The organism is Thauera sp. 2A1, from assembly GCF_009469595.2.
Lineage (GTDB): Bacteria > Pseudomonadota > Gammaproteobacteria > Burkholderiales > Rhodocyclaceae > Thauera.
On sequence record NZ_SSXV01000007.1, the window covers coordinates 111,486 to 168,151 of the forward strand.

Annotated in this window: 54 protein-coding genes and 1 pseudogene (2 of these 55 cut by a window edge); 18 read left to right on the forward strand and 37 right to left on the reverse strand. The window is 66.7% G+C overall.

Annotated features, from left to right (window positions below; translation table 11 throughout):
• From GH664_RS08835 to GH664_RS08855, 5 genes are all read left to right on the forward strand, one after another.
• Positions 1-378 carry the 3' portion of a hypothetical protein gene (locus tag GH664_RS08835; protein ID WP_153167753.1) on the forward strand. It extends 99 nt beyond the left edge of the window, so the window shows 378 of its 477 coding nt (coding positions 100-477); its start codon lies beyond the left edge, outside the window; it ends in the stop codon at positions 376-378.
• 70 nt (positions 379-448) lie between these two features.
• Positions 449-1,909: an Asp-tRNA(Asn)/Glu-tRNA(Gln) amidotransferase subunit GatB gene (gene gatB / locus GH664_RS08840; protein ID WP_153167755.1), complete on the forward strand. Its 1,461-nt coding sequence runs from the start codon at positions 449-451 to the stop codon at positions 1,907-1,909.
• Positions 1,910-2,138: 229 nt separating this feature from the next.
• The gene (locus GH664_RS08845) at positions 2,139-2,963 is read left to right on the forward strand and encodes a class II glutamine amidotransferase (RefSeq protein ID WP_153167757.1); all 825 of its coding nucleotides are present in this window, start codon (positions 2,139-2,141) and stop codon (positions 2,961-2,963) included.
• Positions 2,964-3,049: 86 nt separating this feature from the next.
• Positions 3,050-3,475, forward strand: coding sequence for an HIT family protein (locus tag GH664_RS08850; protein ID WP_153167759.1), 426 nt, complete (start codon positions 3,050-3,052; stop codon positions 3,473-3,475).
• Between the two features lie 25 nt (positions 3,476-3,500).
• Entirely contained in the window at positions 3,501-5,114 is a 1,614-nt protein-coding gene (locus tag GH664_RS08855) for a hypothetical protein (RefSeq protein ID WP_153167760.1), read from the forward strand.
• Here the strand turns inward: GH664_RS08855 and phoR are convergent.
• Positions 5,101-6,420: a phosphate regulon sensor histidine kinase PhoR gene (gene phoR, locus GH664_RS08860; RefSeq protein WP_153167762.1), complete on the reverse strand. Its 1,320-nt coding sequence runs from the start codon at positions 6,418-6,420 to the stop codon at positions 5,101-5,103. The two genes, GH664_RS08855 and phoR, sit on opposite strands and share 14 nt — an antisense overlap.
• A 33-nt stretch (positions 6,421-6,453) precedes the next feature.
• A complete protein-coding gene (phoB, locus tag GH664_RS08865; protein ID WP_153167764.1) occupies positions 6,454-7,164 on the reverse strand; it encodes a phosphate regulon transcriptional regulator PhoB in 711 nt (236 codons plus the stop codon).
• Between the two features lie 156 nt (positions 7,165-7,320).
• Here phoB and GH664_RS08870 point away from each other — a divergent pair, with 156 nt between their 5' ends.
• From GH664_RS08870 to GH664_RS08880, 3 genes are all read left to right on the forward strand, one after another.
• On the forward strand, positions 7,321-7,743 hold the full coding sequence (locus tag GH664_RS08870) for a gamma-butyrobetaine hydroxylase-like domain-containing protein (protein ID WP_153167766.1): 423 nt from the start codon (positions 7,321-7,323) through the stop codon (positions 7,741-7,743).
• A gap of 7 nt (positions 7,744-7,750) precedes the next feature.
• Positions 7,751-8,488 carry a bifunctional demethylmenaquinone methyltransferase/2-methoxy-6-polyprenyl-1,4-benzoquinol methylase UbiE gene (gene ubiE / locus GH664_RS08875; RefSeq protein WP_153167768.1) on the forward strand — a complete coding sequence of 246 codons (738 nt, stop codon included), beginning with the start codon at positions 7,751-7,753 and terminating at the stop codon, positions 8,486-8,488.
• Between the two features lie 75 nt (positions 8,489-8,563).
• Entirely contained in the window at positions 8,564-9,142 is a 579-nt protein-coding gene (locus GH664_RS08880; protein WP_153167770.1) for an SCP2 domain-containing protein, read from the forward strand.
• A 105-nt stretch (positions 9,143-9,247) separates the two neighbouring features.
• On the opposite strand, the gene GH664_RS08885 is transcribed toward GH664_RS08880, so the two are convergent.
• The 9 genes from GH664_RS08885 to GH664_RS08925 all read right to left on the reverse strand — a co-directional run bounded on the left by GH664_RS08885 (position 9,248) and on the right by GH664_RS08925 (position 16,155).
• A complete protein-coding gene (locus GH664_RS08885) occupies positions 9,248-9,673 on the reverse strand; it encodes a F0F1 ATP synthase subunit epsilon (RefSeq protein ID WP_153167772.1) in 426 nt (141 codons plus the stop codon).
• Positions 9,674-9,741: 68 nt separating this feature from the next.
• The gene (gene atpD / locus GH664_RS08890; RefSeq protein ID WP_153167774.1) at positions 9,742-11,142 is read right to left on the reverse strand and encodes a F0F1 ATP synthase subunit beta; all 1,401 of its coding nucleotides are present in this window, start codon (positions 11,140-11,142) and stop codon (positions 9,742-9,744) included.
• A 26-nt stretch (positions 11,143-11,168) separates the two neighbouring features.
• Entirely contained in the window at positions 11,169-12,038 is an 870-nt protein-coding gene (gene atpG, locus GH664_RS08895) for a F0F1 ATP synthase subunit gamma (RefSeq protein WP_153167776.1), read from the reverse strand.
• A 21-nt stretch (positions 12,039-12,059) separates the two neighbouring features.
• The gene (atpA, locus tag GH664_RS08900; RefSeq protein ID WP_153167778.1) at positions 12,060-13,598 is read right to left on the reverse strand and encodes a F0F1 ATP synthase subunit alpha; all 1,539 of its coding nucleotides are present in this window, start codon (positions 13,596-13,598) and stop codon (positions 12,060-12,062) included.
• A gap of 13 nt (positions 13,599-13,611) precedes the next feature.
• Positions 13,612-14,145, reverse strand: coding sequence for a F0F1 ATP synthase subunit delta (locus GH664_RS08905; protein WP_153167780.1), 534 nt, complete (start codon positions 14,143-14,145; stop codon positions 13,612-13,614).
• A gap of 3 nt (positions 14,146-14,148) precedes the next feature.
• Positions 14,149-14,622, reverse strand: a complete 474-nt coding sequence (locus GH664_RS08910) for a F0F1 ATP synthase subunit B (protein WP_153167782.1) — start codon at positions 14,620-14,622, stop codon at positions 14,149-14,151.
• Positions 14,623-14,654: 32 nt separating this feature from the next.
• Positions 14,655-14,903 carry a F0F1 ATP synthase subunit C gene (gene atpE / locus GH664_RS08915; protein WP_153167783.1) on the reverse strand — a complete coding sequence of 83 codons (249 nt, stop codon included), beginning with the start codon at positions 14,901-14,903 and terminating at the stop codon, positions 14,655-14,657.
• Between the two features lie 56 nt (positions 14,904-14,959).
• Positions 14,960-15,811, reverse strand: a complete 852-nt coding sequence (gene atpB / locus GH664_RS08920) for a F0F1 ATP synthase subunit A (protein WP_153167784.1) — start codon at positions 15,809-15,811, stop codon at positions 14,960-14,962.
• A gap of 2 nt (positions 15,812-15,813) precedes the next feature.
• On the reverse strand, positions 15,814-16,155 hold the full coding sequence (locus GH664_RS08925) for an ATP synthase subunit I (RefSeq protein ID WP_153167845.1): 342 nt from the start codon (positions 16,153-16,155) through the stop codon (positions 15,814-15,816).
• Between the two features lie 193 nt (positions 16,156-16,348).
• On the opposite strand from GH664_RS08925, the gene GH664_RS08930 reads away from it, so the two are divergent.
• Together GH664_RS08930 and GH664_RS08935 are read left to right on the forward strand one after the other, a co-directional pair.
• The gene (locus tag GH664_RS08930; protein ID WP_153167785.1) at positions 16,349-18,232 is read left to right on the forward strand and encodes an MFS transporter; all 1,884 of its coding nucleotides are present in this window, start codon (positions 16,349-16,351) and stop codon (positions 18,230-18,232) included.
• A 13-nt stretch (positions 18,233-18,245) separates the two neighbouring features.
• Positions 18,246-21,059, forward strand: a complete 2,814-nt coding sequence (locus GH664_RS08935) for a DUF2339 domain-containing protein (protein ID WP_153167786.1) — start codon at positions 18,246-18,248, stop codon at positions 21,057-21,059.
• A gap of 51 nt (positions 21,060-21,110) precedes the next feature.
• Here the strand turns inward: GH664_RS08935 and GH664_RS08940 are convergent, their stop codons facing one another.
• The 8 genes from GH664_RS08940 to GH664_RS08975 all read right to left on the reverse strand — a co-directional run bounded on the left by GH664_RS08940 (position 21,111) and on the right by GH664_RS08975 (position 31,465).
• On the reverse strand, positions 21,111-21,962 hold the full coding sequence (locus tag GH664_RS08940; RefSeq protein WP_153167787.1) for a ParB/RepB/Spo0J family partition protein: 852 nt from the start codon (positions 21,960-21,962) through the stop codon (positions 21,111-21,113).
• Positions 21,963-21,976: 14 nt separating this feature from the next.
• Positions 21,977-22,747 carry a ParA family protein gene (locus GH664_RS08945; RefSeq protein ID WP_153167788.1) on the reverse strand — a complete coding sequence of 257 codons (771 nt, stop codon included), beginning with the start codon at positions 22,745-22,747 and terminating at the stop codon, positions 21,977-21,979.
• Between the two features lie 319 nt (positions 22,748-23,066).
• Positions 23,067-23,720 carry a 16S rRNA (guanine(527)-N(7))-methyltransferase RsmG gene (gene rsmG / locus GH664_RS08950; RefSeq protein WP_153167789.1) on the reverse strand — a complete coding sequence of 218 codons (654 nt, stop codon included), beginning with the start codon at positions 23,718-23,720 and terminating at the stop codon, positions 23,067-23,069.
• Positions 23,717-25,660: a tRNA uridine-5-carboxymethylaminomethyl(34) synthesis enzyme MnmG gene (mnmG, locus tag GH664_RS08955; RefSeq protein ID WP_153167846.1), complete on the reverse strand. Its 1,944-nt coding sequence runs from the start codon at positions 25,658-25,660 to the stop codon at positions 23,717-23,719. The genes rsmG and mnmG overlap by 4 nt, the downstream gene beginning before the upstream one ends.
• Before the next feature lie 241 nt (positions 25,661-25,901).
• Positions 25,902-27,908: an acyl CoA:acetate/3-ketoacid CoA transferase gene (locus tag GH664_RS08960; RefSeq protein ID WP_153167790.1), complete on the reverse strand. Its 2,007-nt coding sequence runs from the start codon at positions 27,906-27,908 to the stop codon at positions 25,902-25,904.
• Between the two features lie 21 nt (positions 27,909-27,929).
• Positions 27,930-29,327 (reverse strand): GntP family permease, encoded by a 1,398-nt coding sequence (locus tag GH664_RS08965; RefSeq protein WP_153167791.1) that lies wholly within the window; start codon positions 29,325-29,327, stop codon positions 27,930-27,932.
• A 181-nt stretch (positions 29,328-29,508) separates the two neighbouring features.
• Complete coding sequence (locus GH664_RS08970; protein WP_153167792.1) at positions 29,509-30,909, reverse strand: sigma-54-dependent Fis family transcriptional regulator; 1,401 nt, start codon at positions 30,907-30,909, stop codon at positions 29,509-29,511.
• Positions 30,910-30,994: 85 nt separating this feature from the next.
• Entirely contained in the window at positions 30,995-31,465 is a 471-nt protein-coding gene (locus tag GH664_RS08975) for an Lrp/AsnC family transcriptional regulator (protein WP_153167847.1), read from the reverse strand.
• Positions 31,466-31,730: 265 nt separating this feature from the next.
• On the opposite strand from GH664_RS08975, the gene leuA reads away from it, so the two are divergent.
• From leuA to GH664_RS09005, 6 genes are all read left to right on the forward strand, one after another.
• Entirely contained in the window at positions 31,731-33,455 is a 1,725-nt protein-coding gene (gene leuA, locus GH664_RS08980) for a 2-isopropylmalate synthase (protein ID WP_153167793.1), read from the forward strand.
• 99 nt (positions 33,456-33,554) lie between these two features.
• Positions 33,555-33,803 carry a hypothetical protein gene (locus GH664_RS08985; RefSeq protein WP_153167794.1) on the forward strand — a complete coding sequence of 83 codons (249 nt, stop codon included), beginning with the start codon at positions 33,555-33,557 and terminating at the stop codon, positions 33,801-33,803.
• A gap of 146 nt (positions 33,804-33,949) precedes the next feature.
• Positions 33,950-34,336, forward strand: a complete 387-nt coding sequence (locus tag GH664_RS08990) for a rhodanese-like domain-containing protein (protein ID WP_153167795.1) — start codon at positions 33,950-33,952, stop codon at positions 34,334-34,336.
• A gap of 33 nt (positions 34,337-34,369) precedes the next feature.
• Positions 34,370-35,812 (forward strand): ATP-dependent RNA helicase DbpA, encoded by a 1,443-nt coding sequence (dbpA, locus tag GH664_RS08995; protein ID WP_153167796.1) that lies wholly within the window; start codon positions 34,370-34,372, stop codon positions 35,810-35,812.
• Between the two features lie 146 nt (positions 35,813-35,958).
• On the forward strand, positions 35,959-36,210 hold the full coding sequence (locus GH664_RS09000) for a type II toxin-antitoxin system CcdA family antitoxin (protein WP_153167797.1): 252 nt from the start codon (positions 35,959-35,961) through the stop codon (positions 36,208-36,210).
• A complete protein-coding gene (locus GH664_RS09005) occupies positions 36,207-36,536 on the forward strand; it encodes a CcdB family protein (protein ID WP_153167798.1) in 330 nt (109 codons plus the stop codon). Before GH664_RS09000 ends, GH664_RS09005 begins: the two co-directional genes overlap by 4 nt.
• A 63-nt stretch (positions 36,537-36,599) precedes the next feature.
• On the opposite strand, the gene GH664_RS09010 is transcribed toward GH664_RS09005, so the two are convergent.
• The 9 genes and pseudogenes from GH664_RS09010 to GH664_RS09050 form a co-directional block, all read right to left on the reverse strand.
• Positions 36,600-38,390 carry an ABC transporter transmembrane domain-containing protein gene (locus tag GH664_RS09010; protein WP_153167799.1) on the reverse strand — a complete coding sequence of 597 codons (1,791 nt, stop codon included), beginning with the start codon at positions 38,388-38,390 and terminating at the stop codon, positions 36,600-36,602.
• Between the two features lie 190 nt (positions 38,391-38,580).
• On the reverse strand, positions 38,581-39,186 hold the full coding sequence (locus tag GH664_RS09015; RefSeq protein ID WP_153167800.1) for a hypothetical protein: 606 nt from the start codon (positions 39,184-39,186) through the stop codon (positions 38,581-38,583).
• 122 nt (positions 39,187-39,308) lie between these two features.
• Entirely contained in the window at positions 39,309-40,241 is a 933-nt protein-coding gene (locus tag GH664_RS09020) for a VTT domain-containing protein (RefSeq protein WP_153167801.1), read from the reverse strand.
• Between the two features lie 181 nt (positions 40,242-40,422).
• On the reverse strand, positions 40,423-40,899 hold the full coding sequence (locus GH664_RS09025) for a hypothetical protein (RefSeq protein ID WP_153167802.1): 477 nt from the start codon (positions 40,897-40,899) through the stop codon (positions 40,423-40,425).
• 257 nt (positions 40,900-41,156) lie between these two features.
• On the reverse strand, positions 41,157-41,771 hold the full coding sequence (locus GH664_RS09030) for a DUF1294 domain-containing protein (RefSeq protein WP_153167803.1): 615 nt from the start codon (positions 41,769-41,771) through the stop codon (positions 41,157-41,159).
• A 196-nt stretch (positions 41,772-41,967) separates the two neighbouring features.
• On the reverse strand, positions 41,968-42,126 hold the full coding sequence (locus tag GH664_RS09035; RefSeq protein WP_153167804.1) for a hypothetical protein: 159 nt from the start codon (positions 42,124-42,126) through the stop codon (positions 41,968-41,970).
• A gap of 105 nt (positions 42,127-42,231) precedes the next feature.
• On the reverse strand, positions 42,232-43,020 hold the full coding sequence (gene istB / locus GH664_RS09040; RefSeq protein ID WP_153167805.1) for an IS21-like element helper ATPase IstB: 789 nt from the start codon (positions 43,018-43,020) through the stop codon (positions 42,232-42,234).
• 42 nt (positions 43,021-43,062) lie between these two features.
• Positions 43,063-44,590, reverse strand: a pseudogene (gene istA, locus GH664_RS09045) (IS21 family transposase).
• Positions 44,591-44,809: 219 nt separating this feature from the next.
• On the reverse strand, positions 44,810-45,307 hold the full coding sequence (locus GH664_RS09050) for a hypothetical protein (protein ID WP_194270363.1): 498 nt from the start codon (positions 45,305-45,307) through the stop codon (positions 44,810-44,812).
• A gap of 184 nt (positions 45,308-45,491) precedes the next feature.
• On the opposite strand from GH664_RS09050, the gene GH664_RS09055 reads away from it, so the two are divergent.
• A complete protein-coding gene (locus GH664_RS09055; protein WP_153167806.1) occupies positions 45,492-46,091 on the forward strand; it encodes a DUF924 family protein in 600 nt (199 codons plus the stop codon).
• Positions 46,092-46,139: 48 nt separating this feature from the next.
• On the opposite strand, the gene GH664_RS09060 is transcribed toward GH664_RS09055, so the two are convergent.
• The 3 genes from GH664_RS09060 to GH664_RS09070 all read right to left on the reverse strand — a co-directional run bounded on the left by GH664_RS09060 (position 46,140) and on the right by GH664_RS09070 (position 49,249).
• The gene (locus GH664_RS09060; RefSeq protein WP_153167807.1) at positions 46,140-47,069 is read right to left on the reverse strand and encodes a transporter; all 930 of its coding nucleotides are present in this window, start codon (positions 47,067-47,069) and stop codon (positions 46,140-46,142) included.
• 40 nt (positions 47,070-47,109) lie between these two features.
• The gene (locus tag GH664_RS09065) at positions 47,110-48,180 is read right to left on the reverse strand and encodes an aromatic ring-hydroxylating dioxygenase subunit alpha (protein WP_153167808.1); all 1,071 of its coding nucleotides are present in this window, start codon (positions 48,178-48,180) and stop codon (positions 47,110-47,112) included.
• Between the two features lie 76 nt (positions 48,181-48,256).
• Positions 48,257-49,249, reverse strand: a complete 993-nt coding sequence (locus tag GH664_RS09070; protein ID WP_153167809.1) for a PDR/VanB family oxidoreductase — start codon at positions 49,247-49,249, stop codon at positions 48,257-48,259.
• 249 nt (positions 49,250-49,498) lie between these two features.
• Here GH664_RS09070 and GH664_RS09075 point away from each other — a divergent pair, with 249 nt between their 5' ends.
• Positions 49,499-51,316 carry a sigma-54-dependent Fis family transcriptional regulator gene (locus GH664_RS09075; protein WP_153167810.1) on the forward strand — a complete coding sequence of 606 codons (1,818 nt, stop codon included), beginning with the start codon at positions 49,499-49,501 and terminating at the stop codon, positions 51,314-51,316.
• A gap of 28 nt (positions 51,317-51,344) precedes the next feature.
• Here the strand turns inward: GH664_RS09075 and GH664_RS09080 are convergent, their stop codons facing one another.
• The 6 genes from GH664_RS09080 to katG form a co-directional block, all read right to left on the reverse strand.
• Positions 51,345-52,736, reverse strand: coding sequence for a 4Fe-4S binding protein (locus tag GH664_RS09080; RefSeq protein ID WP_153167811.1), 1,392 nt, complete (start codon positions 52,734-52,736; stop codon positions 51,345-51,347).
• A complete protein-coding gene (locus GH664_RS09085) occupies positions 52,729-53,532 on the reverse strand; it encodes an FTR1 family protein (RefSeq protein WP_153167812.1) in 804 nt (267 codons plus the stop codon). The genes GH664_RS09080 and GH664_RS09085 overlap by 8 nt, the downstream gene beginning before the upstream one ends.
• Positions 53,533-53,559: 27 nt before the next feature.
• Positions 53,560-53,892 carry a cupredoxin domain-containing protein gene (locus GH664_RS09090; RefSeq protein ID WP_153167813.1) on the reverse strand — a complete coding sequence of 111 codons (333 nt, stop codon included), beginning with the start codon at positions 53,890-53,892 and terminating at the stop codon, positions 53,560-53,562.
• Between the two features lie 8 nt (positions 53,893-53,900).
• The gene (locus tag GH664_RS09095; protein ID WP_153167814.1) at positions 53,901-55,394 is read right to left on the reverse strand and encodes a carbohydrate porin; all 1,494 of its coding nucleotides are present in this window, start codon (positions 55,392-55,394) and stop codon (positions 53,901-53,903) included.
• A gap of 2 nt (positions 55,395-55,396) precedes the next feature.
• Positions 55,397-55,942: an iron transporter gene (locus tag GH664_RS09100; protein WP_153167815.1), complete on the reverse strand. Its 546-nt coding sequence runs from the start codon at positions 55,940-55,942 to the stop codon at positions 55,397-55,399.
• A gap of 331 nt (positions 55,943-56,273) precedes the next feature.
• Positions 56,274-56,666 carry the 3' end of a catalase/peroxidase HPI gene (gene katG, locus GH664_RS09105; protein ID WP_153167816.1) on the reverse strand. It continues 1,779 nt past the right edge of the window, so only the last 393 of its 2,172 coding nucleotides appear in the window; the start codon falls outside the window, past its right edge; it ends in the stop codon at positions 56,274-56,276.

Here is a 56,666-nt window from a genome sequence, read left to right on the forward strand (position 1 = left end):
GGCGTGACGCGGCCGGGAGGTCGGCTGCAGCCGATGCCGCTGCGGCCGCTCGACGTCAGGGCGGACTGCAGTTTCACCGACGAGGTGGGCTACGGCGCACGAGCCATGCTCGACGTCAGCTACGCCGAGGTGAAGGCTTTCTCGGCCACGGTGAACGTGCCCAGGCGCGGCAGTTGCCGCATCGACGGCGAGTTCGCCCAGGTGAAGCGCACGCCGCACGTCGAGCTGCGTGCGCGTGACGGCTGCACCGTCAGCATGTGGGAACAGGGCGAGCAGGTCACCGTCGCCTTCACCCACTGCGCCAGCCGCTGCACCGCCGGCACCTTCGACTACGTGTGGCCGATCATCGTCGATCGCCGCACCGGCCAGTGCCACTGAGGCCGGGCCGCACAACCGAATTTGATGCGCGGCCGCCGTCGGGCAGCCGCAGGCAGGAACGGAAACGACCATGAGCAGAACCGATTGGGAAGTCGTCATCGGGCTGGAAGTGCATGCCCAGCTCAACACCGCCAGCAAGATCTTCTCCGGCGCCAGCACCGCCTTCGGCGCCGAGCCCAACCGCCAGACCAGCGCGGTGGACATCGCCCTGCCCGGCGTGCTGCCGGTGCTCAACCGCGGCGCCGTAGAGCGCGCGATCCGCTTCGGCCTGGCGATTGGCGCCCATGTCGCGCCGACCAGCGTGTTCGCGCGCAAGAACTACTTCTACCCTGACCTGCCGAAGGGCTACCAGATCAGCCAGTTCGAGCTGCCGGTGGTGCAGGGCGGCGAGATCACGATCCGCGTCGGCGAAGGCGACAAGGCGTATGAGAAGACGGTGCGCCTGACCCGCGCCCACCTCGAGGAAGACGCCGGCAAGAGCCTGCACGAGGACTTCCACGGCATGACGGGCATCGACCTCAACCGCGCCGGCACGCCACTGCTCGAGATCGTCTCGGAACCGGACATGCGTTCGTCGGCCGAGGCGGTGGCCTACGCCCGCGCGCTGCACGCGCTGGTGCGCTGGATCGACATCTGCGACGGCAACATGCAGGAAGGCTCGTTCCGCTGCGACGCCAACGTGTCGGTGCGGCACAAAGGCGCGACCGAATTCGGCACCCGGCGCGAGATCAAGAACCTCAACTCGTTCCGTTTCCTGCAGCAGGCGATCGACTACGAGGTGCAATGGCAGATCGCCACCATCGAGGACGGCGGCAGGATCCAGCAGGCCACCGTGCTGTTCGACCCCGACAGCGGCGAGACGCGCATGATGCGCTCGAAGGAAGACGCGCACGATTACCGCTACTTCCCCGACCCCGACCTGCTCCCGCTGGTGATTTCCGACGAGTGGAAGGCGCGCGTGCAGGCGGACATGCCCGAGCTGCCGGGTGCGATGAAGGCCCGCTTCATGGACGAATGGGGCCTGTCTGCATACGACGCCACGACGCTGACCGCCTCCAAGGAAGTCGCCGATTTCTACCAGGCCACGGTGTCGGCCGCGAGCGCTGCGCTGGCCAAGCCCTGCGCGAACTGGGTGATGGGCGACCTCGCCGCGCGCCTGAACAAGGCCGAGCTCGACATCTCCGCGTCGCCGGTCTCGCCCGCGCAGCTCGCCGGCCTGGTGGCGCGCATCGCCGACAACACCATCTCCAACGCCATAGGCAAGAAGGTGTTTGACGCGTTGTGGAACGGCGAGTGCACGACGGCCGATGAAATCATCGACAGGCAGGGCCTGAAGCAGGTCACCGACATCGGCGCGATCGAGGCCATCATCGACGAGGTGCTGGCCGCCAACCCGAAGTCGGTCGAGGAGTTCCGTGCCGGCAAGGAGAAGGCCTTCAATGCGCTGGTCGGCCAGGCGATGAAGGCGAGCAAGGGCAAGGCCAACCCGTCGCAGGTGAATGAGCTGCTGAGGAAGAAGCTGGGCGGTTGAGTCCCGAAGGACGCAGGTCTGGCGGTGGGGGATGCGTGGAGCAGGCGAGCACTGTCCGAGTCCCGAGCGCAGCGAGGTCGAGTTGCGCAGCCTGACGGAACGCATCCCCCACCGCCAGACCGGATTCGAAGCCCATATCGCAGACCTCGGTCCCACAACGGTCCAAAGCTGCCGCTGAGCGCACGCAGCTACAATCCGTTTCGGGACAACGCTCCGCAGGAGACGATCGATGTGCCAGCTCCTCGGCATGAACTGCAACGTGCCGACCGATATCTGCTTCTCGTTCGCGGGCTTTCGCGCGCGCGGCGGGCTCACCGACCACCACCGCGACGGCTGGGGCATCGCCTTCTTCGAAGGCGCCGGTGCGCGCGTCTTCCTCGACCCCTGCGCCAGCGCCTCGTCGCCGGTGGCCGAGCTGGTGCGCAGCTATCCGATCCGCTCGGTGAACGTCATCGCCCACATCCGAAAGGCCACGCAGGGCGAAGTGAAGCTGGAGAACACACACCCCTTCCAGCGCGAACTGTGGGGGCGCTACTGGATCTTCGCCCACAACGGCAACCTGCTCGCCTACCAGCCGGCGCTGTCCGGCCGCTTCCTGCCGGTGGGCAGCACCGATTCCGAGCGCGCCTTCTGCCACATTCTCGACACGCTGGCGCAGCGCTTCCCCGATGGCCCGCCCTCACCCGTCGCACTGCACTCGGCCCTGCGCGAACTGGCGACGACGATCGGCAGCCACGGCGAATTCAACTTCCTGCTGTCGGACGGCGAACGCCTCTTCGCGCACTGCTCGTCGCGGCTGTGCTACGTGGTGCGCAAGGCCCCCTTCCCGGTCGCCCACCTCGCCGACGAGGACGTGTCGGTGGACTTCAACGAGGTGACCTCGCCCACCGACCGCGTCGCCATCATCGTTACCACGCCGCTCACCGACAACGAGGCCTGGCAGCAGATTCCACCGGGCACGCTGCTGGCATTCCACGACGGCGAGCCCGAAGCGCTGGGCGAAACGGCCACCGTGGCGGCGCCACCGGGCGGCCGAATCTCCTCGCCTGCGTAAATGTTCTGCGTACGCGCATCGCCGTCACGTTAGAGTTATGGGCCGTTCCCTGCCAGTCTGCCTCCTCCATCCACCGCGAGCTTGTCATGGATTGTCCGCTGTGCGCTGCGCTGTCCCGCGCCGAGAGTGCTGAAACGCTGCTCTTCGAGGATGACCGCTGTCGGGTCATCCGCGTCGCCGATGAAGCCTATCCGGGCTTCTGCCGCGTGCTGTGGAAGCGGCACGTGGCCGAAATGACCGAGCTCGCGGCGGCGGAGCGACACCACCTGATGGACGTCGTGTTCGCCACCGAACAGGCGCTGCGCGAGTCGATGAACCCGGACAAGATCAACCTCGCGAGCTTGGGCAACATGGTGCCGCACCTGCACTGGCATGTCATTCCGCGCTTCCGTGACGATCGGCACTTTCCCGAGCCGATCTGGGGCGCCCCCCAACGCAACGGCGCAGTGCATGCCGCGCCGCCGACGGCCGCGCTCGCCCGATCCATCGCTGCAGCACTGACGCACGGCTGATCCCGCCACGCGTACGAGCCCAGACATGAACTTTCGCAATCCGGCCGACTGCCTGAACCTGCTGCGGCGCCTGCCTCCGACCGACATCGCCGCGAACCACGCGACGCTGTGCACGATGATGGCGGACCTGCTCGCGTCCATGCCTGCGCCCAACCAGCATCTCGAAGTCCTGGAAGCCGCACGTGATCTCGTGGTCTTCACGCAGGCCGAGATGGCCAGGCGCTACGCCGCGCGCCCGGTCGCGCCCGACAGCGCAGAGCACGACACGCTGTCGCGGGTTGCGGGTTTGTGGCGGGATCTGGCGCGCTCGTACGCCCGGATTGCACGCAGCGATGCCGAACAGGGCACGCTTGAAGACCAGCGGGTGCTGCTCGCCCAGCGGCGCGTGCACTGCGCCGGCATGGTGCTGGCGGAGTATTACCGCGCACACCTGGCCGTGCCGCCTGGCTGCTGGGCCGAGGTGCACGAGTGCTACGCGGCTGCCCGGCAGGCCGGCATCGAAGGCATCCGCGTCGCCGATCCGTCGAACGAATTCTGGAAGGCGCAGAGCCCCCGCGAAGCCTACGTCTCCATCTTGCTGCTCGACCTCGCCAACCCCTACGGCCGCGATGCCCGCGAATTGAACTGGATCCTGCGCTGGGCGCAGCGTTTCGCACCCTATTGCAGCCTCAGCGCGGAACTCGAGGACCACAAGGCCAACGTCTATGCGCTGGATCTGGCCGGCGACCGCGGTCTGGGTCCAGTTGGTCTGCTGCCGCGCACCGACGGTCTGCTGCGCTTCGATGGCAGCGCACTTGCAAACCAGATCCGCGGCGTGCTTGCGCAATTCAAGCAGGGCGTCAAGCCGGCGTCGCTCGGCCTGGGCGATGACTGCTCGCGCGACGTCTGTGCGCGGCTGCTGGTTTCGCTGTACCGGCCCTGGGGGCTGTCGTCGTCCGGGCGGCGTTTCCCACGCCGCACGACCACCGGCGAGATCGGGATGACCGCGGACTGGCTGGCCATCGGCTTCGGCATCGCCGGCAAGACGTTCGAACAGCCGCGCACCGCGCGGCCTCACGGCAGCGTGCGCGACGACATCTCGCTGCTGACATTCGGCGAGCGCGTCCCGCGCGCCAGCACCCCCGCGGCGGACACGCCGGAGCACCGCCGGCAACAGGCGGAGCGCCTGGGCCTCGCCTGCGAACAGTGGAAGCTGCTGGACCAGTCCGTCGGCGGCTTTCGCGTCGAGCAGGCTACCCGTGTGGAGGCCGTCGAACAGCATCGGCTTGTCGGCGTGCTGCCCCGGAATGGCGAGCTCATGCTGCTGGGCAAGATCAGTTGGCTGATGTGCAGGAGCGATGGCCGCCTGGAGGCGGGCGTGCATCTGCTGTCCGGCGTTCCGCGCGTGGTTGCCGTACGACCGGTCGTCGCCCAGGGGCGGCTGCCCGCCTTTCAGCAGGGGTTCGCGCTTCCAGCCAGCCCCGCGCTGAAGACGGATGCATCGCTGATCCTGCCTTGCGGCTGGTACCAGCGCGATCGCGAGATCGAGATCCGCGAAGGCGAGGCCACACCGCGTCGGGTGCGGCTCACCAAGCTCGCATTGCGCGGCGCCAATTTCGATCAGGCCTGTTTCGAGCCCTTGGCGGTCAATCCTGCGTGATGCGCGCGGACGGAAAGTGCACGGTGAACCGGCTGCCCGCGCCCGGACGGCTATGGACCGCGAGATCGGCCTGGTGGCGGGTGAGGATGTGCTTGACGATGGCCAGCCCCAGGCCGGTGCCGCCAGTCTCGCGCGAGCGCCCGCGGTCGACGCGGTAGAAGCGCTCGGTGAGGCGCGGGATGTGGTCGGCCTCGATGCCGATGCCATCGTCCTGAACCCAGAATTCGCCGCTGCCGTCCGCATCCAGGCGCCAGCCCATCTCGATGTTCCCGCCGGCAGGCGTGTAGCGCACCGCATTGCTCGCCAGGTTGGCGACGGCGCTGTGCAACTCCTTGTAGCTGCCGTGCAGCACGCCGCCGCCTTCCAGTTTCAACGTGACCGCATGCCGGCCTGCGGACAGCAGCTCGGTCTCCTTGTGCACCTCTCGCATCAGGTCGGCCGCGTCGACGTCCTCCTCCACCGGCGCTGGCGCACCGGTCTCGAGCGCCGACAAGGTCAGCAGGTCGTCGATCAGCCTGCGCATGCGCCCTGACTGCTCGTGGGCGAGCGTCAGGTAGCGGTGAACGTCCTCACGGGCGAAGTCGTCGAGGCCATCGGTCAGGGTTTCGAGGAAGCCCTCGATGACGGTCAGCGGGGTGCGCAGCTCGTGCGACACATTGGCGACGAAATCGCGCCGCATCGTTTCCAGCCGTTCGAGCTGCGAGATGTCGCGCGACAGCACCAGGTACTGGTCGTCGCCGAACGGAATCACCTGCACCTGCAGGGTCAGTCCGGCGCCCCGTCCGACGTGCATGACCAGCGGTTCGCCATAGCGGCGCGAACCCAGGTAGCGCACGAAGTCGGGATGGCGCACGAGGTGCGTCACCGGCGCGCCGAGGTCGCGCGCGCGGTCGAGGCCGAAATGCTGCTCCGCCCTGGCGTTGAGCCATTCGATGGTGTCATCGCTGGACAGATACAGCACGCCGTCGGGCATCGCCTGGCTGGCGCTCTGGAAGCGCTCCAGCGCGTGCGCGAGACGATCGCGCACCTCGTACGACTGGCGCGTACGCCGATCGAACTCCGCAAACACCCGTCCCCAGTAGCCACGCGCCGCAGGCACGGGAGTGCCGATGGGCTCGCGCGTCCACAACAGCAGACGGCGAAGCTGGAAGCGGTCATGGAGAACGAAGGCGATCAGGCCGGCGATGCAGACCGCCACGCCCCAACCCACGCCGACGATGACGAGCACGAGCAGCGAGACGAAGAACAGCAGGCTCAGCACGGCAAGCGCACTGGTCCACACATAACGGAGCGAACGGATGATCATGCCGGCGCGTGCGAGGAGGGGATCCGACAGCGATTATCGCGCCGGAGAAGCCTGCTGGGCCTGCGTCGACAGGCGATAACCGCTGCCGCGCACCGTCTGGATGAGCGCATCGTGCCCGCCTGGCTCGAGCGCGCAACGCAGGCGGCGGATGTGCACATCCACCGTGCGCTCCTCGACGAAGACATGGTCGCCCCACACCTGGTCGAGCAGTTGCGCGCGCGAATGCACGCGCTCGGGGTGCGTCATGAGGAAATGCAGCAGGCGGAATTCGGTCGGCCCCAGCGCCAGCGTCTGGTCGTCGGCGCTGACCCTGTGCGTGACCGGGTCGAGCCGCAGGCCACCGATCTCGACGGCATCCTCGGTCGCCTGCGGGGCGCGCCGGCGCAGCACGGCCTTGATGCGGGCGACGAGCTCGCGCGGGCTGAATGGCTTGGTGACGTAATCGTCGGCGCCGGTCTCGAGACCGACGACCTTGTCCTGTTCCTCGCCGCGCGCGGTGAGCATGATGATGGGCACGTTGCGCGTGCGCTCGTCGGCACGCAGCCGGCGGGCGAACTCGATACCCGAGGCGCCAGGCAGCATCCAGTCGAGCAGCACGAGGTCGGGCAAGGCTTCGCGCACGATGCGGCCGGCGATCTCCGCATCCGCAGCCCGCACGACATGATGCCCGGCACGCGCCAGGTTGGCGGCGATCAGTTCCTGGATGGCTGGCTCGTCTTCGACGAGCAGGATGTTGGCTGGCATGGTCTCGCTCCGCAGTCATTTGGCGCAGTGTATTGCAGCCGTTTGACCATTTGATGACACGTCATCAGCGTGAAATGCGCCGCGCCGCGCCGCGCCGCAGAAGGGGGTGGTCGATTCGGGTATGATGATGACCCCCCGTAGACCGAGGCTGCTGCCATGGCCGGACTGGACCAGGACACCCCGCTTCCCACCGAGATCACGCTGCACCGCAAGTCGCGCGTGCTCGAGATCGCCTTCGACGACGGCACCCGCTTCCAACTGCCGTTCGAATTCCTGCGCGTGTATTCCCCCTCGGCCGAAGTGCGCGGCCATGGCCCGGGCCAGGAGACCCTGCAGCAGGGCAAGCGCGACGTCGACGTGCTGAGCCTGGAGCCCGTGGGCAACTACGCGGTGAAGCCGGGTTTCTCCGACGGCCACGACAGCGGACTCTATTCCTGGGACTACCTCTACATGCTGGGCCGTGAGCAGGAGCGGCTGTGGAGCGAGTATCTCGCGCGCCTCGAGCGCGAAGGCGGCACCCGCGATCCGGCGAAAGTCCCGCCGCCCGCACCGAAGGGCGGCTGCGGACATCATCACTGAGCAGATCATGAGCGACAAGACGACCCACTTCGGCTTCCAGACGGTGGCCGAGGAAGCGAAGCAGAGGAAGGTGGCCGAGGTGTTCTCCTCGGTGGCGCAGAAATACGACGTGATGAACGACCTCATGTCCATGGGCCTGCACCGGCTATGGAAGGCGTTCACGATCCAGGTGTCCGGCGTACGTGAAGGCGACCGCGTGCTCGACGTCGCCGGGGGCACCGCCGACCTGTCGCTCGCCTTCGCGAAGAAGGTGGGACCTCGCGGCCAGGTATGGCTCACCGACATCAACCACGCGATGCTGTCGCGCGGCCGCGACCGCGTGATCGATGCCGGCTACCCGCTGCCGGTGGCGCAGTGCAATGCAGAGAAGCTGCCTTTCCCGGACGACTGGTTCGACTGCGTCACCGTCGCCTTCGGCCTGCGCAACATGACCCACAAGGACGTCGCCATCGCCGAGATGCGCCGCGTGCTGCGCCCCGGTGGCCGCTTGCTGGTGCTCGAATTCTCGCGCGTGTGGAAGCCGCTGTCGCCGCTGTATGACTTCTATTCGTTCAAGGTGCTGCCGTGGATGGGCCAGAAGGTCGCCAGCGACGCCGACAGCTACCGCTACCTGGCCGAATCCATCCGCATGCATCCGGGGCAGGAAGAACTGAAGGCGTTGATGGAACAGGCCGGACTGGCGCGGGTCGATTACTTCAACCTTAGCGCCGGCGTGGTCGCCCTGCACCGCGGCTACAAGCTCTGACACGGTAACGTCCCGACGACGGCCGGTCTGCCACAACCGCCCGCCGCACCGGCGGGCACGAACAGCGTTGACGCCATGATCGACAACCTTTTCCTGTCCGCCACCAATCACCTGCTCGCCCAATCGGGATGGGCGCGCAAGCGGCTCGCGCCGCACGCCGGGCGCACTGCGCGACTCGAACTACAGCCGCTGGGTGCGATCGATTTCTCCGTGGCGGGCGACGGGCATCTCGCACAATGGACGTCCGATGAAGCGCCGGACGTACTGCTGCGGGTGCCGCTCGGCCAGCTTCCGCAGGCGCTGGGGGAAGGCATGGAAGCCGTCATGCGGCAGGTGCGGATCGAGGGCAATGCCGAGTTCGCCGATGCGCTCGGCTTCGTCTTCCGCCACCTGCGCTGGGACCTGGAAGAGGATCTGTCGCGCGTGGTGGGCGACATCGCGGCCCACCGACTGGTGGAGACCGGCCGGCAGCTCACCGAGCAGGGCCGGCGCGCGCTCGCCAGCGCGGGCGGCAACGTCGCCGAATACCTTGTCGAGGAGCAGCCGATGCTCGTCTCACGCCACGCTCTTCCGGGTTTCGCCGCCGAAGTGGCCGAACTGCGCGACGCGGTCGCACGCATGGACAAGCGCATCGCACGGCTGGCGCGGCGCTGATCCGGCGTCCCCTCCCCCTGCCCGCGCGATCACGGCACAAAAAAAGCAGCCCCTCGGGCTGCTTTTTTTTGAATGCCGCCGCATACGGCAGCGGCGACCCTGCGATCAGTGGCCGCGCTTGCGCAGCTTGTTGATCGCCTCGAGCTGGGCGATCGCCTCGATCAGCTCGGCCTGCGCCTTCGCATAATCGAGCTTGGCCGTCTGGTTGCGCAGGGCTTCTTCGGCCTTCTGCTTGGCCTCGAGCGCCTTGGCTTCGTCCAGATCCTTGCCGCGGATCGCGGTATCGGCCAGCACGGTGACCAAGCCCGGCTGAACTTCCAGCAAGCCACCAGCGACGAAGACCAATTCCTCGTCCGCCTGATTCGGAAGCTTGACCCGCACTGCACCGGGCTTGATCCGGGTCATCAGCGGCATGTGGCCCGGCAGGATGCCGAGTTCGCCCGCTTCGCCCGGCAACGCGACGAATTCGGCGAGCCCGGAGAAGATCTGCTCTTCTGCGCTGACGATGTCTACGTGAACTGTCATTGCCATAGTGTGTCCTCTTCAGAGCCGCGCGGCAAGAAACTCGCCGCGCGGGAGTTTAGGCAAAGCCAGGCCGGTTATGACAGCTTCTTCGCCTTCTCCATGGCCTCTTCGATACCGCCGACCATGTAGAAAGCCTGCTCGGGCATGTGGTCGCACTCGCCGCTCACGATCATCTTGAAGCCGGCGATCGTGTCCTTCAGCGAGACGTACTTGCCGGGCGAGCCGGTGAACACTTCCGCGACGTGGAAGGGCTGCGACAGGAAGCGCTGGATCTTGCGCGCCCGGGCCACGGCGAGCTTGTCGTCCGGCGACAGTTCGTCCATACCCAGAATCGCGATGATGTCGCGCAGTTCCTTGTACTTCTGCAGCGTCTGCTGCACCTGACGCGCCACGTTGTAGTGCTCTTCGCCCACGACCAGCGGATCGAGCTGGCGCGAGGTGGAGTCGAGCGGATCGACGGCCGGGTAGATACCCAGCGCGGCGATGTCGCGCGACAGCACGACGGTGGAGTCGAGGTGCAGGAAGGTGGTGGCCGGCGACGGGTCGGTCAAGTCATCCGCAGGCACATACACGGCCTGGATCGAGGTGATCGAGCCGACCTTGGTGGAGGTGATGCGCTCCTGCAGGCGGCCCATTTCTTCCGCCAGCGTCGGCTGGTAACCCACCGCGGACGGCATCCGGCCCAGCAGCGCGGACACTTCGGTACCGGCCAGCGTGTAGCGGTAGATGTTGTCCACGAAGAACAGGATGTCCCGGCCTTCGTCGCGGAAACGCTCGGCCATGGTCAGGCCGGTCAGCGCCACGCGCAGACGGTTGCCCGGGGGTTCGTTCATCTGACCGAACACCATCGCGACCTTGTCCAGAACGTTGGAGTCCTTCATCTCGTGGTAGAAGTCGTTGCCCTCACGGGTACGCTCACCCACGCCGGCGAACACCGACAGACCGGAGTGCTGCTTCGCGATGTTGTTGATCAGCTCCATCATGTTCACGGTCTTGCCGACGCCGGCGCCACCGAACAGACCCACCTTGCCGCCCTTGGCGAACGGGCAGATCAGGTCGATAACCTTGATGCCGGTCTCGAGCAGTTCCACGGACGGCGACAGCTCGTCGAACTTCGGCGCCTTCTGGTGGATCGCGCGCAGCTCGTCGGTCTCGATCGGACCCGCTTCGTCGATCGGGCGACCCAGCACGTCCATGATGCGGCCGAGCGTGCCGTGACCGACCGGCACCGAAATCGGCTTGCCGGTGCCGGAAACCTTCATGCCACGGCGCAGGCCGTCGGAAGAACCCAGCGCGATGGTGCGCACCACGCCGTCGCCGAGCTGCTGCTGGACCTCGAAGGTCAGGCCAGCTTCGGCGAAGGAGTCGGCAGCGTCCTCGAGCTTCAGGGCGTCATACACCTTGGGCATCGAATCGCGCGGGAACTGGATGTCCACCACGGCGCCGATGCACTGAACGATCGTACCTTGACTCATCGTCATATCCTTAAATCAATAATCCGTTACACCGCGGCGGCGCCGCCGACGATTTCCGACAGCTCCTTGGTGATCGCGGCCTGACGGGTCTTGTTGTAGACCAGTTGCAGTTCGCCGATCACGTTCTTCGCGTTGTCGGAAGCGGCCTTCATTGCCACCATGCGCGCGCTCTGTTCGGATGCCATGTTCTCGGCCACGGCCTGGTACACCAGCGCCTCGACGTAGCGCACCAGCAGCTCGTCGATGACGACCTGCGGATCGGGCTCGTAGAGGTAATCCCACGAGCTGTCGGGCGTGCCCAGCTTTTCACCGGAGAGCGGCAGCAACTGCTCGAGCTGCGGCTCCTGCTTCATCGTGTTGATGAAGCGCGTGTAGGCGATGTAGACCGCGTCGAGCTCGTCGTTCTGGAACGCGTCGAGCATGACCTTGACCGGACCGATCAGCTTCTCCAGGTGCGGCGTGTCACCGAGTTGGGTGACGTTCGACACCACCTTCGCCCCCATGCGCTGCATGAAGCCCAGACCCTTGTTGCCGATGCAGCAGGCACGGATCTCGGACACGCCTGAGGACTGCCAGTCCTTCATGGCGTTCAGCGCGATACGCTGGACGTTGGTGTTGAGACCACCGCAAAGACCCTTGTCGGTGGTCACCAGGATCAGCCCCACCCGCTTGACCTGATCCTTGCGGACCAGGAAGGGGTGCTTGTAATCGGTCACATTGGCCTGGGACAGGTTCGCGGCGAGTCGGCGGACTTTCTCGGCAAAGGGACGGGCAGCACGCATCCGGTCCTGCGCCTTGCGCATCTTGGACGCGGCCACCATTTCCATGGCCTTGGTGATCTTGCGCGTGTTCTGCACGCTCTTGATCTTGGTACGGATTTCCTTACCGCTAGCCATATTCCGTCTCCGTCCGCGGCCTTAGGCCCAGCTCTTCTTGAACTCGGCGATCGCGGCAGCCAGAGCCTTCTCGCCGTCGGCGTCGAGCTCCTTGGAATCCATGATCTTGGAGACGAGAGCCGCGTTCTTGGTCTTCACGTATTGCTGCAGGCCATGTTCGAACGCCAGCACGCGCGACACATCGACATCGTCGAAGTAGCCGTTGTTCACCGCGTACAGGGTGATGGCCATTTCGGCGATCGACAGCGGCGCATACTGCTGCTGCTTCATCAGTTCGGTCACGCGGCGGCCGCGCTCGAGCTGCTTGCGCGTCGCGTCGTCGAGGTCGGAAGCAAACTGGGCGAATGCGGCGAGCTCGCGATACTGCGCGAGGTCGGTACGGATACCGCCGGACAGTTTCTTGATGACCTTGGTCTGTGCGGCGCCACCGACCCGGGACACCGAGATACCGGCGTTGATCGCGGGACGGATACCGGCGTTGAAGAGGTCGGTTTCCAGGAAGATCTGACCGTCGGTAATCGAGATCACGTTCGTCGGAACGAACGCGGACACGTCACCGGCCTGCGTCTCGATGACCGGCAGCGCGGTCAGCGAACCGGTCTTGCCCTTCACTTCACCGTTGGTGAACTTCTCGACGTACTCGGGATTCACGCGCGCGGCGCGCTCGAGCAGGCGGGAGTGCAGGTAGAACACGTCGCCCGGGTAGGCTTCACGGCCCGGCGGACGGCGCAGCAGCAGCGAAACCTGGCGGTAGGCCCAGGCCTGCTTGGTGAGGTCGTCATAGACGATCAACGCGTCCATGCCGCGGTCGCGGAAGTACTCGCCCATCGTGCAGCCGGCGTAGGCCGACAGGTATTGCATGGCGGCCGATTCGGAAGCGGTGGCGGCGACGACGATCGTGTATTCCATCGCGCCGTTCTCTTCCAGCTTGCGCACCACGTTGGCGACGGTCGAAGCCTTCTGGCCGATCGCAACGTAGACGCAGAACATGTTCTGGCCTTTCTGGTTGATGATCGCGTCGACCGCGACGGCGGTCTTGCCGGTCTGGCGGTCGCCGATGATCAGCTCGCGCTGGCCACGGCCGATCGGCACCATGGAGTCGACCGACTTCAGGCCGGTCTGCACCGGCTGCGAGACGGACTGGCGGGCGATCACGCCCGGCGCGACCTTCTCGATCTTGTCGGTGAGCTTGGCGTTGATCGGGCCCTTGCCGTCGATCGGCTGACCCAGCGCGTTCACCACACGGCCGACGAGTTCGGGGCCGACGGGCACTTCGAGAATGCGGCCGGTCGCCTTGACCGTGTCGCCTTCGGTGATGTGCTCGTATTCGCCGAGGACCACTGCGCCGACGGAATCACGCTCGAGGTTGAGCGCCATGCCGTAGGTGTTGCCGGGGAATTCCAGCATTTCGCCCTGCATGACGTCGGTCAGGCCGTGGACGCGGCAGATACCGTCGGTGACGGAGACCACCGTGCCCTCGTTGCGCGACGTGGCGGCGAGCTGCAGGTTCTGGATCCGGCTCTTAATCAGATCACTGATTTCAGAGGGGTTGAGTTGCATAGCTTTTATGCTCCTAGTTCTTTAGCGCAGCGGCCATGTTCGCGAGCTTGCCGCGGACCGAGGCGTCGATGACTTCGTCGCCGACGGCGATGCGGACCCCACCGATGAGCGCGGGATCGATGTGGACCTGCACGTTCAGTTTCGCCTTGAAGCGCGCTTCGAGGTCGGACTTGAGCGAGGCCAGCGTCGCATCGTCGAGGGGGAAGGCAGAGGCGATATCCGCCTCGAGGACGCCCTCGTGTTCGTTCTTGAGAGCAACGAACAGGTCACGGATCTCCGGAAGCACCTGCAGACGTTCGTTATCCACGAGCACGCGGACGAAGTTCTGCTGATCTGCGGACAGGGTCCCGGCCACATCCAGGACCAGCTTCACGAGCTGGTCGGCGGAGAGCTTGGGATCGTTGATGCATGCCCGCATGTTGGAATCGGCCGCCACGGAGGCGAGCCGATCCAGTGCATCCGACCAAGGCCCCAGCGCACCTGCCCCGCGGGCCAGCTCGAAGGCGGCATCCGCATAGGGGCGCGCGATGGTGACGTTCTCGGCCATGACTTATTGCAGTTCCTGTTTCAGGTTGGCGAGCAGTTCGGCATGCACCTGGGTGTTGATCTCACGGCGCAGGATCTTCTCTGCTCCGGCAACAGCCAGGTGGGCGACCTGGTCGCGCAGGGCTTCCTTGGCGCGCTGGGCGGCGGCACCGGCTTCGGCTTCCGCAGCTTCGCGCGCCTGGGCGACGATGCGGGAAGCCTCGGCACGGGCTTCGTCGATCAGTTGGCTCGCCTGCTTTTCAGCGGAGGCCCGCACGTCGCCCGCGGATTCGCGAGCCTTGCGCAGTTCCTCGACGACCTTCTTCTCGGCGAGAGCCAGATCGGTCTTGGCCTTGTCCGCAGCTGCCAGCCCGTCAGCGATCTTCTTCGCGCGCTCGTCGAGTGCCTTCACGATGGGCGGCCACACGAATTTCATCGTGAACCACGCCAGAATGAAGAACACAACGAGCTGGGCTATCAGGGTTGCGTTCAGATTCACGGTTTTCGCTCCTTAGAGGATTAAGGAGACGATTACTTCAGGATGAACGGGTTGGCGAACGCGAACATCATGGCGATACCGACACCGATCAGGAATGCGGCGTCGATCAGACCGGCCAGCAGGAACATCTTCGTCTGCAGGGCGTTCATCAGCTCAGGCTGGCGGGCCGAAGCTTCGAGGTACTTGGAACCCATGATGCCGATGCCGATACAAGCGCCGATGGCACCCAGACCGATGATCAGACCAGCAGCCAGAGCAACAAAACCCAGAACGTTTTCCATGACGACTCCTTAGTGAGGAAGGTGAGTTTAAAAACCAGGTACTGCGATGAAACGGGTTAGTGACCTTCGTGGGCCTGACCGATATACACCAGCGTCAGCATCATGAAGATGAAGGCTTGCAGGGTGATGATCAGGATGTGGAAGATCGCCCAGATGGTGCCGGCGACGACGTGACCGACCAGACCGAACACGGTGGCGGTGCTGCCGAGCAGCGCGATCAGGATGAAGATCAGCTCGCCGGCGTACATGTTGCCGAACAGTCGCATGCCGTGGGACACGGTCTTGGCGAGGAACTCGATCATCTGCATCAGGAAGTTGACCGGGTAGAGCAGCGGGTGGCTGCCGAACGGCGCAGTGAAGAGCTCATGCACCCAGCCCGACACGCCCTTGATCTTGATGTTGTAGTACAGGCACAGCAGTAGCACGCCGATCGACATGCCGAGCGTGGCCGACAGGTCGGCGGTCGGCACGACGCGCAGGTAGGCGTGAGCCGGATCGCCGCCGGCAGAGCCATAGACACCCGCCCAGATGCGCGGCAGCAGATCGACCGGCAGCAGGTCCATCGCGTTCATCAGGAAGATCCACACGAACACGGTCAGCGCCAGCGGAGCGACGAACTTGCGCGACTCGGCGCTGTGGATGATGCCCTTGGCCTGATCGGCCACCATATCCACGAGGATCTCGACGATACCCTGGAAGCGGCCGGGGACGCCGGAAGTCGCCTTGCGCGCCGCCATCCACAACAGGAAGACGGTCAGCAGGCCGATAGTGACGGAATAGAACAGCGAGTCCAGGTTGATGACGCTGAAATCGACGATGCTCTGCTGAGCATGGCCGGTGTTGTTCAGGTGCGTCAGGTGGTGGACGACGTATTCGGATGCGGTGGGAGCGTGCCCTTCTGTAGCCATGGTCAGGTCTTTACCAAAAATGCAAACAAATTCGCCTTGAGCGCCAGGATCAGTCCAATCAGCAGCGCTCCCCAGTGCAGGTCGGGGTAGAGGGCCCAGGCCAGCACCAACAGTCCCACGATCGAGGCGATCTTGAAGAACTCGCCTGCGACGAAGGCGGTCACCGTTGCAGTGCCCGTCCTGCGCGTGATGGCGCGCAGGCGCATGGCGAACATCCAGCTCGGCAACACACACGCGAACCCCGCGCAACCTGCCGAGATCGCTCCGCGCAGACCGAACAGCATGGCCGAGATCGCGATTGCGAGCAGAGTAGCACCCAACTGCAGCAGAACGGCTTTTAGCATCGGGTTCGACACCAGCACTTTCGAGGCGCTGGCGACCGCCAAAAATCCCGCGAATACTAGGGGTTAACCACAGCAAAGTCAAACCGATCTTGCGCTGCAACAGCATTTTTGCAACCGGTCGGAGCACGGACTTATATAAGACACAGGATAAGGCCGTTTGACACGGCAAGCGGGGTGTCGCGAACATGGCTGCATGAGCCGACAGTTCGACCTGATCACGCAGCGACGCTTCCTGCCCTTCTTCCTGACGCAGTTCCTGGGCGCCTTCAACGACAACGTGTACAAGAATGCGCTTGTCGTGCTGCTGACCTTCCAGTCGGTGCGCTACACGACGATGGCGCCGGGCGTGCTGGTCAACCTGTGCGCAGGGCTCTTCATCCTGCCCTTCTTCCTGTTCTCGGCCACCGCCGGACAGATCGCCGACAAGTACGAGAAGAGCCGCCTGATCCGCTTCACCAAGCTGCTGGAGATCGTCGTCATGCTGCTGGCGTGCGCCGCCTTCGCGCTCGACTCGCTGGGCCTGATGCTGGTGAGCCTGTTCCTGATGGGGGCACAGTCGACGCTGTTCGGCCCGGTGAAGTACGCCATCCTGCCGCAGCACCTGCGCGAGGACGAACTGGTGGGTGGCAACGCGCTGGTCGAGTCGGGCACGTTCATCGCCATTCTCATCGGCACGCTCGCGGGTGGCATCGTCATCGGCCTGCCGCATGGCACGCTGTGGGCTTCGATCGCGGTGGTGGCACTGGCGGTGCTCGGTTACCTCGCCAGCCGCGGCGTGCCGGTTGCACCAGCGGCGTCTCCCGATCTGCGCATCAACTGGAATCCGGTGACCGAGACTTGCCGCAACCTCGCGTTCACGCGCGGCAATCGCACCGTCTTCCTGTCCATCCTCGGCGTGTCGTGGTTCTGGTTCTATGGTGCGGTGTTCCTGTCGCAGTTTCCCGCCTATGCGAAGGACGTGCTGGGCGGCAATGAGCATGCGGTGGTGATGCTGCTGGCGGTATTTTCGGTGGGGATCGGCGTCGGCTCCCTGCTGTGCGAACGGCTGTCGGAGGGTCATGTGGAACTGGGCCTGGTGCCGTTCGGCTCCATCGGCATGTCGCTGTTCGCGCTCGACCTGTGGTGGTCGAGCCCGACCGCCGCGCTCGCCTCGGGCGGCGCATTGCCGCTGGCGACGGTGCTGGCGCAGCCGGGCGCGTGGCGCGCGCTGTTCGACCTCGTCGCGATCGGCATCTTCGGCGGCTTCTTCATCGTGCCGCTGTATGCGCTGATCCAGAGCCGCAGCGAGCCCGGGCACCGTTCTCGCATCATCGCCGGCAACAACATCCTCAATGCCCTGTTCATGGTCGTGGCCGCCGGCATGGGCGCCGGCCTGCTCGCGGCCGGCCTGTCAGTGCCGCAGCTCTTCCTCGTCACCGCGCTGTTGAATGCCGCGGTGGCGATCTACATCTACACTTTGGTGCCGGAGTTCCTGCTGCGCTTTGTCGTCTGGATGCTGGTGCACACCGTGTATCGGCTGCGCGTGCGCGGCATCGGCCAGGTGCCGGAAAGCGGCCCCGCGGTGATCGTGTGCAACCATGTCAGCTTCGTGGATGCGCTGGTGATCATGGCGGCATGCCGGCGGCCGATCCGCTTCGTGATGGACCATCGCATCTTCCGCACGCCGATGCTGCGCTTCGTGTTCCGCGAAAGCCGTGCCATCCCGATCGCACCGGCGAAGGAAGACCTGCGCAAGATGGAGCGCGCCTTCGACCTCGTCGCCGAGGCGCTGCAAGCGGGGGAAGTGGTGGGCCTGTTTCCGGAAGGCCAGATCACTGGCGACGGCGAGCTCCAGCCCTTCCGCCCCGGCATTGCCCGCATCGTCGAGCGCACGCCGGTGCCGGTGGTGCCGATGGCCCTGCGCGGCCTGTGGGGCAGCTTCTTTTCGCGCAAGGATGGCCCGGCGATGACGCGGCCGCTGCGCCGAGGCCTCTTCAGCCGCATCGAACTTGTGGTGGGCGAAGCGCTGGCGCCCGAGGCCGCCACGCCGGCCGCCCTGCAGCAGCAAGTGGCGACGCTGCGCGGCGACTGGCGCTGACGGGAGGCGAGAGATGAAGACCGTGCTGTGGATCGTCGTGGGCGCCGCACTGGGCGTGATGGGCGGAGCGGCTGGCGCCGTCGCGGGCGCAGTTCTCGGCGGCATGGTGGCGAGCCTGCTCGCCGAGCGGCGGGAAACCGGCGCCCGGCTCGAGGTGCGCCTCACGGCGCTCGAGCGGGAACTGGCGACACTGCGGCGCCGGTCATCCGCCACGGCGGACTCCGCCCTTGCTGACGCGGCGGCAACCGTCGATATCGGCGCGGTCTCGGCAGCAAGCTCGGCTGCCGCCACGGTCACTCAGCCCGCACCCGATTCACCCGCCCCGGAGGCGCCCGGGCCGGGACCTCGTCCGCCTGCGCCGCTGCAAGCCGCGCCCGCCGCTGGGGGTAGCGCCTTGCCGGGCGGCACGGAGAGGGATGGAACATCGGCAGATGCCGCACCTGCTGCACAGATCGACCTCGATGCGCTCTACATGCGCCTGCGCAACTGGCTGTTCGGCGGCAACACGCTGGTGCGGGTCGGCATCCTGGTGCTGTTCTTCGGTCTCGCCTTCCTGGCGCGCTACGCGGTCGAACACGCCCTGCTGCCGCCGGTGCTGCGCGTTGCGGGCTTTGCGCTCGCCGGTTGTGTGCTCGGCGCCCTGGGCTGGCGGCTGCGCGAGCGGCGCCGCGGCTACGCGCTGAGCCTGCAGGGCGGCGGCATCGCGGTGCTGTACCTGACCGCCTTTGCCGCGTTGCGTCTGTACGGTCTGCTGTCGGCCGAGGCGACCTTCGGCATCCTGCTGGCGCAGGTCGGCGTCGCCGCCTGGCTCGCGGTGCGGCAGGATGCGCCGGTGCTGGCAATCATCGGCACCGCCGGCGGCTTCGCCGCGCCCATCCTCGCTTCCACCGGCGCGGGCGACCATGTGCAGTTGTTTACCTACTACGCCATCCTCGATGCCGGCGTGCTGGTGCTGGCCTGGCGCAAGGCCTGGCGCGGCCTCAACCTGACCGGCTTCGTGTTCACCTTCCTGATCGGCCTCGCCTGGGGCGCACAGTTCTACCACCCTTGGCACTACGCCAGCACCCAGCCCTTCCTGATCCTGTTCGCGCTGATGTACGTCGCCGCAGCGGTGGCCTACGCCTGGAAGCGCGAGCCCGCGTTGCGCGACCCGGTCGACGGCACGCTGGTGTTCGGCGTGCCGGTGGTGGGCTTCGGCCTGCAGGCGGCGCTGGTGCAGGGCATGCCGGATGCGCTGGCATGGAGCGCGGCGGCGGCCGGCACCTTCTACCTCGGCCTCGCCGCCGTGCTGCACCGCCTGCGCCAGACGCGACTCGAGCTGCTGGTGGCGAGTTTCACCGCGATCGGCATCGCCTTCCTCACCCTGGCGCTGCCGCTCACCTTCGACGGACGCTGGAGCGCAGCGGCCTGGGCGCTGGAAGGTGCGGCGCTGTGGTGGGTGGCGATCCGCCAGCAGCGCCGGCTGGCAGGCGCTGCGGCGCTGCTGCTGCAGGCCGGCGCCGGCGTCCTGTTTGCGGCCGACCTGATGCAGAACGATGTGCCGCGCACGCTGCCGCTGCTCAACAGCGCCTTCCTCGGCACCGCCATGATCGCCGGCGCAGGCTTCGCCAGCGCCTGGTTCGCGGCGCGGCCAGGCGCGCGAAGCGCAGCGGGAGTGGGAGTGGGAGTGGGAGTGGGAGCGGCTCCGCAGCGCTGCGGCAACACTCTGCTGGTATGGGCCTGGCTGTGGTGGCTGGGCGGCGCCTGGGACGAGATCGTCGCGCACCTGGCCACCGGCACCCAGCCGGCCGCCCTGCTGCTCGCCTTCGCCGTCAGCGGCGTGCTCGCCAGCGCGATCGCAGCCAGGCTGCAGTGGCCGGGGCTGATGCGCGGCGCGTTGCTGCCACTGGCAGGCATGGCGATCGCGCTGACCCAGGTCTTCGGCTACGGCGTGCCGCCCCTCGCCAATGGCGGCTGGCTGGCCTGGCCGCTGGGCCTCGCCCTGCATCTGGCCAGCCTGCGCCTGGCCGATCGCAAGCTCGACGCGCCACACCGCTTCGCGTTCGGGCATGCGGCGGGGGTCTGGGTGCTGGCGCTCGCATTGTCGCAGGAGCTGGGCCAACGGCTGGCGCCCCTGCCGCTGGGCGACGGCTGGAAGCTGGGCGCCTTCGCCCTGCCGCCCGCGCTGCTGCTGACCGCACTGGCCTTGGCCGCGCGCAGCACCGCCTGGCCACTCGAGCGCTGGCGCACGAGCTACCTCGCCGGCGGTGCCGCACCAGTGGCCGCTGCGCTGGCGCTGTGGTCGGCGGCGATCCACCCTTTCGGCGCCGGCGCGCCCGATCCGCTGGGCTACCTGCCGCTGCTCAACCCGATGGACCTGACGCTGGCGCTGGCGCTGGGCGCCGTGGCACTGTGGCTGCAACGTGCCGGCGACCTCCTCGCCCGCTTCGCCGATCCGCTGTCGCGTCTGCAGGCAGTCCTTGCCACCTTCGCCTTCATCGCCGCCAACGCCGCGCTGCTGCGCGCGGTGCATCGCTACACCGGCACGCGCTGGGATCTGCGTGCGCTCCTCGCGCTCGACACGACGCAGGCGGCGCTGTCGCTGTTCTGGGCTGTGCTCGGCCTGGGCCTGATGCTGCTGGCGAACCGGCGCGCCAGCCGCATGATGTGGCTCACCGGCGCCGGCCTGATGGTGGCGGTGGTGGGCAAGCTGTTCCTGGTGGACATGGCGGCCAGCGGCGCGCTGGCGCGCATCGTGTCCTTCATCGGCGCCGGGCTGCTGTTACTGGTGGTGGGCTATTTCTCCCCGCTGCCACCGAAACGGGAGGATGCCACCGGCGTGCGCTGAATCGGCCGCCGTCGCGCGCGCGCCGGCTTGCGGGCGCTGCGGCCCCGGGGCTCAGCGCAGGCGGCCGAGCAGGCCGTCGAGCTGGTCCAGGCTGCCGAAGCGGATGGTGACTTCGCCAGCGCCTTTCTTGTTGGCCTTGATCTTCACCGTGGCGCCGATGGCATCGGCGATTTCCTCTTCCAGCCGCAGCAGGTCGCGGTCGGGCGCTGCCGCGGCCTTCTTCTGCCGCGGGTTGAGCACCTGCTGCACCAGGCGCTCGGTGTCGCGCACCGACAGTTGCCGGGCGGCGACGAGGTTGGCGAGCTGGATCTGGTTGGCGCCGTCGAGCGGCAGCAGTGCGCGCGCATGCCCCATGTCGATGTCGCCGGCCATCAGCAGTTCCTGCACCGGCCGGGCGAGGTTGAGCAGGCGCAGCAGGTTGGAGGCCGCCGGGCGCGAGCGGCCCACCGCGTCAGCCGCCTGCTGGTGGGTCATGGCGAACTCGTCGATCAGGCGCTGGATGCCGCTGGCTTCTTCGAGCGGATTGAGGTCCTCGCGCTGGATGTTCTCGATCAGCGACATCGCCAGCGCGGCTTCGTCGGGGATCTCGCGCACCAGGCAGGGCACGTCGTCCAGGCCGGCGATCTGCGCCGCGCGCCAGCGGCGCTCGCCGGCAATGATCTCGTAGCGATCGTCGTCGATCGGCCGCACCAGGATGGGCTGCATGACGCCCTGTGCCTTGATCGAGGCCGCCAGTTCCTCGAGCGAGCCCGGATCCATGCGCGTGCGCGGCTGGTACTTGCCGGGCTGCAGTGCCGCGGTGGCCAGCGTCTGCAGCGCGCTCTTCTCGGCTTCGTCGTCGTGGTTGGCCGCGAGCAGCGCATCCAGGCCGCGACCGAGGCCCTTGAGTTTGGGTTTGTTCATGTCCTGACCAGCATTCAGAGCGTCTTGACGCGCTCGATCATTTCGTTGGCGAACGCCATGTAGGCCTGTGCGCCCTTGGCGCCGCGATCGAACACCACGCCGGGCAGGCCGTGGCTGGGCGCTTCGGCCAGGCGCACGTTGCGCGGCACGATGGCGCGGAAGACCTTGTCGCCGAAGTGCGATTCGAGCTGGGCGGAGACCTGCTGCTGCAGGGTCATGCGCGGGTCGAACATGACGCGCAGCAGGCCGATGATCTTGAGCTCGCGGTTGAGGTTGGCGTGCACCTTCTTGATCGTGTTGACGAGGTCGGACAGGCCTTCGAGCGCGTAGTACTCGCACTGCATCGGGATGATGACGCCATGGGCACCGCACAGGCCGTTGAGGGTGAGCATGGACAGCGAAGGCGGGCAGTCGATGAGCACGAAGTCGTAGTCGGCATCGAAGGCGCGCAGCGCGTCGCGCAGACGCTTTTCGCGGTTGTCGAGGTTGACGAGTTCGACTTCGGCGCCGGCGAGGTCGCGGTTGGCGGGCAGGACATCGTAGCCGCCGGATTCGGACTTGACCCGCACTTCGTCGAGGGTGGCGAGGCCGACGAGCAGGTGGTAGACGGATTTTTCCAGCGCGCGCTTGTCGACGCCGCTGCCCATGGTGGCGTTGCCCTGCGGGTCGAGGTCGACGAGCAGGGTGCGCTGGCCGGCCAGTTGCAGCGCGGCAGCGAGGTTGACGCAGGTGGTGGTCTTGCCCACCCCGCCTTTCTGGTTGGCGACGCAGAAGATTCGGGCCATGTGGCTTCAGCTTGTTCCAGTTGCAAAGGGGCCGCGCTCAGCGGGGAACCCGGAGTTTACTTCAATGCGGCAGTGCAGCAGCCCGATGGAGGCCTGAATCCGAAGGCGATCGGTGCGATGTGCCTCGAATCCGGTCTGGTGTCGGGCGAGGCGCTCCACGTCCTGCCGCTACGCGGCCGAGGGCGCGGCGGAGGCCACGTAAATGCGCGCCCTCGCTGCGCTCGGGACTCGGACAGTGCTCGTCCGCTCCACGCCTCGCCCGACACCAGACCTGCAGCCTTCCTCTCTCCCGCCCGCGAGAAAGCCTTCGGTTGAAGTGTCATGCCCTTTCGATGACCAGCAGATGACGCTCCGCATCCAGCCCCGGCACGCTCAGCGCATGCACTGCCGTCACCGCCCAGCCCGCCGGCAACGCTTCGACCTCATCGGCCGGATGCACGCCCTTCATCGCGTACAGTGCGCCGCCCTCCCCGAGCAGATGGCCGGAGAGGTTCACGAAGTCGGCCAGGCTGGAGAAGGCGCGCGAGATCACCCCATCGGCCGCGCCGCCGGGCAGGCGGTCGGGCGTCACCTTTTCCACGCGCTCGTTGATGACGCTGAAGTTGCCCAGTTGCAGCTCGATCCTGGCCTGCTGCTGGAAGCTCGCCTTCTTGTTCACCGTCTCGATCGAATTCACGATCAGGCCGCTGCGCACGATCGCCAGCGGGATGCCGGGCAGGCCGCCGCCGGAGCCGATGTCGGCCAGGCGCTCGACCTGCGCCAGATGCGGCAGCACCGCGAGCGAATCGAGCAGGTGATGGGTGACGACTTCGCGCGGGTCGCGGATGGCGGTGAGGTTGTAGACCTTGTTCCACTTCAGCAGCAGTTCGCCGAAGGCGAGCAGGCGGTCGACCGTTTCCTGCGGCAGCACCAGGCCGAGCGCGGCGATGCCGTCGGCGAGCTGGCGCGCGTGAGCGGCGAGCGCGCCGCTCACGCCGAGCGCCTCTGCTCGGCCGCCGCGGCCGAACCCGCTTCTTCGCGCGTGCCGGCGCGCGCCGCCAGGTCGCGGCGCTTGAGCCAGACCAGCAGCAGCGAGATCGCCGCCGGGGTCACGCCCTGGATGCGGCCGGCCTGGCCGATGGTCTCGGGCTTGTGCAGGTTGAGCTTCTGCTGCACCTCACGCGACAGGCCGCGCACCTGGGTGTAGTCGAGCGCTTCGGGCAGGCGGGTGGCTTCGGCCTGGGCCTGGCGGGCGACCTCTTCCTGCTGACGGTCGATGTAGCCCTGGTACTTGGCAGCGATCTCGAGTTGCTCGACAACTTGCGGGTCGGTCTCGGGGGCGTCCGGCGCGCCGGGCAGGCTCATCAGCGCGGCATAGGTGGTTTCCGGGCGGCGCAGCAGGTCGAAGTAGCGGTATTCGCGCTCCAGCGCCTTGCCGACGACGCGTTCGGCTTCCTCGGCCGGGATGCGGTCGGGCAGCGCCCAGGTCGCCTTCAGGCGCGCGGTCTCGCGCTCGATGGCCTCGCGCTTGGCGCAGAACGCCGCCCAGCGCAGGTCGTCGACCAGGCCGAGCTCGCGACCTTTCTCGGTCAGGCGCAGGTCGGCGTTGTCTTCGCGCAGGCTGAGGCGGTATTCGGCGCGCGAGGTGAACATGCGGTAGGGGTCGGACACGCCGCGGGTGATGAGGTCGTCGACCAGCACGCCGAGGTAGGCCTCGTCGCGGCGCGGGCACCAGGGCTCGCGGCCCTGCACCTGCAGCGCAGCGTTGGCGCCAGCGAGCAGGCCCTGCGCGGCGGCCTCCTCGTAGCCGGTGGTGCCGTTGATCTGGCCGGCAAAGAACAGGCCGGCGATCGATTTCGTTTCCAGGCTGGACTTGAGGTTGCGCGGGTCGAAGAAGTCGTACTCGATCGCGTAGCCCGGGCGCAGGATGTGCGCGTTCTCCAGCCCGCGGATGCTGCGCACCACCTGCAACTGCACGTCGAAGGGCAGCGAGGTGGAGATGCCGTTGGGGTAGATCTCGTGCGTGTCCAGGCCTTCGGGCTCGAGGAAGACGTTGTGGCTGTCCTTGTCGGCGAAGCGGTGGATCTTGTCCTCGATCGACGGGCAGTAGCGCGGCCCCACGCCTTCGATCACGCCGGAATACATCGGCGAGCGGTCGAGGTTGGCGCGGATGATGTCGTGCGTGGCGGCGTTGGTGCTGGTGATCCAGCACGGCAACTGGCGCGGATGCTGCGCCGCCGAGCCGAGGAAGCTGAACACCGGCACCGGATCGTCGCCTGGCTGCTCGGTCATCACCGAGAAATCGATCGTGCGCGCATCGAGCCGCGGCGGCGTGCCGGTCTTGAGCCGGCCTTGCGGCAGCTTGAGCTCCTTCAGGCGCTGGCCGAGCGACACCGCAGGCGGATCGCCGGCGCGGCCGGCCGAATAATGCTGCAGGCCGACGTGGATCAGGCCGTTGAGGAAGGTGCCCGCGGTCAGCACCACCGCCGGGGCCTCGAAACGCAGGCCGATCTGAGTGACGACACCGGTGACGCGGTCGCCGCTCACCAGGAGGTCGTCCACCGCCTGCTGGAACAGCCACAGGTTGGGCTGGTTCTCGAGCCGACGACGGATCGCCGCCTTGTACAGGACGCGGTCGGCCTGGGCGCGGGTGGCGCGCACCGCCGGTCCCTTGGAAGCGTTGAGGATGCGGAACTGGATGCCGCCCTCGTCGGTGGCCGCCGCCATCGCACCGCCGAGCGCATCGACCTCCTTCACCAGGTGGCCCTTGCCGATGCCGCCGATCGACGGATTGCAGCTCATCGCCCCCAGCGTCTCGATGTTGTGGGTGAGCAGCAGCGTGGCCGCGCCCATGCGCGCCGCGGCGAGCGCAGCCTCGGTGCCGGCATGGCCGCCACCGACCACGATGACATCGAAACGGGTGGGGTAGAGCATGGACTGCGTGGATTGATGCTGCATGATGCGGCGCAAGAAACCTGATCGGGGCAGGCTCCGGATTGTACGCGCAGATGCCCCGCCGGCCTAGTGTTCCGCACTCATGTTCCACGATTTTTCACATGTTAAACATGAGCTTATTTCCCCCTTCCGGCCGTTTTCGCAGACGCCCCGCGTCGCCTGCGAGGCTGGCCCACTACGCTGCCGACGGCGCGACGGGCCGGCCTGGCAAGGCAGGGTCCTATGACCCGCCGCGCAGCCCGCCTTCGGCCTCGTCGGCCCGCTCGTAGATGCGTGGTGCGATGGCGTGCTTCTCCAGCGCCTCGCCCAGCTTCATGCGCAGGAAGGTGTTGGCGGTGTAACGGGTGACCGCGTTGTAGTGGCGGTCCATCAGGCCCTTGACCATGCCGATGTAGTCATCCACCAGCTCCGGCGTGATGGAGAAGCGGTCGTAATTGACGATCGCGTCCACCTTGTGGCCGACCGGCGCGAGCGCGGCATCGACGGCGCGCATGATGCGCACGATGTCGCCTTCGCTGCGCACCGCGAGACCTTCGAAATTGACGAAGAAGAGGTTCTGCTGCGGGTCGTACGACAGGCGGCGCTCGAGCGGGATGTCCAGCAGTTCGCGGCGCAGCCCCATCGGTTCGTCGCGGAAGATGCGCGGGTCCATCGGCACCGGCGGCCGCTTCATGACCGGCACGAAGTCCATGTGGTCGAGGATGTCCTTCTGCAGGTCCACGCCGGGAGCGATCTCGATGAGCTCCAGCCCTTCATCGCAGAGCTGGAACACGCAGCGCTCGGTGACGTAGAGCACCTTCTTGCCCCATTTCGCCGCCTGGGCACCGCTGAAGGTGCGGTGTTCGACCTGGTCGACGAACTTCCTCGCCTTGCCGTCCTCGAGGATGGCCAGTTCGCCGTCGCGCAGCGCGATCTGCAGCTTGCCGGCGGTGAAGGTGCCGACGAACACGACCTTCTTGGCGTTCTGCGAGATGTTGATGAAGCCGCCGGCCCCCGCCAGGCGCGGCCCGAACTTCGACACGTTGAGGTTGCCTTCGCGGTCGGCCTGCGCCAGCCCGAGGAAGGCGATGTCCAGCCCGCCGCCGTCGTAGAAGTCGAACTGGCTGGGCTGGTCGATGATGGCCTGGGCGTTGGTGGCCGCGCCGAAGCTGAGGCCGCCGGCCGGCACGCCGCCGATGACGCCGGGTTCGGCAGTGAGCGTCATCAGGTCGATGACCTGCTCCTCGGTGGCCACGCTGGCCAGCCCTTCCGGCATGCCGATGCCGAGGTTCACCACCGCGTTGGCCTTCAGCTCCAGCGCGGCGCGGCGGGCGATGATCTTGCGTTCGCTCATCGGCATCGCGACGAGCGCCGACATCGGCACCCGGATCTCGCCCGCATAGGCCGCGCTGTAGGGCTCGACGAAAGTCTGCATGTGGTATTCGGGCTTCTCCGCCACCACCACGCAATCGACCAGCACGCCGGGGATCTTCACCTGGCGCGGGTTGAGCGTGCCGCGCTCGGCGATGCGCTCGACCTGCACGATGACGATGCCGCCGGAGTTGCGCGCCGCCATCGCGATCGCCTGCGCCTCCAGCGTCAGCGCCTCCTTCTCCATCGTGACGTTGCCGTCCGGGTCGGCGGTGGTGCCGCGGATGATGCCGACGTTGATCGGGAAGGCCTTGTAGAACAGGTACTCGTCGCCGTCGATCTCCATCACGCGGACGAGGTCGCGGGTGGTCATCGCGTTGAGCTTGCCGCCGCCGAAGCGCGGATCGACGTAGGTGCCCAGCCCGACGCGGGTGAGCGTGCCGGGCTTGCCGGCGGCGATGTCGCGGAACAGGTGGCTGATGACGCCCTGCGGCAGGTTGTAGGCCTCGATGCGGTTCGACACCGCCAGTTGCTGCAGCTTGGGCACCAGGCCCCAGTGGCCGCCGATCACGCGGCCGACGAGGCCGTCGTGGCCGAGGTGGTTGAGGCCGCGCTCCTTGCCGTCGCCCTGCCCGGCGGCATAGACGAGCGTCAGGTTGCGCGGGCTGCCCAGGCCCTGCAGGTCGGTGGCCTCGCCTTCGAGGAAGCGCTCCTCGAGGGCGACGGCGATGTTCTCGGGAAAGCCGATGCCGACGAAGCCGCCGGTGGCGACGGTGTCGCCGTCCTTGATGAGGCGCACGGCATTGCGGGCGGAAACGATCTTGCCGGTGTCGGACGCGCGCAGCGTCTCGGCGATCGGATGGTGAGCGAGCGACATGACGGGTCTCCTCCTCGTTGCTCAGACCAGGCCGGTGGCGTAATAGACCCCGATCACCACGAACACCGCCAGCGTCTTGATGCAGGTGACGGCGAAGATGTCCTTGTACGACTGGCGATGGGTCAGGCCGGTGACGGCGAGCAGCGTGATCACCGCGCCGTTGTGCGGCAGCGTGTCCATGCCGCCGGAGGCCATCGACGCCACGCGGTGGAACACTTCGAGCGGAATGCCGGCGGCCTGGGCGTTGGCGATGAAGGTGTCGGCCATCGCCGCCAGCGCGATGCCCATGCCACCCGAGGCCGAGCCGGTGATGCCGGCCAGCGAGGTCACCGTGATCGCCTCGTTGATGAGCGGATTCGGGATGGCGCCGAGCGCGTTGGCGACGACGAGGAAGCCCGGCAGCGCGGCGATCACCGCGCCGAAGCCGTATTCCGACGCGGTGTTCATGGTGGCCAGCAGCGCGCCGGCGATGGCGCCCTTGCTGCCTTCGGCGAACTTGGCGATCACGGTACGGCCGGCGAACACGAACACCGTGGCGATGCCCAGCAGCAACGCCCCTTCCACCGCCCAGATGGCCGCGACCGCCTTGGTCTGCTGCACCACCGGCGCCGCCTTGCCGATGACCGCCGGCACGAAGGACACCTTCTCGCCGTACAGCAGCGGAATGGCGCTGGTGAGGACCTTGTTCATCACCCCGACCATCACCAGCGGCAGGATGGCGATCAGCGGATGCGCCAGCTTCTCGTGCTCGAAAGGCTCGGGCTCGTTGGCATGGCCCGTGCCGTAGCCCTCGCCGGCCGCGGCGGCGCGGCGGCGGGCCGTCTCCAGGTACAGCATGCCGAGCGCGAAGATGAACAGCGCGCCGATGATGCCGAGCCAGGGCGCGGCATAGATGTCGGTCTTGAAGAAAGTGGTGGGGATGATGTTCTGGATCTGCGGCGTGCCCGGCAGCGAATCCATGGTGAAGGTGAAGGCACCGAGCGCGATGGTGCCCGGGATCAGGCGCTTGGGAATGCCGCCCTGGCGGAACATCTCGGCGGCGAACGGATACACCGCGAACACCACCACGAACAGCGACACGCCGCCGTAGGTGAGCAGCGCGCAGACGATGACGATGGACAGCATCGCGCGCTGGTGGCCGATCAGCTTGATCACCGAGGCGACGATCGCCTTGGAGAAGCCCGACAGCTCGATCACCTTGCCGAACACCGCGCCAAGCAGGAAGACGGGGAAGAAGTTCTTCACGAAGCCGACCATCTTGTCCATGAACAGGCCGGTGAACATCGGCGCGACCAGGTTCGGATCGACGAAGAGCACGGCGCCGAGCGCGGCGATCGGGGCGAAGAGGATGACGCTGTAGCCGCGATAGGCGACGAACATCAGGAATGCGAGTGAAGCCAGTACGACAAGGAAGTCCACTTTGTTGTCTCCTCGAGCGGTTATGAACTGAAGCGTCTCTCTTCAGCACGTGCCGTGCCAGGAAGATCAAGTCATTGAAAAATCAATAAATTACGGGACTTTTCCGACGCTTGACCGCATCGGGTTGTCCGCCACGCCGGACAAGGTGTCCGCATCGGCGGACAGCACCGTCCGCCGCCGGCTACAGCCCCAGCGCGGCGATCTTCTCGTACAGCGCAGCGCGCGAAATGCCGAGCAGGCGGGCGGCCTGGGCCTTGTTGCCGTGGCAGCGATCGATCGCGGCGGCGATCGCATGGCGCTCGGCGTGCGCCACCGCTTCGGCCAGGCCGACGGCGTCCGCGCCAGCGCGCCCGGTGGCAGGCGCCGGCGCGGTGGGCGGCGGCATCACCCGCTCCAGGTCCGCCGCTTCCAGCACATCGCCATCGCTCATCAGCAGCGCCCGTTCGAGCACGTTGGACAGCTCGCGCACGTTGCCCGGCCAGGCGTGGCGGCGCAGCCGCTCGATGGCGTCGGCGCTGATGCCGCGCACCGGCATGCCCTGGCGACGGCAGATCTGCTCCACCAGATATTCGGCCAACAGCGGCAGGTCTTCCATGCGCTCACGCAGCGGCGGCGTCTCGAGCCGGATGACGTTCAGGCGGTAGTAAAGGTCGGCACGAAACGTCCCTTCTGCCACCATCTTCTCCAGGTCGCGGCTGGTGGCGGCGATGACCCGCACATCGGCCGTCTCCAGCCGGTTCGAGCCGACGGCCTCGAACTCCCGTTCCTGCAGCGTGCGCAACAGCTTCGCCTGCAGCGTGAGCGACATGTCGCCGATTTCGTCGAGGAACAGGGTGCCGCCGTCGGCCAGCTTGAACTTGCCTTCGCGCCCGCGCCGGTCAGCGCCGGTATACGCGCCTGGCGCCACGCCGAAAAACTCGGCCTCGAGCAGGGTCTCGGGCACGGCCGCGATATTGACCGCGACGAAAGGTCCGGCCGCGCGCGGGCTGGCGGCGTGGATGGCCTGCGCCAAGAGTTCCTTGCCGGTGCCGGTCTCGCCCACGATGAGCACCGACGATGCGGTGCGCGCCGCCCGCCGCGCCGCGCCCTTCAGTTCGGCGCAGGCCGGCCCGACGCCGACGAAGCTGGCGAACGAATAGCGCGTGCGCCGCTCGGCGACGAGCTTGCGCTCGGCCTCGGCGAGGTCGGCGCGCAGACGCTGGAAGCGCGCCACCACCGGCGTCAGATGGCGCGGATCGTCGTACAGCATGAAGCCGACCGCGCCCACCACCTTACCCGCCGCATCGCGCAGCGGCAGGCGGGTGACGACGAAGGCCTCGTCGCCGAAATCCATGATGTCCACCATGATGGGGCGTCCGGACTCGACCACCTGCCGCATCTGGCTGTTGGGAATCACTTCCTCGATCGGCCGGCCGATCACCGCAGCCGGGTCGTCCAGGCCCAGCCGGCCCGGATAGCGATCGCTCATCCACACCACCCTGGCGTCGGCATCGACGATCACCGCGCCCTCGCAGAGGTCGGCGAAATGCGAAAGAAGCGATTGCGACGCCAGCTCGCGCAATGTTTCGCCGCGACTCGTCATCGGTCTGTCTCCCCCATCGTTTCTCGTTGTGTGCAAGAGGATAGCCCCCGCGCTGACGGAACGCAGCACGCGTGCGACCAGGTTCTCATCCCGCGCCCAGCGGCAACGCCGTCTTCGCAATCACCCGTCGCAGCACGAAGCTCGAATGCACGCCGGTGACGCCGGGAATGCGGGTGATGCGGTTGAGCAGCAGCTCCTGGTAGGCATCCATGTCGGCCACCACCACCTTCAACTGGTAGTCGGCGGCCTGGCCGGTGATCAGCAGGCATTCGAGCACTTCCGGAATGGCGGCGATTTCCGCCTCGAAATGCGTGAAGCGCTCCGGGGTGTGGGCGTCCATCGAGATGTGGATGAGCGCCATCAGCGACAGGCCGAGCTTCTTGGCGTCGAGCAGCGCACGGTAGCCGGTGATGAGGCCGGATTCTTCCAGCGCGCGCAGCCGGCGCAGGCAGGACGAGGGCGACAGCGCGATGCGGTCGGCGAGATCCTGGTTGCTGATGCGGCCGTCCTGCTGCAGCACGTCGAGGATCTGGCGGTCGTAGCGGTCGAGTTGCATCGGGTGTGCTCCGGTCGGGCGTGACATGGGCTGCGCCGTAGGGCCGGCTTCAGCCGGCCGCATCGGATACGGGCGCAAAAGGCCGGCTGAAGCCGGCCCTACGGCTGCTGACAGCCTTCATGGATGAATATTGCGCCAATTTCTTTTTCCGTGCATGACTATTGCGAATGACGGCTCATTTGACGATCACATTGCAATCGTCTGTCGCATCGGGCGGCGTAAGATTTCGTCCATCGAATCACGCCATGCCCACGAGGACCGCGCCATGATGTTGCACAACCCCGCCGCCAAGTACCGCCCCTTCGCTCCGATCGCGCTCGCCGACCGCCAGTGGCCGAACAAGGTCATCGACCGTGCGCCGATCTGGATGAGCACCGACCTGCGCGACGGCAACCAGGCGCTGTTCGAGCCGATGAACGTCGAGCGCAAGATGCGCATGTTCCGCACGGTGTGCGACATCGGCTTCAAGGAGATCGAAGTCGGCTTCCCGTCCGCGTCGCAGACCGACTTCGACTTCGTGCGCCAGCTCATCGAGGGCGGCCACATCCCGGCCGACGTCACCATCCAGGTGCTCACCCAGGCGCGCGAGGACCTCATCCGCCGCACGATGGAGTCGGTGCGCGGGGCACCGCGGGCGATCATCCACGTCTATAACGCCACCTCGCCGACTTTCCGCGAAGTGGTGTTCGGCATGGAGAAGCCACAGGTGGTGGCGCTCGCGGTGTCGGCGGTGCGTCTGATCAAGCAGATCGCGGCCGACATGCGCGCTGACTGCGGCACCGAGATCCGCCTCGAATACAGCCCGGAGACCTTCTCCGCCACCGAGCTCGATTTCGCCAAGGAAGTCTGCGACGCCGTCACCGCCGAATGGGGCGCGACGCCCGACAACAAGGTCATCATCAACCTCCCCGCGACGGTCGAGGTGTCGACGCCCAACGTGTATGCCGACCAGGTCGAGTGGATGCACCGCAAGCTCGCCCGCCGCGACAGCGTGGTGCTCTCGCTGCACCCGCACAACGACCGCGGCAGCGGCATCGCCGCCGCCGAGCTCGGCATGATGGCCGGCGCCGATCGCGTCGAAGGCTGCCTGTTCGGCAACGGCGAGCGCACCGGCAACGTCGACATCGTCACCCTCGCCTTGAACATGTACACGCAGGGCGTGTCGCCCGGGCTCGACTTCTCCGACATCAACGCCGTCGCGCGCACCGTCGAGTACTGCAACCAGTTGCCGATCCACCCACGCCACCCCTATGTGGGAGATCTCGTGTTCACCGCCTTTTCCGGCTCCCACCAGGACGCCATCAAGAAGGGATTCGCCGCCCAAAAGGCGCGCGAGGGTGAAACGGTTCAATGGAACGTGCCCTACCTCCCGATCGACCCCGCCGACGTCGGCCGCAGCTACGACTCGGTGATCCGGGTGAACAGCCAGTCGGGCAAGGGCGGCATCGCCTACCTGCTCGAGACGGAGCATGGCATCGTGATGCCGCGCAGGCTGCAGGTGGAGTTCTCGCGCGAGGTGCAGCAGGTGACCGACGCCACCGGTGGCGAGATGAGCGCGGCCGACATCTGGGCGCTGTTCAGCCGCAGCTATCTCGATCCGGCCGCGCCGTTGCGCTATGTCGAGCACCACCTGTTCGAGCACGATCAGGCCCAGGGCGTACGCCTCGTGGTGGAGATAGCCGGCATGCGCCACCTGCTCGTCGGCGAGGGCAACGGCCCGATCGATGCGACGGTGCACGCGCTGCGCAGTGCCGGCATCCATGTGCAGGTGCGCAGCTACGAGGAACGCTCGATCACGCCGAGCGAGGACGGCGGCAATGCAAAGGCCTGCGCCTTCGTCGAGCTCACGCCGGAAGACGGCAGCCGCGGCGACCGCTACGGCGTGGGCATCGACGGCAACATCATCACCGCATCGATCCGCGCCATCGTCAGCGGCGTGAACCGCCTCCAGGCAGGCGGCAGCGAGGCACAGCAGACGCTCGCAGCCTGAGCGCGCGCTGCGGCCTCCGTCGCCGGGACATGCGCTTTTGCGCCCCCGGCGACGTGCTACGCTGAATGTGGCGCGTCATCGATGGGAGGAGGCAGCGCGATGGACAAGACCTGGATTCCCGCAGCCTATGGACTCAAGGAACAGCCCGGCATCTACGACACCGGCACCGGCGCCATCGAGATCATCGAGGCCAACCCGGGCTTTCCCGGGATCCAGCGCGTGACCATCCGCAGCTATTGCGGCAGGAGCGGGGACGACCGCCGTTTCTACCGCCTCACCAGCGACCCACAGCGCATCTTTACCACGCTGGAAGAAGCCGTCGCGGCGCGACCGGTGCGGCTCACCTGAGCACGCAGGCACTGCACCCGCCGCCATTCGCCTCCGGGTGGCCGTGGTCGCCTTCGTCGCGAGATGAATTAGAATGCGCTTATATTTTTGGCGCAACGCCTCAGCCGCCAACGTCTCAGCCGCTCACTTTCCCGCCGGAGAAATCGATGTTCAAGCCTGCTCACGAACTGGTCCTGGAAGCGAAGAAATCCGTCCGCGAATGCAGCCCGGATCAGCTCCACGCGCTGCTCACCGTGCCGAACACCCTGCTCATCGACGTCCGCGAAGCGGATGAATATCGTCAGGGCCACATCGCCGGCGCGGTGAACATACCGCGCGGCGTGCTCGAATTCCGCCTGTCCGGCGAACCGTCGCTGCAGGACGTGGCGCGCCCGATCATCGTCTACTGCAAGACCAGCGGCCGTGCGGCACTCTCGGTCGTCGCCATGCACAGCATGGGGTTCAGCAACGTGACTTCCGTCGCCGGCGGCTTCGACGCCTGGGTGGCGGGCAATCACCCGGTCGCGAAACCACGCGACATCGCCTTCGAGTAAACGCGCCCGGGGCCTGTGGCCCGATAATGGCGCATGACCACCTCCACACCACCGCTTTCCCTCACCGACGCGCCGCCACTTTCCGACGCCGCGCGCCCCTTCGACGACCTGCCGCTGACCGCCGCCATGCTGGCGGCGGTGAGGCAGCTCGGCTACCTGACGATGACGCCGATCCAGGCCGCGAGCCTGCCGGTGGCGCTGGCCGGGCGCGACCTGATCGCGCGCGCGAAGACCGGCAGCGGCAAGACGGTGGCGTTCGCGCTGCCACTGCTGGCGCGGCTGGATACGCGCAACTTCGCGGTGCAGGCGATGGTGCTGTGCCCGACACGCGAGCTGGCCGATCAGGTGACGCAGGAGATCCGCCGCCTGGCGCGCTTCGCCGACAACATCAAGGTGCTGTCGCTGTGCGGCGGCACGCCGATCCGCCCGCAGGTGGCGAGCCTGGAGCATGGTGCCCACGTCGTCGTCGGCACGCCGGGGCGCATCATGGACCACCTGCAGCGCCGCAGCCTGAAGCTGGCGGCGCTGTCCACGCTGGTGCTGGACGAAGCCGACCGCATGCTCGACATGGGCTTTCACGACGACATCGTGTTCGTCGCCGAGCACTGCCCGGCCCAGCGCCAGACGCTGCTTTTCTCCGCCACCTATCCGGAAGGCATCGCCGAGCTGGCGCAGCGCTTCCAGCGCGACCCCGAAGAGGTGACGCTCGCCGAGCAGCACGCCGACAGCAAGATCCGCCAGCGCTTCTACGAAATCGAGCACGCGCAACGGCTGCAGGCGGTGGCTGCGCTGCTGCGGCACTTCCGCCCGGAGCGCACGCTCGCGTTCTGCAACACTCGCCAGCAGTGCCGCGACCTCGTCGAGCTGCTGCGCGCGCAGGGCTTCCACGCGCTGGCGCTGCACGGCGACATGGAGCAGCGCGAGCGCGACCAGGTGCTGATCCGCTTCGCCAACCGCAGTTGCTCGGTGCTGGTGGCGACTGACGTCGCCGCGCGCGGCCTCGACATCGCCCAGCTCGAGGCGGTGATCAACGTCGACATGACGCCCGACCCCGAAGTGCATATCCACCGCATCGGCCGCACCGGTCGCGCCGACGAGGCGGGCTGGGCGCTGTCGCTGTGCAGCACCGTCGACCGCCGCCGCGTGGCCGCGATCGCGCAGCTCAGCGGCATCGAGCCGGAATGGCACGACCTCGCCGAACTGCCGGCCGGCGAAGATGCGCCGCTGGTGCCGCCGATGGTGACGCTGCAGATCCTCGGCGGACGCAAGGACAAGATCCGCCCCGGCGACGTGATGGGCGCCCTGGGCGGCGAGGCCGGACTGACGCGCGAGCAGGTCGGCAAGATCACCGTGGCCGATCAATCCACCTATGTGGCGGTGGCACGCGACGTCGCGCCTCAGGCCGTGCGCCGGCTCGCCGCCGGCAAGCTCAAGGGGCGCACGGTGAAGGTTCGGGTGCTGGACGACGCGGACTGAAGCGTCGGCAGGAAGGCTGCAGATCCCGCTTCAGGACGGCATAGCGCGCGAAGGGTCCGACGGTCGGAGGCTCGACGAGCCTCCGCATTCATGGTGCGCTTCCTTCGCCCGTCGAATGCGCATACCATGCGCACAGGAGGTACCCGATGCAAACTGCCCGACCTGCCCGCGCGCTCAAGCGTCCAGTCAATCTGCTGCTGAACGAGGCGACCGTTGAACAGGCGCGCCATTTCACCGCCAACCTGTCGGCAACGGTCGATGCGCTCCTTGCCGACTACGTCGCACGGCAGATCGATGCGCAACGTAGTCGCGCGCAACGTAGCGACGCCGTCGCGGAGGCATGGAATCGCTTCAACGCCGAGCATGGCGGCTTCGCCGACGAACACTCGACGCTGTGAAGCAGTTCGACGTCTTCCGCAATGCGGGGCGCAACCGCAGCGCCATCCCTTACGTCGTCGTCGTGCAATCGTCCTGGTTCGACAGATCGCAGCGCCGGGTCGTCGTGCCGCTCGTTTCGCTCGATGTGCTCGAACGCACCGTGCGTCTGCCGCGTTCCGCGATCAATCCCGAGTTCACGATCGAAGGCCACCGGGTCGTATTGCATCCGCTCGAGATCGTCTCGGTCCCTGTCGAAACGCTGCATGAACACGTCGCTTCCCTGGCCGAGGACGGCGACACCATCATCGCGGCGCTCGATGAACTCTTCTCGCGAGCATGGGCCTGACGCATCCGCCCGCGCTCGCCAAACAAGACAGGATCATTGCGGCAGGTGCGCAGGACGACCGCGTCAGAGATCGAGTTGCAGCGCCGCCAGCCGCGCGTAAAGACCGCCCTGGCGGCGCAGGTCGGCAGGCGTGCCGGTCTCGACGATGCGCCCGCCATCCAGCACGACGATGCGATCCACCCGCTGCACGGTGGCCAGGCGGTGGGCGATCACGATGGTGGTGCGGCCCTGCATCGCGGCATCAAGGCCCTGCTGCACGAGGATCTCGGATTCGGCGTCGAGCGCGCTGGTGGCTTCGTCGAGCAGCATCAGGCGCGCATCCTTCAGGATCGCGCGCGCGATGGCGATGCGCTGGCGCTGGCCGCCCGACAGCCGCGTGCCGCGTTCGCCGAGGAAGGTGTCGTAGCCCTCGGGCAGGCGCGCGATGAATTCGTCGGCCGCCGCCGCACGCGCCGCCTGGCGCACCTCGTCGTCGCTGGCGTCGCTGCGGCCGTAGCGGATGTTCTCCAGCGCGCTGGCGGAGAAGATCACCGGCTCCTGCGGCACGATGGCGATGTCGCGGCGCAGGTCGTGCAGCGACAGCTCGCGGAGGTCCTGGCCGTCGATGCGGATGGCGCCGGCCGACACCTCGTAATAGCGCAGCAGCAACTGGAACAGGCTGGTCTTGCCCGCCCCGGACGGCCCCACCAGCGCCACGCGCTCGCCCGGCGCGATATCGAGGCAGATATCTTCCAGCGCGCACAGTGACGGCCGCGCCGGATAGCAGAAGCCGACATGATCGAAGGAGATCGACAGCTTTTCCGCCCGGACGGGCGTTTTCGGCACGGCTGGCTCGCGGATCGCCGACGCAGCGTGCAGCAGCTCCAGCAGGCGCTCGGTGGCGCCGCTGGCACGCATCACGTCGCCCCACACTTCCGCCAGCGTGCCCACGCCACCCGCCACCAGCGCCGCATACAGCACGAAGGCGCCGAGCTCGCCGACGCTGAGCGCGCCCGCCTGCACCTGCCGCGCGCCTATCCACAGCACGAACACGATAGTCCCCATCACCGCCGAGATGACCAGCGCCGTCATCGCCGCCCGCACCCGGGTGCGGCGCACCGCGGTGACGAAGCTCGTCTCGTTGCGGTCGGCGAAGCGCCGCGCCTCGTTCGCCTCCTGCGTGTACGCCTGCACGGTGGGCATGGCGTTGAGGATCTCTCCCGCCAGCGCCGACGCGTCGGCGATGCGGTCCTGCGATTCGCGCGACAGCACGCGCACGCGGCGACCGATGAGCGCGATCGGCACCGTGAGCAGCGCCATCAGGCCAAGGATCAACGCGAACAGATGCATGCTGGTCACCGCCAGCATCGCCATGCCGCCGCCGAACTGGAACAGGCTGCGCAGCCCCATCGACACCGAGCTGCCGACCACCGTCTGGATCAGCGTGGTGTCGCCGGTGAGGCGCGACAGCACCTCACCCGTCTGCAGCGTCTCGAAGAATTGCGGCGACTGCCCCAGCACGCGCGCATACACCGCGCTGCGCAGGTCCGCCGTCACCCGCTCGCCCACCCACGACACCGTGTAATAGCGCGCCGCCACCACAACCGCCCAGACCACCGCGAGGCCGGACAGCGCAAGGAAATGCCCGTCCAGCGTCGTCGTGCCCAGCAGCCCGCCCCCGGGCGCCACGCCCTTGCCGAAGCCGGAATCGATCAGGTCCCGGAACGCCAGCGGCACCAGCAGGATGGTGGCCGAACCCAGGCACAGCAGCACGAAGGCGAGCGCGATGCGGGTGCGATAGGGGCGCAGGAAGGGCGCGAGGCCGCGCAGCGCGGACAAGCGCCGGGAGTTCGCGGATAGGCGTTCACGGGGCATGAAGAATCAAGGGCGCCCATCGGGCCCGCGTGAGGCAGCGCGATGTGCTTGCAGCCTGACATCGTGACCGTCGCGTAACACTGCGCCACGTCCCGTCACGCTGAAGCCGAGAAACAGGACATGCGCATGAGGAAGCACGCTTGTCGTGCGCACCACCGCAGCTTCGGCCGCAAGCCGGCGGTTCAAACCTTTACTGACCCGCATCCTTGAATCCACACTGGCCGAACGGAAAGCCGTCCTTCGGAAAGCATCTGATGTCAGGGTGATGAACGCAGTCATCATCCTTGCGGCACATGCTTCCCCCGAATGGGCTGCAGGTAGCATGGACGCGTCGAATCTCCCTTGCTCCTGACGGCTTGGTGATCTCGATGTCCATCGCCCCCCCATAGAAATCGCGGTGTTGATGTTTTGCGAGATGAGAGATTTCCGTGGTCAGACTATGTGCCAGCACTTGGTACCCAGTATTGGGCTCCAAGTCCATATCGAATGCGCATAAATCCGTGACACCTCCACCTCCGCCGAAATATTTCTCGAAGGCAATTTCGATCCAATGTGACCCAGGAAGAATCTTGCTCGTGTTGCCAAACATCACAGATACGCCTGGCCGCAAGCCATCTATCGCCTGAAAGCTGCAACTCTCCATATAAACAAAGTAATACCTCGAATAGCAGCGGAACGTGGCGACCTCCTCATCTGGCAACTCAGTCCCGGTGTAGGTCACAAAGGTGCCACATGCGGAAAGGCCACAGAAAATGCACAAGGCCATGGGCTTCTTGAGGATGCGAGTAGTGTCCATGCGATGAATGACGCCTTTCATCCGATGCGAGCAACAATTTACGCTCTTGCAACGACGACATCGATTGGAGACTGCCTGATCACATCCTCGAGGGGTGCATCAAGGGGCGTCGTCGCAGCCCCTTATCCGCGTGGCTGAGCGGACTCCGTCGCCAGCCACGCTTCATAACCGCCCTTCAGCGGACGCACGGACAGGTAGCCGGCGGCGAGCAACTGCCGCGCAGCCTCGATCGCGGTGGCATCGCCCGGGCAGGCGCACATGGTGACGATGGGGCGTTCACGCGGCCAGTTGCCGACCGCGTCCGACAGAAAATCCAGTTCCGCGACCGTCGCACCGGCAACGTGCCCGGCCTGGGCCACGATCACCGGGCCGCGCAGATCCAGAAACAGCAGCGGAGCGGGAGCCTGCAAGGCCTCGATCAGTTCCGCCGGGGTGATGTGCGGAAGGCCGGACAGTCGACCAAAGCGGTACTTCTGCCAGAGTTTCCAGCCGAGCCAGATCGCCAGCACCGCCACCACGATGGTCGCCGCGGTGCTCACATTCCGATCGAGATAGGCGATGGCGGCCTGCACTTCCTGCCGCATCAGCCAACCCGCTCCGAGGGCCAGCCCCGCCCATAGCGCGGCACCGAAGCCCGCGGCGATCAGGAAGCCGACCTGGTTCATGCGCAGCGCGCCGGCGATCGGCGGCGCGACCGTCGAAAAGCCCGGAATGAACTTGGCGACGACCAGGGACGCCAGGCCCCAGCGCACGAAGCGCGCTTCCGTCTGCGTGACGCACGAGCCCGGATTGATCGACAACCTGCACAATCCCGACAGCACCCGATAGCCGAAGGCGCGACCGGCGAGATACCACAGCCAGTCGGCGAACACCGAAGCGAGCACGGCCGCCGCCAGCAAGGAGGCCATCTGCCCGGCGCCAAGGACGAGGCTGCCCGCCATCAGCAAGGTGGGCACGACCGGCACGGGCAGCCCCACCTGCTGCATCAGCACGTTCATGAACACGACCCAGACCGCGTCGCGCTGCAGGGATTCGGTCATCTGGGTGAGGTCCATCGTCTGCCCTCGCGCGGTCTTCGGTCCTTGAAACGGACCTCGATCATGCCATCAGGCGGGCGCGGCCTTCACGGCACACGCGAAAAACCCGCCACACGGGCGGGTCGGAGGTAGCTGCGATCACCCGGACGAGCGAAGAAGGCCATCCTTCCCCTGCCATCCGGGCGCCGTGCCGCGCGGCTTACTTCGCAGCCGGCGTCTGCAGCTCGGTCTTGGCTTCCGTCTTGTGTTCGGTCTTGGTTTCGCTCTTGGCGGCCGCCTTTCCATCGACCTTGGCGGCGGCCGAACTCACGTCGTGCCTGGTCGCCGCCTTGGCGCCGTGCTTCGACGAGACGGACGCGTGCTGTGCATCCTGCTTCTCGCCGGCGACTTCGCCTTTGTCATGACCCTTGTCGGCGGCCTCGTGCTTGATGGCCTGCTTTTCATCGACTGCTTCGGGCTTGCCGACGCCCTTGCCGGTGGCGGCCGACGCCTTGGGTTCAGCCGTCTTCATCGCAGGCGTCGCCTTCGGTGCCTCGACTTTCTTGTCGGTCGCCGCGTGCGCTGGCGCAACCGACTTGGTCGCGGTATCGGCGGGGTTGACCGGTGCCACACCCTGAGCGAAAGAGGCGGCAGCGAAGCCAGCGGTGGCAGCGAGGGCGATTACGGTCTTGAGCATGTTCGGTTTTCCTTGAGAAGTTGGAACTGCATTTGCACGTTGCTGCTGTCTTGCAGAACGTGGGTGCAGCGTACGGCGCGAGTTACGCTGCCGTGATTGCAGGCGTGTAAGTCAGGGTATCGACTTGTGACTGCGCGGAAACCCAAGTCCTTGATTGCCTGACATCTCGTGCCAGACGACACGCGCACGCCGTTACAGGGCGAGGCGTCTCCAGCCGCCGCGCAAGGCACACGGCCATCCCGGGCCTGCCATAACCGCTAGGCAAGACTCATCACCGAGCGCAGCAGCGCCGCGCCGCGGTCGGTGGTCAGCCAGCCCAATGCAACACAGTTGCCGAACACCGTGAGCCAGAAGACTCGCTGAAATTCCTGCTTGCTCGACTTGTGCCGCAGCAGCCGCTGCGCCGCCAGCGCACCCGGCCAGCCGCCGACGAGGGCGAAGAGATGAAGCGTGCTCTCGCGCGTCCGCCAATGGCCATTTCGCGCGGCGGACTTGTCCCACCAGTAGGCGCAGAAAGCGACCACACTCGCCACGGCGTAGAGGCCCAATACGACGACCGGGAACCTGCCGGCGAGCCCGCCCGCAGCGAGGGCTGCGACGAAACCCAGCGTCAGCAGCACAGGCAGTTTGCTGTTACCGGGCCGCCTCGGTGCCGACACGCGCTGGCCGACGTGCGCCACCCGGGCGGCGCGCGGACGCCCCTTGGGATCGGCCGTCAACTCGTAAGTCACGAGTTCGCCGCCGACGGGCCTGTCCGAGCCGTCGACGAATGCCTTGACATGGAGGAAAACCGGCTCGCCGCCTGCGTTTGGCGCGATGACGCCTAAGCCCTGGTCGTCCTTCCAGGCGGCGATCCTTCCTTGATGGCGCATGAGCGAATCTTCTGAATTGCGGGCGCAATATTGAGACGACAACGACCGGCACGGCCTCGTGGAGCGGGTTGCATTCGAAGCCAAGCCCTGTCCGCCCAGTCGAACCCCCCGCGCCGGCCATGGCGACCCCGGAAGGATCAGGGCGGGCCTCGGTTCAATCAAGCAAGAACCGCTGCCCGCTCTCGATTCGCCTCCGTCAATCCTTGGCTGTGCGCAACCTGCAACCCGACGAGGTGCAGACAGAGTGCATCAGGCGCCCGTCGGCACAGAACGTTTCGTAGAAGTTCGCTCCTTCGCCTTCCTTGAAGCGTGTCGGCAACTGCGTCGTCTGACAGCCCGCATCGGCGAGCATCACGTTCGCCTTCCGGGCTTCGGCTGTCACTGACCGCCACAATAGAGCCACCGATGATCGGCATATAGAAGCCACTCGAACCGGGCTCTGACGGACGTCGTTGGGGGGTCAAGAATCGATGTTTTTCGGGGTGGTGGCAAGGGCGCTTTTCGCCCGATTCGGTCCCTGTCGGGGCGCACGGTAGGAGGCCCCGTCGAGGGTGAGGCAGTAGGCGTTGTGGCGCAGGCGGTCGACGGTGGCCGAGGCCAGCAGCCGGTTACCGGGGAAGGCCTGGTCCCACTCGGTGAAGTCGAGGTTGCTGGTGACGAGGGTGGCAGCACGCTCGTAGCGCTCGGCGATGAGGTCGTGCAGATCCTCGTCGGCGGGGGCGCGAAGGGGTTTGAGGCCGAAGTCGTCGATGATGAGCACCGGCACGCGGGCCAGTTGCTGCAGCTTGCGCTCATAGGTGCCGACCGCGCGGGCGGCGTTCAGGCTGGCGAGCAGTTGCGCGCAGGAGGCGAAGATGACGTCGTGCCCCTGACGCACGGCGCAGTGCCCGAGCGCCTGCGCCAGATGGCTCTTGCCGGTGCCGCAAGGGCCGACGATCAGCACCGGGGCGCGCTCGTCGATGTAGCGCCCGGTCGCGAGGTCATGGACCAGGGCGCGGTTGGTCGAGGGCAGGCGGTCGAACTCGAAGCCTTCGAGCGTCTTGGTGGCGCGGAAGGCCGCACGGCGCAGCCGGGTGCCGAACTTCTTCTGCTCGCGGCGGGCGATCTCGTCCTGGATCAGCAGGGCGAGAAACTCCGTGTAGGCGAGCTTGGCATCGATGGCCTGGCGGTTACGGGCGTCGAGCGAGTCGAGGATGCCGGAGAGGCGCAACTGCTTGAGCTGCGGCGCCAGTTCGGTGGCAGGGTTCATGGTGAGGCTCCTTGGGTGAAGTGGGCGCGCGCTGCGCCCGGGTCAGTGAAACGTGGGGCCGTCGTCTTCGAACAGCGACGCGGTGGCGCGCGCGAAGCGGGCACGGCCGGCATAGGGCTCGGGGGTGATCGTGCTCACCGGCGCGAGGTCGTGACCGCCGGCGAGGATGGTCTTGACGGTGCGGTAGTGCGGGCTGTCGTGGGCGATGGCCCGCTCGCACGCGGCCTCGAGGCGCGCGGCGCCGTATTGGTCCTTGAGCGCGAGGACGCCCTGGGCAGCCCGCAGGCGCTCACTGATGCGGTCTGAGAGCAGTTGCCCGATCAGCTGCGCGCAGGCGTCTCCGATCTCACGGGCCTGCTGCAGACACCAACTGCGGTCGTGCGCGAAGAAGCGCTGGGCGGCCGGCGGCAGATGATCTGAGACGGTGCGCCGCTCGCCGGGACGCCGCGCGCGGGCATGCGTGGCGACGGGCTTGAAGTCGTGATAGACGGTGACCACGGCGTCGGTGGCCCGCAGCCACAACGCCTTGCCCACCAGCGCAAACGGCACCGAGTACAGGGCACGCTCGAAGCTGACATGACAGTCGCGATGCACCGTCACCGCATGCCAGGTGCCCAGATCCGGCGGCACTTCGGGGAGCGGCAGCAAGGTGCTGCGCTCGACCGCGAAGGTGTCGAGCGGGCGCACGCGGGTGGTGCCGTGAATGCGCAGCCCGGCCTCCTTCAACACCCACTCGCGCACCTGGGCATTCAGATCGGCCAGATCGCGGAAACTGCGCGTGGGCAGGAAGTTGCCCTTCACGTATTTGACGCCGGCCTCGACGATGCCCTTCTTCTGCGGGTCGTGCGGCGGGCAGGCGTCGATCCGGAAGCCGTAGCCCTCGGCGCACTCGGCGTAAGCGCGCTGCACCTGAGGATCGTGCATGCACGCGTGGGTGATCGCGCACTTGGCGTTGTCGATGATGAGCCGTGCGGGCACGGCGCCGAACCACTCGAAGGCGCGACGGTGGCAGCCGAGCCAGGTGCGCACGCTCTGGTCCCAGACGAACTCCACGTACTGGTGCCGCGAGAAACACAGCGTCATCACGAACGCCCACGTGCGACGCAGCTCCCCCGTGGCCGGATCGACCAGGTAGGGACCGGCGCCGAAGTCCACCTGCGCGGCCCTCGCCCGGCGCGAAGGTGAGGCGCACCGTGGCCTCGGGCGGCTGCTCGCGGCCGATCTGCGCGATCAGCCGGCGCACGCTGGAGTAGTGCCCGCTGAACCCGTGCTCGCGCTTGAGCGTGGAGTGGATCACCACGCCGGAGACGCCCTGCCCGAGCCACTGCTCGACCAACGACCGGTACGCGGCAATCGAGGACTGGGCCGTCACCGGCAACTTCGGCTGCCCGAGCGCGGCGGCGATCTCGGCATCCTCGGGCAAGGGGCGCTCGGGATCGAGCCAACCCTGGGTGCGAGCCAGCTCGCGGAACCGGGCCGCCTTGCTGCGCCCCATCAGTTTCGAGCGCGCGATCTCGCGCTCGGAGTCGCCCTGGCGCATGCGCATCAGGGCCTGGCGGTACTCGTACATCTCGATGCTCCTGCGGGCCACCGCCTACCTCCTGCCGAACAAAAAGGCAGCAGGGTAGCGATGGATCGCTCAAGGTCGAGACGTCCGTCAGAGTGGAAGTGGCTCCATTACGCCGATCCGGCGCTGGCCTCTATGTGCCGATCCGCGACTGGCTTCTATATGCCGATCACGGACTGGCCTCAATGTGCCGATCACGCGGTGGCTCCATTGTGCCGATCATCAACTGGCTCCAATGTGCCGGTCGGTGACAGCTTCGGCACCTTCGGACGGCTTCGTCTCCGATCCGTGCGCCGCCGTCGGTCTGGACAGGCGATCGGATTCGATGAGGTCGTTCATCTCGACCGTGATCGGCGAAGGATAGTCGTAGGCCGCACCACTGGCGATATCGACGCCGGCGCCGATCACACCGCCGAAGATGATGTTCCCGAAGGCCATTCCTTTGGTGGATGACTTTATTGCCGCCACCGAAGGCGCCATTCCCATCTTCTCGCACTGGACGCTTAAGTCCTGATAACTGCGCTGCACGGTCGTGGTGCCCGGCGCAGTGACATACCATGTGCCCTTGTCATTCGTGAGCTTGCAGTTTGAGCCGACGACCGGGACCGACTTGTTGCGCGTCTCCACCGACAGTACCTGGTTCTTGCCGTCAACGATGGACGCGCAGCCTGACAGCAGCGCCACAGTGGCGAGGAACCCCATGCGATATTTCACTTTCATCCCGTTTCCCGAAATCTGGAGAGTTTTCCATTTGCATATGATAAATGTAAGTTTACATTCGGAATGAGTGATTCTTCCTCACTCTGCCTGAGATACATCCCTGCTTGGGTCTTGACACGACGATGCGCCCACGCAGCGGATCGCCTATGGTTAGGAGGATGCAGTGACGTTTGCCGAAACCCTCATGGAAACTCCAGACACGATCCACGCCTTCTGGTTCGGCGAGCATGCCGACGATGCGGAAATCATCGCGCGTCAGTCCGCGCTGTGGTGGCGCAAGCAGGCAGAGGTGGATGCGGAGATCGGGCAGCGGTTTTCGCCCATGGTGCAGCAGGCGGCGTTCGGCCAGCTCGACGCCTGGCTGGGCGGCCTGCGTGGGCGGTTGGCGCTGGTGCTGCTCACCGACCAGTTTCCACGCAACATCTGGCGCGGCGGCGCCGCAGCCTTCGCCTTCGATGCGCTGGCGCGGCGCTGGGCCAAGGAGGCGATCCGGCTCGGCATCGATGACGAAGCGCGACCGATCGAGCGCGTGTTCCTGTATCTGCCGCTGGAACATTCCGAGGATCTCGCCGACCAGCGCGAAGCAGTGCGCCTGTTCGACCGGCTCGCCGGTGCGGTGCCGGCCGCACAGCGCGCGGCGTTCGACGGCTACCTGGACTACGCGCGCCGCCACTGCGAGATCATCGAGCGCTTCGGCCGCTTTCCGCATCGCAATGCCGCACTCGGACGCGAGACGACCGCGGAGGAAGCGACCTTCCTGCTGCAGCCGGGCTCTTCGTTCTGAATGTCGGCGGCCTTTCCGCGGCACGCAGCAGCGGAAAGGCCAGGGTGATTACAGCGGCAGGATGAGCTTGAGCCACACCTTGTCGCCGCCGAAGCGGTTGGTGACGGCGGTCTCGCGCTGCCACTGGCCGATGAAGTGGACGCCGCCCTTGGTCGTGTAGCTGACGCTCGGCCCGATGGCGAACACCTCACCCTTGCGTCCGGCCGACCACACACCGGGGTTGGCGGCGATCTTGCGGCCGTCGATTTCGTCATCGGTGAGCTGCTTCAGGTAGTAGCCCGACAGGCCCACACCCCATTCGCCGAAGCGTTTGCCGACCAGATAGTCCATGTGGAATTCGTCGCCGGACTGGTAATCCATCTTCGGCGCGCCTTCGGCCGGGCGGAAATCATTGTTCGTGCCCTTGATGTTGTACATGAACTTCGCCGATACCTCCCAGCCGCCATCGCCCATCCAGGTCGCAGCGAAGACCGGCTCCACGCTCCAGTAGTTGGCGCCGACGCTGCGCAGCGGATCGCCCGACTCGTACTTGCCTGTGGGCAGGTTCACGTCGACCGCGACGGCCCAGTGCCAGGTCTTCGTGTGCCACGACAGGATGAAGGGGCTCACCGTGACGTCGCCCAGCGCAGAAGTGGAACGGGACGGACCGCCGAGATCCAGCGTCTGATGCACCAGCGGCACGATCGTGTGCCAGCCCCAGTTGCCGCCAAGGATACGGAAGTCGCTGGTATGGACGTAGCGCAAGGCGTCGAACCACGCGCCGACGGACGTGCCCTTCACCTTGTCGCCGTCGCCGTTGCGCAGCTTGCCGCCGTAGTAACCGAAATAGTTGAGGAAGTAGTCGCCGGGCGGCGGCACGGCGCCGGCGAGCCAGTTCTCGGCGCCGTTCGGGTACTGGTCGCCGCCCTCCTTGGCCTGGGCTGCCCCGGCAGCCAGCACGGCAAGGCTCATCGCAAACACGATTTTCTTGGTTCTCATTGGTATCTCTCTGTGTCGGGTTGGGGGTGTGGACGCGCCTTCAGCTCACCAGGCGCAGCTTTTGCGCCTGCTCCTCTTCGATGAGGCTTTGCAGCAGGCGGCGCACCTTCACCGTGGCGACGTCGCTGCTCAACAGCACCGGGTTGAGGCCAAAGAGATCGCTGGTGCCCATCGCCTCCTGCTGCAGGTCGAGGATGGGGCCGTCCTCGGTGACGAAGGCCTCGTGCATGGCCGCGATCTTCATGCTGTTGTATTCCGCGTCCTCGACGTTGTGGTTGCGCCGGGTGGCGAAGAAGTAGTGCGTGGAGGTCTCGGTTTCCGGCGTGCTGGTGTGCAGGTCGTACTGGCCGACGGTGTCGACCAGGTCGAGCTCGCCCGGCCCCTGGATGGCACCGACCGAAAGCTGGATGTTGGCCGGCGGCGTGTAGGTGATGTCGAAGAAGTGGCGCGCCTCGCCCTGGGGGTCGGCAAGGAAGTTGGCGAAGATCAGCATCGCCGGCGTCTGCTTCCACTCCCAGCGTGCCGAAATGGCGCGCGCCGACTCGCGCAGCTTGGGCACCTGCGGCGACAGCTGGCCGCGCGTGGTGATGATCTCGCCGTGCAGGTGGTCGATATGGCTCAGATCCATCACATTGTCATTGACGAGCTGATAGTTGCAGGCCGGATGCATGTAGGTGTAGCCGACGCCATTGGGATGGCCTTCGGTGAGCGGGCTGAAATCCGGCAGCAGGTCGGGATCGGCCGCTGCCTCGCCCATCCAGATCCACAGAAAGCCATAACGCTCGATCAGCGGAAAGGAACGCACCCTGGCGGCCTGCGGGACGTGGCCGGTGCCGTGCGGGTTGTGGTTGCACTGGCCGGAACAGTCGAACTTCAGCCCGTGATAGGCGCACACGACGTCATCGCCATCGCGCTTGCCCACGCTGAGCGGCGCGAAGCGGTGCGGGCAGCGGTCGTGCATCGCCACCGGCGTACCGTCCCGCTTGCGGTAGATCAGCACTGGAATGTCGAGCAGCCGCCGACTGAACAGGCCCTCGTCACCAACCTCGGTGGACAGCGCCGCGGCATACCAGGCATTCATCAGGTAGGGGGTCTTCTTGGTCGTCTCCATTTGTCTCACTCTCTTTGGGGGTGGATGCCGGGAGGCCGCCCGGCGCGGGGTCTGTCCGGCGCACGCGCCGGCAAGCTCAGAAGTCGATCAGCAGCGACGCGGTGCGCGCGCGCGAGCAGCACGGCGTGAAGCGGTCGTTCGCCGCCTTTTCCGTGTCGCTGAGGAAGAGGTCTCGATGCTCGGGCACGCCATCGAGCACGCGCATCACGCAGGTGCCGCAGATGCCCTGCTCGCATGACAGCGGCACCGGCACACCATGGGCGATCAGCGCCTGCGCGGCGGTGGTGCCGGGCGGAACGGGCACGACCAGGTCGCGGCCAGCCACGCGGATCTCGAAATGGCCATCGCCAGCGCCTTCACCCGCGGCCGCAGCTTCGGCCGGCACCGCCGCGAAATACTCGAAGTGGATGTGGTCATCGCGCCATCCAAGGGACGTCGCAGTGGCGATGACGTGGTCCATGTAGCCGCGCGGACCGCACACATAGAGATGCGTGGCCGGGTCCGGCGCGCCGATCGCGGCGGCGGCATCGAAGCGCTGCGCTGCCGCGCCATCGTCGAAGTGAAACTGCACGCGATCGACGAAGGTCGAGGCGCGGATGCGGTCGATGTAGGCGGTACGCGACGGCGTGCGAGAACAATAGTGCATGCGGAAATCCGCCCCGCCGCGCGTCAGAACCTGTGCCATCGCCAGAATGGGCGTGATGCCGATGCCACCGGCGAAGAGCAGCGAGCGCTGTGCGGAGCGCAACGCAAACAGGTTGCGCGGCGCGCCAATGCGAATCTCGTCACCCTCGTGGATGTCGTCGTGCGCGCTGGCCGAGCCGCCGCGGCTCGCCGGATCACGCAGGATGCCGATCTCGTAGCAGCCGGTGTGCGCGCCATCGCCGCACAGCGAGTACTGGCGCAGCAGCCCGTTGGGTAGTTCGACGTCGATGTGCGCGCCCGCAGCCCAGGCCGGCAGGGGCGCACCATCGAGCGAACTCAGCTCGAGGCCGATGATGTCGTCCGCCAGTTGCATCCTGCGCCGTACGCGCACGGCGAACAGCGTGCGTCCTTCCGATCCGGACATGGTCTCCTCCTGTTGGCTTGCGTTTGTTATGAGCCGCTTCGTCAGTTCGTGCTGACGCCAGTGTTATTGCAAGCCACGTGCCAGATCAGGAAAGAATCTCAACGCATTCTTTTTATGTAACTAATTTCTGAACGGCGCTAAAACTGGGGAAAGTAGAAAACAAATTTCTTCATATACTGAATCTTCAGATTCGCAGATGGAGAATATTTCTGCTATTCAGGCACTACGCCATTCCCGAAAAGGTTCGCCATGCCCCGCAGCAGCCACGGCCCGCTGACGGCCATCATCGACGCCATCGACGACCAGGCACTGGCGCGCAACGTGCGCTTCGCGCCGGACAGCGGGCAGATCCTGCTGTTCGACCAGCGCATGCTGCTGATGCATGGCTTCTCGCTCGCCGCCCTGCGTCGGGAGCTGATCGAACGCCTGGGCCTGGAACGCACGCGCGAGCTGTTCACCCGCCTCGGCTACCAGCAGGGCATGGAGGATGCGCGCTGCCTGCGCGAGCAGGAAGGCAGCGACCTCACCCGCACGCTCGCGCTGGGCCCGCGGTTGCGCGAGATCGAGGGCTTCGTGCGCAACCAGGCGGTCGATCGCATGCAGTTCAACACCGAAAGCGGCGAGTTCTGGGGCGATTACTACTGGCAGGCGTCCTGGGAAGCTGAAGTGCATCTGCACCATTTCGGCATCAGCGGCGCCCCGGCATGCTGGATGATGACGGGTTACGCGTGCGGCTTCACCACCGCGCTGATGGGCCGCCCCATCCTGTGGCGCGAGCTGGAATGCGTCGCCACCGGGCATGCGCGCTGCCGCGTGATCGGCCAGCCATTGGAGGAATGCGAGGATGCCGAGGAGCACCTGCGCTTCCTGCAGATCGAGGACTTCGTCTCCGCTCCGCGCCGCCGGCCGAGGCCAGCTCCTGCGCGCGGCCCTTCCCCGGACGCCGCGCCCGAGAGCGTGCTGCCCGACCTCGTCGGCGCCTCGGCCGGCTTCAATGCCGTGGCCCATCTGATCAAGCGCGTGGCACCGACCGACGCGACGGTACTCATCCTGGGCGAAAGCGGCGTGGGCAAGGAGCGCTTCTCGAAGACGCTGCATGCGATCGGGCCGCGGGCCGGCAAGCCTTTCGTGTCCATCAACTGCGCCGCGATCCCGCACGAGCTGGTCGAGGCCGAGCTGTTCGGCGTGGAAAGGGGCGCCTTCACCGGCGCCACCGTGTCGCGCCCCGGCCGCTTCGAACGCGCCGATGGCGGCACGCTGTTTCTCGACGAGATCAGCAGCCTGCCGATGCACGCGCAGGGCAAGCTGCTGCGCGTGCTGCAGGAGGGTGAAGTGGAGCGCGTGGGCGACACCCGGGTGCGACCGGTGGACGTGCGCATCGTCGCCGCCGCCAATCGCGATCTGCGTGCCGAAGTGCAGGCCGGGCGCTTCCGCGAGGACCTGTTCTTCCGCCTCAACGTCTTCCCGATCGAAATCCCGCCGCTGCGCGAGCGTCGCGAGGACATCCCCCTGATGGTGAATGTGTTCGTGAAGCGCTACGCCCAGCGCTTCGGCAAGCGCCTGACCGGCATCACCCAGCGCGCCAGCGAGGCGCTGTGGGCCTACGACTGGCCGGGGAATGTTCGAGAGCTGGAGAACATCGTCGAGCGTGGAGTGATCCTCGCCGATGACGGCGCCAACCTCGACGTTCAGCACCTCTTCTCGGGCGGCGAGCACCTGCCCGAACGCCACTTCAAGCTCACGCCGGGCGGCCTGCTGGCAACCGGCTCCTCACCGGCGACCGACATGCCCGCGGCGCCGACGTCCGCGCAATCCGCGCCAGCCCGTCAGGCGCCCGACACAAGTGCAGGCACCGACCGGCCGCTGGACTTGCATGTCGCCGCCATCGTCGACGCCGTCGCCTCCTTCGACGATATCGAGACGCTGTTCCTGGAGCACGCGCTGGCACGCAGCCGCGGCAACCTGTCGGCCGCAGCGCGCCTGCTCAAGCTGCGCCGCGGGCAATTCGAGTACCGTGCGCGCAAGCGCCAGCCAGCCGCGGCGCGCGGATCACGCCAGGAACCCTGAGCCCGACCGCAGCGTCGGCCCGAGGCTGTCACCACACGAAGAACACCAGGCTCCAGATACCTGCCATCAGGGTGCTGGGCAGCAGCATGGCGAACAGGGCCAAGGTCTTCCTCCAGACCAGCGCATCGCCCTGCAGGACAAGCCGCAGCGCGAGCCACAAGGCGCCGAGGCAGCCGGCCGCGAGCAGGCCGATGCGGAAATACGGCAACCAGCCAAGCCAGAAGTGTTCGGCCTTCAGATGGCTGACGGTGAGCATGGACAGGCCGAGGATCACGCTCGCGGCCGCCAGCGGCGCCAGCGAAAGCGCGAAACGCTGCCAGCGCAGCGCCTCACTTCTGAGCAGGCCGCTGGCGATGGCCGGACCGATCAGCAGCATGCTGCCGAGCAGGAAGCCGCCGCCGAGCAGGTAGGCCAGGATCAGACCGCCGTCGAGCCAGGTAAACACGTCGCTCGCCTCGGGGTAATGGGTCAGCAGCCACCATGGCACGTCGTTGTCGAGCAGGGCGAAGTGGTCGTGGTCGACCAGCCACTCGGCGAGCGCCAGCTTGGCGTGCAGGAACCACGGGCTGACGGTCCATTGAAAGGCCGCCGTCGCCACGCCGAGGACGCCATAGACGAGCGTCAGCGCGTCCGGCGTTCTCGCCGGATTGTTGAAGTCGAGGAGTTCGGCAAAGGGCGAGCGCCATGAAAACGCGACCGCATCGCGCTGGCCGGCGCAGCGGCCGCATGAATGGCATTCGCTGGCACTGGTCATGCGCCGGATGTCGACCAGCGGCGCGCAATTGACCGGTTCGAACTCGCCCTTGTAGCGATCCCAGGCGGCACGGTCGACCTTGTAGTGCAGCGGTGCGATCTTGGCGAGCACCGCGAAAACGCCCGAAGCCGGGCACAGGTAGCGGCACCAGATGCGCTTTTCGCGGCCGTACAGCAGGCCGATGACGATGGCGCCGATGGTGGAGCCGCCCAGCACCAGCAGGGCGGCCTGCGGATACTCGTAGACGCTGACGAGTTGGCCATAGACCGTGGTGCAGACGAAGGCGACGAAGGGCCACCCCGCCCATTTGAGCCAGCCTGGCACGGCCTTGCCGCGGCCGAACTGGCTCACCCATTCGGAGATGAATCCCTCTGGACAGAACAGGCCGCACCAGGCGCGGCCCAGCGTGACGGTAGCGATCATGACGCCCGGCCACCATAGCCCCCAGAAGCAGAACTGCGCGAACAGGCGCAGGTTGTCCCAGATGTGCGCGCCTTCGGGCGGCAGCGGCATGAAGGCCGGGATGATCACCAACCCCGCATACATCAGGACGACCAGCCACTGCATGGCGATGATCGGGCCACGATGACGGCGCAGGAAGTGACCGACACGCTCGATGCGGCTGCGCGGCCGGCTGGCATCGAAATGCAGTACATGCTCAGCCACGGGACGTCCTCCGCCAGGCGAACAGGACGCCCCCCCAGTAGGCCGCCCACAGCAACAGCTCGGACAGCGCCGGACGGGCACGATAGCCGGAGAAGTCGGCGATCAGCTTGCCGCCGCGGGTCGTGTCGTCGAGCAGCACCGAGGTATCCCATATCGGATCGAGCAGCGGCGGCAGATGACCCGAACCGATCAGGCGGTCGAGCGCCGAGACCAGCAGGGCCGAGGCCAGGACCAGCAGCAGGATGGACGACAGGCGCAGCAACAGGCCGATGTTGAGCCTCGCCAGGCTTCGCGCGGCAAGCCAGGCCGTGAGCCCGGCAGCGGCCAGGCCGGTGACCGTGCCGACGGCCAGCGCGCTCATGTCGCCGCCCTGAGCCAGACCGTAGAGGAAGATCACCGTTTCGGCTCCCTCGCGCGCCACCGCGAGCGCAGCGACCACGGCGACGCCGAGAAAGCCCGAACGCTCGGCGGCCGCCGCGAGGTCGGCGTGCAGCCGGGCCTTCATCGTGCGGCCATGCTTGCGCATCCACAGCACCATCTGGGTGATGAGGCCGGCGGCGACGAACAGCGTGGCCGTCTGGAACATGTCCAGCGCCTGGCCCGTCAGTTCGTCCTGCACCGTCAGCAGCGTCCAGCCGAGCAGCACGGCGAGCCCGACACCGACCCCCAGGCCGGCAAACAAGGCACGCTTGCCTCTGCCTGTTTCGTCGTTGGCCTGCAGCCAGGCGAAGAGAATCCCGGCGATCAGGAAAGCCTCCAGGCTTTCGCGCCAGACCACGAAAAAGGCGTTACCCATGGTGCGCTCCGTTGCGGCGGCCAGTTGTCACTCGGCGACGATCGTGCCCTGGCCCGTGCCGGGGTGAAAATCGTCGAAGAACTTGTAGCGGCCCGGCTTCATCGGCACGAACACCAGGCTGCGGGTGACGCCGGGAGCCAGCACCAGCTCCTTCTTCAGCTCGAGGCTCTCGAACTCCGCGGCGCCGGGCCCTTCGTTGTTCACCTCCAGGCGGAAGCGCGTGTTGGACGGAACCGACAGCGTGTCGGGAACGACGCGGCCATCCTTCATCGACAGCTTGAAGGTGGGCATGTCGTCAGCGAGCGCTGCGGTGCTCGACAGCAGAAGGCCTAAAGCCGCGGAGTAAAGCGCGTGTTTCATGTGCAGCCTCAATAAGCGATGTTGGCGCGAAGCGCGAAGACCTTGACCGCCTTGGCATCGGCGTTGCCGCCGCCCTCGGTGACGTACTGGAAATCGGGCGAGAGTTCGAACTGCGGCGACAGGCGGTAGCGGTAGTAGATCTCGGCAACGCGCTCCGCTCCTTGCGGCGTAAAGCTCAGGGCGGTACCGGTGCACACGCCGTTGTCGTCGTAGCCTGCCGCGCAAAGGGTCCCGTTCGCGCCGGATCGATATGCCTTGGCGGCCTGCAGCCAGGCACCCGCAATGCCGATCGCGTCGGCTGCGCGACCCCAGTAACTGCCATTGAATTCGGCGCCGAGCGTCAGTGCCTGATCGAAGGGGAGCTCGCCGCTGATCAGCTTGCCGTAGCGGCCGAAGACGTTGATGCCATCATCGACCCTCTGATCGACCGACACACCGAACCCCGTGTGCTTGGTGTTCCTGCCGTCGAAGTTCACGCCCTGGCCGCGGTTCCAGGCGTAGATGCGATAGTTCCCGTTCAACCCGCCGAACAGCCGCGCCTGCTTCTCCGCCTGGAAGATCACCAGCGGCGAGGACAGACTGCGCTGGTAGTTGGAGCCGCGGTCACCGGCCCCGAACAGGCCGAAGGAAAGGCGCCAGGGCTGCGGCTTGTCGGTGAAGTTCAGGTAGGAGACGACGAAGCCGGGCTGGAAGCCGTTGGCATCGACACCGACTTCGCCGCCCGCATCGAGCAGCGGGTTGTGCACGAACAGCGAGTTGAGGAACTGCTTCGACTCGTCGCCGGCCACCTTGTTCTGATCGAAGAAGCCGAAGATGTCCATCTTGCCGAAGGTCAGCTCCAGCGTCTCGCGCGAGCGGGGCTTGAAGCCAAGGAAAGGCAGCGGAATGGCGGCCTGATACCACGCTTCGCCGAGGATGGTGACCGAATCGTCCGGATTCAGGCCCGAGGCACGGAAGGCCAGCGCATTGGGCGCGCTGCCGAAGAACCCGAGATTGCTGAATGCCGAGTTCAGGCCCAGGCCCTGACCTGCGCGCAAATGCGCGAACAGCTTGTGGTCGATGTCGCCGATCGGCGCCAGTGGCACTTCCACTGACAGGTCGGCGCGGTAGTTGAGCTGGCTGCTGCCGCCATCGATGTTCCCCGGCAAGCCATAGGCGTGCTGTGCGACGGTCGCCAGCGACGCACCAACCTTGATGCCCGCCAGGCTCTCGGCGATCTTCTGCGCGCGCTTCATGTTGAGCTGGTCTTTCTCGACGGCCTTCAGGCGCACTGTGAGCTCAGGCTCGTCCTCGGAAAGACGGGGGCTATCCAGCCCCTGCGCGATCCGGTCCTTTTCGTCCTTCAGCGCCTTGACCTGCCTTTCCAGTTCGACGTTGCGCGCTTCGAGCTTTTCAAGCCGCGCACTCAGCTGCTCCAGCAGTTCGGTTTCCCTGGAACCGGCCAGCGCAGGCAGAGCCAGCCCCGCTGCGAGGAGCGCGGCGGAGAGTTTAGCGAGCACCACGCTCAGTACCCGCCCTTCTTGCCGATGCCTACGTAGGTGAATTCGTATTCGACCTCGAACGGCTTGAACCAGGGACGCACACCGGTGTCGCGGTCGGTGTGGCGGCCGAAATGGACGTGCGGGTTGGCCGACGGCGGCAGGATGCTGAACCTGACCTTGTACTTGCCGGGGCCGGCCAGCTTGACGTTGTCGCCGTAGTGCGGGCCGTCATTGGCAACCATGGGCATGAAGTCGCCCGAGACCTTGTAATCGCTGCCGATCTTGGACACTTCGAACTTGACGGCGAGGTAGGGCACCCACGCGCCTTCCTCGAAACCGTTCGGGTTGTTGGCCAGCGCGTGGATGTCGGCCTCGAGATGGATGTCCGACTCCGACGCCTTGCGCATCATGCCTTCGGGTTCCATTTCGATCGGCTGCAGATAGACGGCCGCGACCTCCATGCCAGCACGCTGCTGCGGCACACCGACCGGATACTCGAGGGCAAGCGCCGGCGTGGCCAGGGCGGCCGACAGGACCAGAGCGGAAATGATTTTTCTTGGGAACAGCATGCATCGACTCCGAACGTCTCTGGCTCGCCGACCGCAACATGCCTCGTGCTCGATGTGGCTCGCACTGGGCTGGCAGGCTTGAGAGCAGTGATTGCGAAAAGAAATGATCCAGACGATGGCACTGCACAAGGCACAAGCCACCTCACCAGCGAACAATACTAACAATACGAATCATTCTTGTTAACAATATTTTTTCAACCGTGCTCCGACACCTGCTCAAAACGAAGGGCCGGGCAGCACGATGGCTACCCGGCCCTTTCTCGATTCGAGCCTGACCTGGCCCGGACAGGCTCCCTCAGCCAGCCCCGGCGACGGAGCCCTTACTGTCTGGTCAGGCCAGATCGAAGCGGTCAGCGTTCATGACCTTCGTCCACGCAGCGACGAAGTCACGCACGAACTTCTCTTTGTTGTCGTCCTGGGCATACAACTCGGCGTAGGCGCGCAGGATGGAGTTGGAGCCGAACACCAGATCGACGCGGGTGGCGGTCCACTTGGTGGCGCCGCTCTTGCGATCGACGATGGCGTAGCTGTTGCGGCCGGTGGGCTTCCAGCTATAGGCCATATCGGTGAGATTGACGAAGAAATCATTCGTCAGCGCGCCGATGCGATCGGTGAACACGCCATGCTGGCTACCGCCGTGGTTGGCGCCGAGCACGCGCAAACCGCCGATCAGCACCGTCATCTCGGGCGCGGTCAGGCCGAGCAACTGGGCGCGGTCGAGCAG

Bases quoted from the DNA above. Each gene is read 5' to 3' on its own strand.
- gatB (WP_153167755.1), top strand. From the start codon at position 449: ATGAGCAGAACCGATTGGGAAGTCGTCATCGGGCTGGAAGTGCATGCC.
- GH664_RS08845 (WP_153167757.1), top strand. From the start codon at position 2,139: ATGTGCCAGCTCCTCGGCATGAACTGCAACGTGCCGACCGATATCTGC.
- GH664_RS08850 (WP_153167759.1), top strand. From the start codon at position 3,050: ATGGATTGTCCGCTGTGCGCTGCGCTGTCCCGCGCCGAGAGTGCTGAA.
- GH664_RS08855 (WP_153167760.1), top strand. From the start codon at position 3,501: ATGAACTTTCGCAATCCGGCCGACTGCCTGAACCTGCTGCGGCGCCTG.
- phoR (WP_153167762.1), bottom strand. From the start codon at position 6,420: ATGATCATCCGTTCGCTCCGTTATGTGTGGACCAGTGCGCTTGCCGTG.
- phoB (WP_153167764.1), bottom strand. From the start codon at position 7,164: ATGCCAGCCAACATCCTGCTCGTCGAAGACGAGCCAGCCATCCAGGAA.
- GH664_RS08870 (WP_153167766.1), top strand. From the start codon at position 7,321: ATGGCCGGACTGGACCAGGACACCCCGCTTCCCACCGAGATCACGCTG.
- ubiE (WP_153167768.1), top strand. From the start codon at position 7,751: ATGAGCGACAAGACGACCCACTTCGGCTTCCAGACGGTGGCCGAGGAA.
- GH664_RS08880 (WP_153167770.1), top strand. From the start codon at position 8,564: ATGATCGACAACCTTTTCCTGTCCGCCACCAATCACCTGCTCGCCCAA.
- GH664_RS08885 (WP_153167772.1), bottom strand. From the start codon at position 9,673: ATGGCAATGACAGTTCACGTAGACATCGTCAGCGCAGAAGAGCAGATC.
- atpD (WP_153167774.1), bottom strand. From the start codon at position 11,142: ATGAGTCAAGGTACGATCGTTCAGTGCATCGGCGCCGTGGTGGACATC.
- atpG (WP_153167776.1), bottom strand. From the start codon at position 12,038: ATGGCTAGCGGTAAGGAAATCCGTACCAAGATCAAGAGCGTGCAGAAC.
- atpA (WP_153167778.1), bottom strand. From the start codon at position 13,598: ATGCAACTCAACCCCTCTGAAATCAGTGATCTGATTAAGAGCCGGATC.
- GH664_RS08905 (WP_153167780.1), bottom strand. From the start codon at position 14,145: ATGGCCGAGAACGTCACCATCGCGCGCCCCTATGCGGATGCCGCCTTC.
- atpE (WP_153167783.1), bottom strand. From the start codon at position 14,903: ATGGAAAACGTTCTGGGTTTTGTTGCTCTGGCTGCTGGTCTGATCATC.
- atpB (WP_153167784.1), bottom strand. From the start codon at position 15,811: ATGGCTACAGAAGGGCACGCTCCCACCGCATCCGAATACGTCGTCCAC.
- GH664_RS08925 (WP_153167845.1), bottom strand. From the start codon at position 16,155: ATGCTAAAAGCCGTTCTGCTGCAGTTGGGTGCTACTCTGCTCGCAATC.
- GH664_RS08930 (WP_153167785.1), top strand. From the start codon at position 16,349: ATGAGCCGACAGTTCGACCTGATCACGCAGCGACGCTTCCTGCCCTTC.
- GH664_RS08935 (WP_153167786.1), top strand. From the start codon at position 18,246: ATGAAGACCGTGCTGTGGATCGTCGTGGGCGCCGCACTGGGCGTGATG.
- GH664_RS08940 (WP_153167787.1), bottom strand. From the start codon at position 21,962: ATGAACAAACCCAAACTCAAGGGCCTCGGTCGCGGCCTGGATGCGCTG.
- GH664_RS08945 (WP_153167788.1), bottom strand. From the start codon at position 22,747: ATGGCCCGAATCTTCTGCGTCGCCAACCAGAAAGGCGGGGTGGGCAAG.
- mnmG (WP_153167846.1), bottom strand. From the start codon at position 25,660: ATGCTCTACCCCACCCGTTTCGATGTCATCGTGGTCGGTGGCGGCCAT.
- GH664_RS08960 (WP_153167790.1), bottom strand. From the start codon at position 27,908: ATGTCGCTCGCTCACCATCCGATCGCCGAGACGCTGCGCGCGTCCGAC.
- GH664_RS08970 (WP_153167792.1), bottom strand. From the start codon at position 30,909: ATGACGAGTCGCGGCGAAACATTGCGCGAGCTGGCGTCGCAATCGCTT.
- GH664_RS08975 (WP_153167847.1), bottom strand. From the start codon at position 31,465: ATGCAACTCGACCGCTACGACCGCCAGATCCTCGACGTGCTGCAGCAG.
- leuA (WP_153167793.1), top strand. From the start codon at position 31,731: ATGATGTTGCACAACCCCGCCGCCAAGTACCGCCCCTTCGCTCCGATC.
- GH664_RS08985 (WP_153167794.1), top strand. From the start codon at position 33,555: ATGGACAAGACCTGGATTCCCGCAGCCTATGGACTCAAGGAACAGCCC.
- GH664_RS08990 (WP_153167795.1), top strand. From the start codon at position 33,950: ATGTTCAAGCCTGCTCACGAACTGGTCCTGGAAGCGAAGAAATCCGTC.
- dbpA (WP_153167796.1), top strand. From the start codon at position 34,370: ATGACCACCTCCACACCACCGCTTTCCCTCACCGACGCGCCGCCACTT.
- GH664_RS09000 (WP_153167797.1), top strand. From the start codon at position 35,959: ATGCAAACTGCCCGACCTGCCCGCGCGCTCAAGCGTCCAGTCAATCTG.
- GH664_RS09010 (WP_153167799.1), bottom strand. From the start codon at position 38,390: ATGCCCCGTGAACGCCTATCCGCGAACTCCCGGCGCTTGTCCGCGCTG.
- GH664_RS09015 (WP_153167800.1), bottom strand. From the start codon at position 39,186: ATGGACACTACTCGCATCCTCAAGAAGCCCATGGCCTTGTGCATTTTC.
- GH664_RS09020 (WP_153167801.1), bottom strand. From the start codon at position 40,241: ATGGACCTCACCCAGATGACCGAATCCCTGCAGCGCGACGCGGTCTGG.
- GH664_RS09025 (WP_153167802.1), bottom strand. From the start codon at position 40,899: ATGCTCAAGACCGTAATCGCCCTCGCTGCCACCGCTGGCTTCGCTGCC.
- GH664_RS09030 (WP_153167803.1), bottom strand. From the start codon at position 41,771: ATGCGCCATCAAGGAAGGATCGCCGCCTGGAAGGACGACCAGGGCTTA.
- istB (WP_153167805.1), bottom strand. From the start codon at position 43,020: ATGAACCCTGCCACCGAACTGGCGCCGCAGCTCAAGCAGTTGCGCCTC.
- GH664_RS09050 (WP_194270363.1), bottom strand. From the start codon at position 45,307: ATGAAAGTGAAATATCGCATGGGGTTCCTCGCCACTGTGGCGCTGCTG.
- GH664_RS09055 (WP_153167806.1), top strand. From the start codon at position 45,492: ATGGAAACTCCAGACACGATCCACGCCTTCTGGTTCGGCGAGCATGCC.
- GH664_RS09060 (WP_153167807.1), bottom strand. From the start codon at position 47,069: ATGAGAACCAAGAAAATCGTGTTTGCGATGAGCCTTGCCGTGCTGGCT.
- GH664_RS09065 (WP_153167808.1), bottom strand. From the start codon at position 48,180: ATGGAGACGACCAAGAAGACCCCCTACCTGATGAATGCCTGGTATGCC.
- GH664_RS09070 (WP_153167809.1), bottom strand. From the start codon at position 49,249: ATGTCCGGATCGGAAGGACGCACGCTGTTCGCCGTGCGCGTACGGCGC.
- GH664_RS09075 (WP_153167810.1), top strand. From the start codon at position 49,499: ATGCCCCGCAGCAGCCACGGCCCGCTGACGGCCATCATCGACGCCATC.
- GH664_RS09085 (WP_153167812.1), bottom strand. From the start codon at position 53,532: ATGGGTAACGCCTTTTTCGTGGTCTGGCGCGAAAGCCTGGAGGCTTTC.
- GH664_RS09090 (WP_153167813.1), bottom strand. From the start codon at position 53,892: ATGAAACACGCGCTTTACTCCGCGGCTTTAGGCCTTCTGCTGTCGAGC.
- GH664_RS09100 (WP_153167815.1), bottom strand. From the start codon at position 55,942: ATGCTGTTCCCAAGAAAAATCATTTCCGCTCTGGTCCTGTCGGCCGCC.